Source organism: Mitsuokella sp. UBA4253 (assembly GCF_002395285.1).
GTDB lineage: Bacteria > Bacillota > Negativicutes > Selenomonadales > Selenomonadaceae > Mitsuokella > Mitsuokella jalaludinii.
The window spans coordinates 1-57,671 of record NZ_DGWR01000017.1; the positions used below are offsets into that span (position 1 = coordinate 1).

Sequence of the window (57,671 nt, forward strand, 5' to 3'; positions counted from 1 at the left end):
AATGTTTGCCAGCTTTTGCAATCGTTGTATCATCGATACTCAGAAAGATTGGTTCATTCCGGAGTGCCGGCGAAATCAACTGCAAAGCCTTATCCGCCAAGGCCTGGCGAATTGACCGGTCTGTGACATGCTCATTGGCAAGGGCGTGGTAATACGATGTCAACGCCTTGTCCGTCTGCCGCGACAGGAACTGCCGGTAAAGGCAGCGAACTGACGGTGCCGATTCCAGAGCCAGCTGGCCAATCAGGAACCACGTCAGCAGATAGCGCGTCGGCTTTGTTGCCGATGGAAAAAGCGTAGAGAAAATCGAAAGAAGTCTACCAATTACAGAAGTCTCGGTGTATAATGAAGTCATATCGCATAGACCCTTCTTTGGTGTTTTGGTTTAGCGACTTTATTATACATCGCAAAGGAGGCTATGCGATTTTATTATGCTTCAAAAGTTGTAAAGTGCTGTAAAGATAGTCCAAGCCCCATATCAGGACTGAGAAGTACCTGACTTTATCATCCGCACCGCAAAAGCCGCTGTGAGTGGCGAAAAATAAGGAATTCAGGCGACAGGGATTAAAACCAACTTCCCCGTAAGGGGACGGAAACTAATGCGCCTAGTCGAAGACGGTTTTTTTTATTCGAGATTAAAACCAACTTCCCCGTAAGGGGACGGAAACTAGATTGTCCTTTTCATCTCAATCATCCTTTCCAAAATGCCAGATCAAAACCAACTTCCCCGTAAGGGGACGGAAACACAATCGCGTCGGTGAAGGCTTTGATTTCCGTCGGGCTCAAAGATTAAAACCAACTTCCCCGTAAGGGGACGGAAACGACACTCCCATCTCTGCTCTTCCAGCTCTTCTTCCAGTATCGATTAAAACCAACTTCCCCGTAAGGGGACGGAAACTTGCCAAAAGCCTGTAAGCCGTCGATGTAAATCTGCTTGATGATCAAACCCAACTTCCCCGTAAGGGGACGGAAACACCAATACCAATGCTTTTGCTTGTTTCGTCATCTCCTCTTGATTAAAACCAACTTCCCCGTAAGGGGACGGAAACAATACCATACTTCTCGGCCTTTCGAGGATTTTCGAGCAGCCGATTAAAACCAACTTCCCCATAAGGGGACGGAAACTCTGGCATCTGTAACACTCATCCCAAAGTACATCGATCAAAACCAACTTCCCCGTAAGGGGACGGAAACACGTCAGCTGGACTATCCCAGTCACATCTATTTCCTTCATCAGATTAAACCAACTTCCCCGTAAGGGGACGGAAACTGTCTTCACGCATCACAGGGATAGAGCCGCGAATCTCTGCCGGATTAAAACCAACTTCCCCGTAAGGGGACGGAAACTTGCTGGCTTCCTTGCGGTGCCAATCTCAAGAATCTCTTCGAGGATCAAAACCAACTTCCCCGTAAGGGGACGGAACCTTATTCCCGTTTAATCGACGAGTGCTTCTGCGTCGACGTCAATCAAAACTAACTTCCCCGTAAGGGGACGGAATATGTGAAATGGGGAATCCAAATGAGTTTTGTCTATATCACGGAAGATGGGGCGTATATCAAGAAGCGTGGCGGGAGTTTTGTCGTGGGGCAGGGCGATAAAGAGGTGATGGAGATTCCCGAGGCGGTGCTGGATGGACTGGTCATCATCGATACGGTGCAGGTTTCTTCGCGGGCGCTGGTGGAGTTCCTGCGGCTTGGCGTCCCGGTGACATGGCTTTCTCGCAGAGGCGCGTTCTTTGGGCGCTTGGAGTCGACGCGCCATGTCAATGTATTCCGTCAGGAGCAGCAGGTCTTGTAGAAAGGCGGCCCGTTTTACCTGTCTCTGGCAAAGAAATGTATTGCCGGGAAAATTCACAATCAATTGACGATTTTGCGGCGGTATACATAGCAGAGGATGAGCGGCGCTACATCGTGCTCGTCATCTACGATATTGCCGATAATAAGCGGCGGGCCCGCATGGTGAAGTGCCTGGAACGATACGGTGTGCGCGTCCAAAAGTCAGCCTTTGAGGCGTTCCTGACGAAGAAGAAATACGAGTGCCTCATGGGAGAGGCCAAGAACCTGATTGATGCCACGACAGACTCCCTGCGGATCTACTTGTTGGCCAACCACACAATGGTGCGCGTCTGGGGAGCCGATGCAAAGCAGATCGATGATGTCATTATTTTTTAAATTGGTTAGAGGATTCTTTGAATATGTGTAGAATTCTACATACAAGAATTCACTTTGGTGATCTGTGTAAGGCAGGAAGGGATGATGGCATGGCGGATATCGGTGAGCTGGTGGAGCGGGCGGCGTTGCTCCATGATATTGGCAAGCTGGTCTTGCGGGCGAATCCGCGGCGGGAGACGCATTCGGCGGCGGGACGTCGCTTTTTGGAGGCGTTTGCTGCGCCGGAAGATGCACCTGTGCTGCGGGCTGTCAGCCATCATCACGGCGTGGACCTCAAGGCTCTTCGCGATGTGGATGACATCAGTTATCTCGTCTATGAGGCAGATAATCTGGCGGCGGGCAGTGACCGCCGCGAGGTGGAGAATGGCACGCCGGGTTTCTCGGCGAAGATGCCGCTCATGAGTGTCTTCAATGTATTCGGTGAAGGGCGGACGGAGCAGTCATTTTATCTGCGCCCGCTGCGCGATGACCAGGCTGTGCAATACCCGCAGCCGAGGGATTCCGTGCGCGCGGATGTCAGTGCGTATCAACGCCTTTTCCGCGATCTGCAGGAGAATTTCCAGCACAAGTCGCCGTTTCGCATGGCATCTAATGAATTGTTGCGCGTCCTAGAAGCGGTCTTGAGTTATGTGCCATCCAGCACCTCCCTTGCGGAAGCAGGGGATATTTCTCTTTATGACCATCTGCGGCTGACGGCGGCATATGCGGCGGCCATGTACCAGTATCTGGAGGAGCAGGGCGTGCGCGATTACCGTGCGGCGACGACGGGGACTGGTGCAGAGCGGTATCGCAGTGAGGCGATGTACCTGCTGGCCTCCGGTGACATATCGGGCATCCAGTCCTTCATCTACACGATCCCGTCAAAAGGCGCGCTCAAGAGCCTGCGCGGCCGCTCGTCGTATCTGGAACTCCTGCTGGAACACACGGTGGACGAGATCTTGGCGAAGCTTGCGCTCTCGCGAAGCTCGCTGCTCTACACGGGTGGCGGCCATTTCTACCTGTTGCTGCCGAATACGGCGAAGGCGCGCAGGGTCCTGGCCGAGATGGGCGAGAAGATCAATAGCTGGATGATGAAGCAGTTTGCCGACCGCCTCTACCTGGCTCTGGCCTGGACGCCGTGCACGGCGAAGGACTTCCTGGGCGAGGGAACGCGGGCGGCCTTCCAGCGCGTCAATGAGGCGCTGGTCAAGAAGAAGCTGCAGCGCTATTCGCCGGAGCAGCTCCAACAGCTGTTTGACCCGATGAGCTCGTGTAATCGCGTGCAGGATGCGGCGCGGGAATGTGCGGTGTGCCATACCTCGACCGTCGAGCTCGCGCCGTATCCGGCCAGCCCTGAACTCGCTACCTGCCCGACCTGCGCGGGTCTCTACACGTTCGGCGAGCGCGTCTTGAACCATCCTGTATTATGTGTCGGGGCGCAGAAGGGGGAGGCGTCTGTACCTCTGCCCGGCGAGCAGGGCGATGTATTCCTGTCGGCGGAGGCACTGGCTGATGTGCAGAGCGGGGAGCGTCCGTTCTCTCGCCTCTACGTCAAGAATGAAGCCTTGACAGGCGAGGGGCTGGCGACGCATCTTTGGATGGGCGATTATGTGGCCCGCGATGCGCGCGGGCACGTGCTGGACTTCGAGGACCTGGCGCTTGCTTCGCGGGGGCTGGCCGATGGGCGGGGCATCCCGCGCCTCGGCGTCCTGCGCGCGGATGTCGATCACCTCGGCGCGGCTTTCCTGGCAGGCTTTCCTGCATCGTACACGACGCTGACACGCGTCGCCGCGCTGTCCCGTCAGCTCGCGCTCTTCTTCAAGCACGGCATCAACGCGCTGTGCCGCGGCGAAGTCAACGGCATTGGCGAGCGGGAATACAAGAAGTTCTCGCTGTTCGGCACGCCGAAGCAGGAGGCGCGCCAGGTCCACATCATCTATTCGGGCGGGGATGATCTCTTTCTCGTCGGTGCTTGGGATGATATTCTCGAGCTGGCAGTCGACCTGCACGATGCCTTTGCCCGTTTCACGGGCGGCAAGCTGCACTTCTCGGCGGGTGTCGGGCTCTTCAAGAGCCGCCATCCTGTCGCCGACATGGCGCGCCAGACGGGCAGGCTCGAGGATGCGGCCAAGGCTTTGCCCGGCAAGGACGGCATTGCGCTCTTTGGCATAGCGGAGGCTGCGGCTCGTGTCGAGGCCTACAAGTGGCAGGATTTCATCGACTGCGTCTGCGGTGAGAAGCTCGCGTTTTTGCAGTCGCACTTTGGCTTTGAGGCAGGGATGGATGACGGCAGCTGCCTGATGCTGGGCAAGAGCGGGCTCTACCGCATGATGGATTTGATGCAGGAAGAGGGGGCCATCTATCTCGCGCGCTTTGCCTATGTGCTCGCGCGCATGGACCCCGGCAGCAAGGCGAGCGAGCCGCGTCAGAAAACGTATCAGGACGTGCGCCAGACGCTGTACCGCTGGTACAAGTCGCCCAAAGACCGCCGGGAACTCCTGACAGCCATCGAGCTCATTGTCTACGGGTTGCGTGAGAGGGGAGAAAGCAAAGATGAATGAAGTAGGGACGCGAAAGATTCCAGATATTGCAGCGGAAGCAGAATCCGTCATCCAATCGCTGATCCATGAGGATAAGCGCGGCCATGACTCCCTGGACTTGAAGACAAACCAGATCCGCAAATTCCTCGCGGCTGTCACGTCTGTGACGAACCAGATCGAGGTCTGGCATATGCAGCACATCGATACGGATGTCCTGCCGGATAATCTGGCGGCTGAGGTCAAGTACCTCAAGGTCAAGCTGGCCTATCAGGCGGGCCGTGTGAAAAGTGTCAAGGAGTTCGCCGAGAAGGCGGAGCTTGCTCGGCGCATCGATGTAATCGGACGTGACCGCAGAAAGTATCAGGAATTCGCGCATTTTGTGGAGGCACTCGTTGCCTACCATCGTTTTTATGGAGGTCGGGAGTCATGAGCAGGGAACAAGAGCATCAGAGTGCACTGAGAGGAAAAATCGATTTGCGTGCTGTCCTGCGGCTGGAGAGCGGCCTGCACATCGGCGGCGCATCGGAATTCGCGCCAATCGGTGCGGTGGACAGTCCCTTTATCCGCGATCCTCTGACCAAGAAGCCCATCATTCCGGGCAGTTCGCTCAAGGGGAAAATCCGCACGTTGCTGGCCCGCAGCCTGTCGGAGAGCTATGTGCTGAATCCCATCGAGGAGGATGCAGACATCATTGCCCGCCTTTTCGGCTCCGCAGCCAAGGGCGGTCAGGGTGGCAAGCCCTCTCGCCTGCAGTTCTTTGACTTGAAGATGACGGACGATTCGACGCGGTACATGGCGCAACTCGAGCTTGACACGTACATGGGCGAGATCAAGTTCGAGAACGCCATCAACCGCCTGACTGCGGCGGCCAATCCACGCCAGATCGAGCGCGTCCCGGCCGGGACGGAGTTCGATTTCCGCTTGGTCTACAATATCGAGCGCGAGGATGAATGGCAGGCCGACATGAAGACGCTCTGCGACGGCCTTACATTGCTGCAGATGGATTATCTCGGCGGCCATGGCTCGCGCGGCTACGGGCGCGTCTCGCTGCGCGATTTCCGGGTGAATCACTTCACGCTGCGCCGTGCAAAAGATGACGCGATGGTGCAGCAGATCGAGACGATGATGAACGAGCTCTGCGAGGGGAGCTTCTGATGGATGCAGGAAGGGATGGTGCGCCTATGCAGTATTACCTCTATACGCTGTGCTTTGATGCGCCAGTCCACTTCGGCGCAGCAGAGCGGGGCGGCGGCCTTGAGCACACGCAGATGACGTTGACGGCAGATGCGCTGTTCTCTGCGATGGCAGCAGAGCTCTCTGCGGCGGGGGAGCAGGATGCCTTGCAAGATTTGCTCGCCGCTGTCCGGGATGGTCGGCTGCGTTTTTCGGACCTCTTGCCCTGGCGGGAAAATGCGTCGGGGGACTGGGATTTCTATGTGCCGCGTCCCGTCCTTTGGGAGCAGGTGCGCAGCTCACTGCCGGATTCGTATGCGAGTGCCTGCGCGCTGACACGTGCGCGCAAGCAGCAGAAGAAGACGGCCTATATCCGGGCGAGCAGGCTGCAGGATTGCGGTGCCGCTGTCCGAGAAGGCCGGGCTTTCGAAGAACTGAATGATTTCGGTGAGGAAATCCTGCGCCAGCGTGTCAACTGCCGCGGGGCGGAGACTCTGCCGTACTTTGTCGGCTCCTTTGCGTTCCATGAACAGGCTGGCCTCTACTTGGTGCTGGCTATAGATGATGCGGATACGGATGAATCGGAGCATGTCGAGGCGATGGCCTGCCTGCTTGATTTCATCGGCCAGACGGGGATCGGCGGCAAGCGTAGCTCTGGCTATGGCAAGTTCCATCTGGCCGATGATCCCATCATCCTGAGCAATGATGCGGTCTACGGTGAGGATGATGGTGCGCTTTACCGGATGCTCAGCGATACGACTGCTGACTGGCAGATGGCCGTCGCACCGGTCCTGCCGGGTGCGCAGGACATCGAGGCGGCTGCCCGAGGCCTCTACCGCCTGCGCCATGTCGGCGGCTTTGTGACGACGGCTGCTCTGGCGGAGAAGAAGAATGGCATCTGCCTGCTCGACAGCGGCTCCTGCCTGCGCGAGCGCATCGCGGGCAGCATGGCCGTCCTCGGACAGAACGAGGGCCATCCGGTCCTCCGCTACGGCTACGGCCTTTACCTTGGGATACGGGAAGGATGAGGTGGTGAGATGAAGCTTAAGCATATGGACTATGAGATTACCTGCATCGCCCCAATCCACATCGGCAATGGGACGGTCTACAAGGCGTATGAGTACCTCTATGATGACACCCGCCATCAAGTCGTGTTCCTCAATGAGGCGAAGTGGATCGCCTTCCTGGCGGAACACGGCCTTATGGACGCGTTTGCCGCATATGTGGGGGAGACGGCAAAGGCTCTGGGCGCCCGTGGCAATTTCACGGGACAGTATATATGGGAATGGCTGCGCGGGAAAGGCGTGTCATCCGATGCGATACGCAGGCTTGCTCTGCGCATGGCCAAGGCTTCGCCGCGCGCCGTTATGGGCAAGAAAAACCATCTCAACGATGTGGCCGTGCAGGCGGCTCTGGCGGATGGCCGCCCGTACATCCCGGGCAGTTCCATCAAGGGGGCGCTGCGCACGGCCATCCTCTGGCGGTATCTCCGCAATCATCCGGAGCAGGCACGCCGCTACTGGAACGGGATGCGTGGCCTCACGCGGGCAGATCGCAACAGCCGCCATGCCCAGCAGACGCAGGTTGGCAGGATGGAGCAGGATATCCTGCATGTCCTGCAAGCCAACGCGAAGAAAAGTTCTGATGCAGTCAACAGCGTTATGCGCGGCCTGCGCGTCAGCGATGCGGTGACGGAGGCGCGCGGCACCATCATCCTGCAGAAGATCGATGAATCGATGCAGCGGGACCGATTCAATCACTCGGAGAAGGAACTGCCGCTCTTTCGCGAGTGCATCCCGGCCGGCACGAAGCTGCGCTTCTCGATGACGGCCGATTTCTCGATGCTCGCGAAGATCGGTGTGACTTCATTTGCTGACATCATAGACGCCCTGCGCGCCTATACGCAGGACGCCCTGCGCTGGCAGGAAGCTGCTTTCGGGAAGAAGGATGCGTATCTCTTCCGCGAGGCAGATGCGGCAGATGCCCTGCTGGGCGGCGGTACGGGCTTCTTGAGCAAGACGCTCGTGCGCGCGCTGGCTCAGGACGAACGCCAGGCGAGGGAGTTCATCACGCATTTCTTGGATGCGAATTTTCAAGCAAGAGACAGGAGGACGCATATATACGGCCCGGCGCATGATCACGTCCGCCTCGACCACGTGATTGCACCGCGCACGCTCAAGCTGGCCAAGGAAGGGCAGGAGACGTGGATCCTCGGCCTCTGCCAGATTCAGGAATTGCAGAACGCTGCGGATGGGGTGAAGTGATGCTGAAATTATTCGAGATACCCTTGCAGATGCCGGAAGGGCAGCGGATTCATCCTTCGATGGGTTCGCTCTTTCACGGTGCTCTGATGGAGCGCTTCCCATCGGAGCTTGCGGAAGTACTTCATCGGCAGAATGTGCGGCCTTACAGCCAGAGTGTCTTCTTTGACCGCGCGAGAGGCCCCCTCTGGCGCATCGGCACGCTGGATGACGTGATGGAGAGCGCCCTGCTGTTTGGCATGGCGGAGGGCGGCGAGATGCTGCATTTACAGCAGAAGGGATACGAGATCCAGATGAAGGAAATCGACTGTGTGGAGGAGACTTCCTTTGAGGAATTGGCGGATACTGCCTTTACCGCAGAACAGGCTCCGCACGGCGCGGAACTGACATGTCTCACGCCGACGAGCTTCAAGCGGGATGGCCGGTACGCGCTCTTTCCGGAATCGCGCCTCATCGTGCAGAGCCTCTTGCAGCGCTGGAATGCATTCTGTCCGGAGATCCCGCTGGAAGAAGAGGATCTGGCGTCGAAGCTAGCCGATCATGCGCCCATCGTGCGCTACGACCTGCACACGGCGTCTTTTTCCCTGGAGCGCCAGCGCATCACCGGCTTCCGGGGGCGCTTTGCCCTGCACTTCGGCGGGACTGACAGTATGAGGCGCATCCTGGCCTTGCTCGCGTCCTTTGCGCCATTTGCCGGCATCGGCATCAAGACAGCGCTCGGCATGGGAGCCGTGACTTCCGCATTGCAGTACAGGACATCTTCGATAGGAGAATGATGCTTGACGCGTCGATGACCAGCCGCCTTCGGGCGGCTTTTTTGTTGCGCAGATGGCATTGGGATTTAACAAAAGCGTAACATGAAGACAACAAAACCTCCCGTATTCTCTGCTACGATATAGGAGAACGATGAAGGGAGCCGAAGGGCTCCAGGGTTCCAATCAGCAAGTGATTTGGGGAGGAAATAATATGTTCAACAAGATGAAGAAACTTCTTTCCGTCGGTGCTGTTGTCGCGAGTGCGGCAGTGCTGCTGACGGGCTGCGGCGGTGGCAGCCAGCAGGCTTCCAGCTCTTCTGGCAGCGCAGCACAGGAAATCTCTGGCAAGATCTCAGCGTCGGGTTCGACGGCACTGCTGCCGCTCCTCAAGCCGGCGCAGGAAGCCTTCCAGGACAAGTACGATAAGGTGACGGTCAACATCGCAGGCGGCGGTTCGTTCACGGGTATGAACCAGGTCGCAGAGGGATCGGTCCAGATCGGCAACTCGGATGTCAACCTGCCGGATGAGTACAAGGACAAGGGCCTCGTCGACCACAAGGTCGTCGTTGAGCCGTTCGTCTTCATCGTCGACAAGAACAACAATGTCGACAACATCACGAAGCAGCAGGCCATCGACATCCTGACGGGCAAGATCACGAACTGGAAGGAAGTCGGCGGCGACGACCAGCCGATCACGCTGATCCACCGTGCAAAGTCCTCGGGTTCCCGTGCGACGATCAGCGATGTCGTCCTCAAGGGCGCAGCCTTCACGGATAACGCAGTCATCCAGGATTCCAATGGTGCAGTCCGCGCCGCTATCGCCAGCACGCCGGGCTCCATCGGCTATGTCGATGCGCCGTATGCCGATGATTCTGTCAAGGTCCTGAAGTTCGATGGCGTTGAGTATTCTCCGGAGAACATCATCGCCGACAAGTATCCGATCTACGGCTATGGCCACATGTACACGAAGGGTGAGCCGACGGGCGCTGTCAAGGCATTCATCGACTACATCCTCAGCGATGAGTTCCAGAACACGCAGGTTGAGAAGCTCGGCTTCATCCCTGTCAACAAGATGAAGAAGTAATTCGCGAAAGTAAACAGGAAGGATAATGCAGGACGGAGGTCCTGCATCACGTTTATGCAGGAGGTTTTTTATGGAACGGGCAGCAACAATCGGCCGCCTTGACGGCAAGCAGTCAGGCGGAGGTCATGAGCGCAGGCTATTCTATGACAAGTGCGGGCAGTATCTCTTCATTGCGGCTGCCTTTCTCATGACCATCATCATCTTTTCCATCATCTTCTTCGTCGGCCGCCAGGGCCTCATGACGTTCGCAGAGGTCAGCCCGCTGGAGTTCTTCTTCAGCGCGAGCTGGGATCCGACGCTCGGCAAGTTCGGCGCGCTCTCGTTCATCGTCGGTTCGCTGGTGACGACACTCCTTTCGGTTGCCATCGGCGCGCCGCTCGGCCTGCTCGGCGCCATCTTCCTCGCGAAGGTCGCTCCGGCCTGGCTCAAGAACATCATGCGCCCGGCGACGGATCTTTACGTCGCCATCCCTTCGGTCGTCTACGGCTACATCGGCCTGATGCTGCTCGTGCCATACATGCGCGATGCGTTCGGCACGACGACGGGCTTCGGCGTGCTCGCGGCGTCGCTCGTGCTCGCCATCATGATCATGCCGACAATCCTCTCCATCAGCACGGATGCGCTCAATGCTGTGCCGAAGCCGCTGGAGGAGGCGAGCCTCGCGCTCGGCGCGACGTGGTGGCAGACGATGGTCCACGTCATCGTGCCGGCCGCGGCGCCTGGCATCCTGACGGCTGTCGTGCTCGCGATGGCGCGCGCCGTCGGTGAGACGATGGCCGTGCAGATGCTCATCGGCAACACGCCGCAGATCGTCACGTCGCTGCTCTCACCGACTGCGACGCTGACGAGCAATATCGTCGTCGAGATGGGCAACACGCCGTTCGGTTCGGTCTGGGGCAATGCGCTCTTCCTCATGGCGTTTGTGCTGCTCCTGATCTCGCTCGCCATGATTCTCGTTATCCGCCGCTTCGGCACGAGGAGGGTATAATATGAACACGAAAGTACAGAACCAGATTGCGCGGATGGGTCTCTGGTTCGTGGGATTCTTCATCCTCGGGCTGCTCGCGGCTTTCCTCGGCTATCTTCTCTACAAGGGACTGCCGGTGCTCTCGCCGCACTTCATTCTCGGCAAATCGAGCGATATGATGGCTGGTGGCGGCGTCGGTTCACAGCTTTTCAACTCGTTCTACATGCTCTTCCTCTCGATGGCCATTTCCATTCCAATCGCGCTCGGCGCGGGCATCTACCTCGCGGAGTACGCGCGCGAGAACAAGTTGACGAAGTGCATCCGCCTCTCGGTCGAGAGCCTCGCGACGGTGCCGTCGATCGTGCTCGGCCTGTTCGGCATGATCGTCTTCGTCAATATGATGAACATGGGCTTCTCCATCCTCGGCGGCTCGTTGACGCTCGTCCTCTTGAACCTGCCGATGCTCGTGCGCGTCACGGAGGAATCCATCCGCACGGTGCCGAAGTCGTATGAAGAGGCGAGCCTCGCACTCGGCGCGACGAAGCTCCAGACGATCTTCAAGGTCGTGCTGCCGAGCGCGATGCCGGGCATCATCACGGGCATCACGCTGACGGCGGGCCGTGCGCTCGGCGAGACGGCCATCCTGATCTTCACGGCCGGCACGACGGTATCGCGCCACATGTTCGACACGGATGTCATGGCAGGCGGCGAGACGCTGGCGGTTCACCTCTGGTACCTCATGAGCACGGGCCTTGTGCCGGACCGCGAGGCCATCGCGAACGGCATCGGCGCGCTGCTGATCTTGACGATCCTCGTCTTCAACTTCGTCCTGCTGCTGCCGGTCAAGCTGCTGGGGCGCAAGACAAAAGCATGATTTCAAGAGCATCACGATCTTTCGTGATGCTTTTGTGATGCAGTTCCTTTTCTTTCTCAGATTTTTATGGTAGAGTAAAAATAAGAGTTTTGCGCGTTGGCGCAGGCCTTTGTTGCGATCGATCATTTGGGAAAGAAAAGGAAGTGATGGAATTATGAAAGAGACAATCAAATCCATGCAGGCAATCGCGGAGCCGTTCTTGGCATTCCTGCGCTGGGAGGCGAGCAGCGGCGTCATCCTGCTCGCCTGCGCCATCCTCGCACTCATCGTGGCGAATTCGCCACTGGCCGAGTCGTATGAGCATCTGCTGCATTACCCGATTGCCATCGGGGCAGGGGAGTACGTGCTCGAGATGGGGCTGCTGCACTGGATCAATGACGGCCTCATGGCGGTGTTCTTCTTCGTCATCGGCCTCGAGATTAAGCGTGAGTTCCTCTACGGCGAGCTGCGCACGTATTCGGCGATGCTGCTGCCCGTCGGCGCGGCGCTCGGCGGCATGCTCGTGCCGGCCGCCCTCTATGCGGCGATCAATGCAGGCTTGCCGACATTCGGCGGCTGGGGCATCCCGATGGCGACGGACATCGCCTTTGCGCTCGGCATCATGACCATCGCTGCGCGCCAGGCACCGCTCGGCCTCGTCGTCTTCCTGACGGCACTTGCCATCGTCGATGATCTCGGCGCCATCGTCGTCATCGCGCTGTTCTACAACACGGACCTCACCGTATCGGCCCTGCTGCTGGGGCTCGTGGCCGTGGCTGCCGCTTTCCTGCTCGGCCGTTTCCGCGTGCGCTTCCTGCCGGCTTACATGGCGCTCGGCTTCGTCGCCTGGCTGGCCTTCCTGAAGGCGGGCATCCATCCGACGATCGCAGGCGTGCTGCTCGGCCTTTCGATCCCTGCAGCAGCTGCTCCCGAGGCGTCGCTCTTGCACAAGCTCGAGCATGCACTCGAGCCGTGGTCGGCCTATGCCATCATGCCGATCTTCGCCTTGGCCAACGCTGGCGTCGCGATTTCTCTGGCGACGTTTGACATGGCCTCGCCGATCTTCCTCGGCATCCTCGCCGGCCTCTGCCTCGGCAAGCCCATCGGCATCTTCGGCGCGGTATTCGTGCTCTGCAAGGTCTTTGGCCTGCAGCTGCCGGGCAATGCGACGAAGAGCCAGCTCGCGGCGACGGGCATGCTCGGCGGCATCGGCTTCACGATGTCTATCTTCATCGCCTCGCTGGCCTTCACGGACAGCGCGATGCTCGACCTTGCGAAGATCAGCATCCTCTCGGCGTCAATCCTCTCGGGCATCCTCGGTACGGCTTTCTTCAAGTTGCAGTCGCTCTTCGGCGGGGGAGAAACGGCGCAACAGTAAAAAAAATAAAAAAAACAGCAAAAAGGTGTTGACAGAACGGGAGCGCCCGTCTATAATAATATTTGTTGGTTGCGACAGCGACTGACAGACAAAAGAAAGATGATGACTCACTAGCTCAACTGGCAGAGCAACTGACTCTTAATCAGTAGGTTCACGGTTCGATTCCGTGGTGGGTCACCATGACTCACTAGCTCAACTGGCAGAGCAACTGACTCTTAATCAGTAGGTTCACGGTTCGATTCCGTGGTGGGTCACCATTTTGAGATAACGGCTCCTTGCAGAAGGAGCCTTTTTTGTATCTGCCAATAGAGATTGCAACAGAGCAACAGAACAGAAAGGAATGACATCATGCGAATCCTGATCTCCAATGATGACGGCATCCAGGCCAAGGGGCTCGAGTCCCTCGTCAAGGCATTCTGTGCGCGCGAGCACACGGTCGTCGTCTCGGCGCCGGCGCGCCAGCAGAGCGGCATGGCCCATGCACTGAACGTCGGTCGTCCGCTCGAGCTCATCCGCGGCGAGGCACTCGCCGAAAAGTACGGCATCGAGGCGTGGGCTGTCGACGGCACGCCGACGGACAGCGTCAAGCTCTACCTCGAGGCTCTGGCGGAGGAGAAGCCGGATGTCGTCGTCTCGGGCATCAATCACGGCGCGAACCTCGCGACGGATATCCTCTATTCGGGCACGGTCGGCGCGGCGATGGAGGGCATGCTGCACGACATCTCTTCGTTTGCGGTATCGCTCGATGTGGACAGCACCATCTCATACGATGAGGCGGCAGAGGAATTTGCGCTGCTGCTGGAGCGCGTCATGGCGGCCCGGCCGTCTGCCGATAAGCCGCGCCCAATCTTTTGGAACGTCAATTTCCCGCGCGCCTATGCGCTCGGCGAGGACGGCCGCCCGCAGGTCGTCTTTGGCCGCCAGGGCAAGCGCGACTATAAGAACGCCTTCCTCAGGCAGGAGCGCGAGGACGGGCGCATCTTCTACACGGTCGCCGGCGAGATCTTCGACACGGACAAGAGCGAGCCGACGGACATCTACGCAGTCGAGCAGGGCTACATCGCTGTGACGCCGCTGATGGTCGACCTCACGGATTACATCGCCATCGAGAAGCTCCTGGACCGCTGAGCTCTGTCTTTTTTTCATCATCTACTTGTGATAGAATATAGAATAGATTTGTTACGGGAGGCAATATTCATGGAATCAATGATTCGCGATATCAAGCTGGCTCCGTCGGGCCACGACAAGATCAACTGGGTCAAGAACTTCATGCCGGTCATGGCGGCTGTCGATAAGGAATTCTCCGTCTCGAAGCCGTTCGCGGGCAAGAAGATGGTCATCACGCTGCACCTCGAGGCCAAGACGGCCTACATGGCGGAGATCTTCCACCATGCCGGTGCGGAGGTCGCCATCACGGGCAGCAACCCGCTGTCGACACAGGACGATGTGGCCGCAGCGCTCGTCGAGGACGGTCTGCACGTCTTCGCTTGGCATGACTGCACGCCGGAGGAGTACGACACCTTCATCAACAAGGCGCTCGACATCAAGCCGGACTTCGTCATCGACGACGGAGGCGACCTCGTGCACATGCTGCACACGAAGCGCCGCGAACTGCTCTCGGGTATCATCGGCGGCTCGGAGGAGACGACGACGGGCGTCCATCGCCTGCGCGCGCTCGCCAATGAGGGCAAGCTTGAGTTCCCGATGATCGCTGCCAACGACGCGTACTGCAAGTACCTCTTCGACAACCGCTACGGCACGGGCCAGTCGACGTGGGATGGCATCATGCGCACGACGAATGTCGTCATTGCCGGCAAGAATGTCGTCATCGCCGGCTACGGCTGGTGCGGCAAGGGCGGCGCCATGCGTGCGCGCGGCCTCGGCGCCAATGTCATCGTCACGGAAGTCGACCCGATAAAGGCCATCGAGGCTGTCTTCGACGGCTTCCGCGTCATGCCGATGGATGAGGCCGCCAAGATCGGCGACATCTTCCTGACGCTGACGGGCGACAAGGACGTCATCCGCAAGCATCACTTCGAGGTCATGAAAAACGGTGCCATCCTCGCGAACTCCGGCCACTTTGACGTCGAGATCAACATTCCGGAGCTCGAGTCGCTCTCCGTCTCGCGTCGCCCGGTCCGCAAGAACATCGAGGAGTTCAAGCTGAAAGACGGCCGCAAGATCTACCTGCTCGCAGAGGGCCGCCTCGTCAACCTCGCCGCTGGCGATGGCCATCCGGCAGAGATCATGGACCTCTCATTCGGCGTACAGTTCTTCTCGGCGCTGCATCTCCTGCACCACGGCAAGGAGATGGCAAAGGGCGTCCATCTCATGCCGGAAGAGATCAATACGAAGATTGCCGAGATCAAGCTCAAGGCATCGGGCATCGCCATCGATGCGCTGACACCGGAGCAGAAGGCATACCTGAACATGGCCTGAGGAGGGTATTGAATGAAGACACTCATCAAGAATGTACGCGCGCTTCTGCCGGACGGCACGACGCCTTTGACGAATATCATGATCGACCGCGACAAGATTGCTGCCATCGGCGAGGTGCCGGAGGATTTCCGTCCGGCCAAGGTCATCGACGGCAAGGACAAGTTTGCCGTGCCGGGCTTCATCAACGCCCACACGCACGCTTCGATGACGCTCTTCCGCAGCTATGCAGACGATATGGACCTCATGGACTGGCTCAACAACATGATCTGGTCGGCCGAGGCGAAGATGCAGGAAGAGGACATCTACTGGGGCGCGATGCTCGCCGCTGTCGAGATGATCGAGGGAGGCACGACGACGTTTGCCGACATGTACGGGCCGTACATGGAAAAGGTGGCCGAGGCCGCGACGGACGCTGGCCTGCGCGCCGTGCTCTCGCGCGGCATCATTGGCGTCGCCCCGGGCGGCGATGCCAAAATCGAGGAGAATGTCTCGCTCTACAAGGACTTCCACGGCGCTGCTGACGGCCGCATCACGGTCATGTTCGGCCCGCACGCTCCTTACACCTGCCCGCCGGACTTTCTCAGGAAAGTCGCAAGCGCGGCGCAGTCGCTCGGCGCTGAGATCCACATCCACATGGCGGAGACGAAGGCTGAGGTCGAGCAGATCGTGAAGGAATACGGCAAGCGCCCGTTCCGCTACGTCGAGGAGACGGGCCTCTTCGACGGCAAGGGCACGCTCGCTGCGCACTGCGTCCATCTCGATGACGAGGACATCGCCATCATCAAGAAGCACGCCATCCGCGTCGCCCACAATCCGGGCAGCAACATGAAGCTCGCGAGCGGCATCGCGCCGGTGCCGCGCCTCCTCAAGGAAGGCGTCTGCGTCGCACTCGGCACGGATGGTGCTTCGTCGAACAACAACCTCGACATGCTCGAGGAGATCAACCTCGCGGCGATGCTCCACAAGGTCAGCACGCTCGACCCGCTGGCTGTCCCGGCGCGCATGGCGCTCAAGATGGGCACGGAGTACGGCGCCAAGGCCGTCGGCCTCACGGGTGTCGGCAAGCTCGAAGCCGGCTGCAAGGCCGACATCACGCTCTTTGACATGGCGGGCGCTGCCTGGTATCCGCGCAACGACCTCGCGTCGCAGCTCGTCTACTCGGCCCATGCCGACTCCGCCTCGACGGTGCTCGTCGACGGCAGGGTCCTCATGGAAGACGGCGAGCTCCTGACGCTCGACAAGGAGCGCATCTTCTACGAGGCGCAGAAGTGCGCAGAGCGCCTGACGAAGTAAGAGACTCAGAGCCGCAACTTACAGTGAATCTACAGCAGGGCTGCCGCTTCGCGCGACAGCCTTGCTTTCGTAATCTTGTCATCGATAATCGATACAGGGGGGAGACTTTTGAAAAAGACTACGAGCCGCACGCGGGCGCGCCGCAAGCCGGTGCGCAAGGCGACAAAGACGGGCCACCGCGTGATGCGCGCGCACACCGGCAGACGCTCTGAGCTCTTCGGGTTGGCGCTCTTGGCAGCTGGCCTCATCTCGATCTGCGGTATCTGCGGCCTCAACGTGGGCTTCGTCGGCGTCTACTTCGCGAAGTTCCTGCGCTACTTCTTCGGTGTGGGCTCCATCCTCATCGCCGTCCTGGTACTCTTGATCGCCTGGACTTACATGACGAAACACCACGCGCCGCGCTATTCACCGCGTTTCTTCGGCCTGCTCGCGCTCTTCATCTCCGCGCTCGCCATCTGGCACCACTTCAAGGTACCGGTCGGCGAAGAGATCCTGCCGCAGAGCCTGCCGACGGGCGGCGGCCTCTTGGGTGGTGGCCTGCTGCTCGCGCTGCGCAAGTGCTTCGGCGTCGACGGCTCCATCATCATTCTCGGTGTCGGCACAGTCGGCTCCGTCTTGCTCTCGACGACCTGGTCGCTCGCGACGGGCCTCCTCAAGACGCAGGAAAAGGCAAAGCAGGGCGCAGCTGCCGCAGGCTCGGCCATCCAGTCGACCTGCGGCAAGGTCGCCGAAGTCAGCGGCCGTGTCGAAGAGCACGTCGTCGAGGCCGTGCGCGAGAAGGTCAGCAGAGTCAGCAAGGCCAGCTTCTACAATCAGGCGGCGGATAAGCGCTTTGCCGATGCACCCGAAGAGACGGTGGCCGCGGCAGAGCCTCGCATGGCGGCCGAGACTGCGGAGGCGAAAGGCGATACAGGCAATGTGGAAAGTGCCATGCCGGACTTCACGATCGAGTACGGCACAGCACATGAACAGGCAGCAGAGTCCGCAGAGGAGCGCCCGATGGGCTTGCCGGACTCCATCGAGCCAATCGGCATGGCCGCACCGCCGGCGAGCCTGCGCGCGGGAAGCCCCTTCGTCGAGGGGCCGATAGGCAGGGGAACGAGCCCTGCGGCACCTCCAGAAGATCCTTCAGAGCCACTTGGCGAGCCAGAGCAGTTTGCCCCGGCGCCAGCAGCTCCTTTCATCGTGCCCAAAACAGAGCCCGTCGTGCCGCCTTCGCCGAGCCCGATGAAGAAGAAGCCGACGGCCATGCCCTCGTACGACGAGATCGCGCCGATCATGCCGGCCGCGGCATTACTCGACGGATCGGCCAGGAGCATGGAGAGCAGGCAGGGCAGTGGTTCGCAGGTTGCTGCTGCCAGCTTGTCTGAGGCGGCAACAGAACCTGCTGCGCCGCCGCGCCCCTACGTGCTGCCGCAGGTCACGGAGATCCTCTCGAAGCACGCGAAGAAGCACAATGCCGCGCTCGAGATGGAGATTGCCGACAAGGCTCACATCCTGCAGAAGACGCTCGAGGACTTCCATGTCAAGGCGAAGATCATCAATGCCTGTCACGGGCCGGCCGTCACGCGCTACGAGCTCGAGCCGGCGCCGGGCGTCAAGGTCAGCAAGATCACGAACCTCGCCGACGACCTCGCGCTGAGCCTCGCCGCGACATCGGTGCGCATCGAGCCGATCCCCGGCAAGGCAGCAATCGGCATCGAGGTGCCGAACAAGGAGCTCGAGGGGGTGCAGCTGCGCGAAGTCCTCGAGAACGAGAAGTTCCTCAAGGCGAAGTCGAAGCTGACGGTCGGCCTCGGCATGGACATCGGCGGCCAAGCCATCTTCGCGGACCTCGCGAAGATGCCGCATCTGCTCGTCGCTGGTGCCACGGGCTCCGGTAAGTCTGTCTGCATCAACACGCTCATTACGAGCATCCTCTTCAAGGCGAAGCCAGAGGAGGTCAAGTTCATCCTCGTCGACCCGAAGATGGTCGAGCTCTCCAACTACAACGGCATCCCGCACCTCATGGTCCCCGTCGTCACGGAGGCCAAGAAGGCGGCTTCCGTGCTCAACTGGTCGGTGCAGGAGATGGAGAAGCGCTACGCGAAGTTTGCCGAGCACAACGTCCGCAACATGGAGACCTACAACACGAAGTTCCCTGAGGACAAGATGCCGGCCATCGTCATCATCATCGACGAGCTGGCCGACCTCATGATGGTCGCGCCGCACGACGTCGAGGACGCCATCTGCCGCCTCGCGCAGAAGGCCCGCGCTGCCGGCATCCACATGGTGCTCGCGACGCAGCGCCCGTCTGTCGACGTCATCACAGGCATCATCAAGGCCAACATCCCGTCGCGTATCTCGTTTGCCGTCTCAAGCCAGATCGACTCGCGCACCATCCTCGACCGCAGCGGCGCCGAGAAGCTCCTCGGGCGCGGTGACATGCTCTTCTATCCGGTCGGCGCGGCGAAGCCCATGCGCGTGCAGGGCGCCTTCATCAGCGACGAGGAGGTCGAGCATCTCTTGGACTTCATTCGCAGCCAGGGGCAGGAGATGGAGGCCAACGAGGAGATCATCACCTTCACCGAGAATGCCATGAAAGAGGACGAGGAGAAGGATGAGGGCAAGGGGCGCCGCGCCTCGAAGTACGACGAACTCTTGCCGGATGCCGTCAATCTCGTCATGTCGACGGGCCAGGCATCGGCCTCGTCTCTTCAGCGCCGCTTCCGCGTCGGCTATACGCGCGCTGCGCGTCTCATCGACGAGATGGAGGATCTCAGCATCGTCGGGCCGAACATCGGCAGCAAGCCGCGCGAGATCCTCATGAACTCTGAGCAGGCCGCTGCCGTGCTGGCCGAGTGCAGTGACAGCTGACGAAAACTTTCACGAAATCGGCTGAAAAATGGTCAACAGACTGGAAAAGCACAGGATGCTTGTGGTATACTTGAGGATGGTTATGTAATTTCCAGTAAATTCCATGTGTAATACCAGAGATAATCATCAGGATTTCTCTTATGGGGGTAGATTTTTTTGAAGTACATGAGTGGTAACGAACTGCGTGAAGCTTATCTGCAGTTCTTTTCGGAAAAGAAAGGTCATCTGCGTCTGCCGAGCTTCTCGCTGATCCCGCAGGACGATCCGACCTTGTTGCTGATCGGCGCCGGCATGGCTCCGCTGAAGCCTTTCTTCACGGGCAAGATGAAGCCGCCCCGCACGCGCGTGACGACGAGCCAGCGCTGCGTCCGCACGGGCGACATCGAGAATGTCGGCCGCACGGCGCGCCATCAGACGTTCTTCGAGATGCTCGGCAACTTCTCGTTCGGCGATTATTTCAAGGGCGAGGCCATTCCCTGGGCTTGGGAATTCCTGACGGAAGTCATCGAGCTGCCGAAAGACAAGCTCTGGGTCACGGTCTATCCGGACGACAAGGAAGCCATTGAGATCTGGAAGTCCCAGCCGGGCTTCCCGCAGGACCACATCGTCAAGATGGACGACAACTTCTGGGAAATCGGCCCTGGCCCGTGCGGCCCGGACTCCGAGATCTACATCGACCTCGGTGAGGAGCGCGGCTGCGGTTCGCCGACCTGCGCCGTCGGCTGCGACTGCGACCGCTATCTCGAGATCTGGAACCTCGTCTTCACGCAGTACGATCGTCAGGAAGACGGCTCCTACAAGAATCTCGCCCATAAGAACATCGATACGGGCTGCGGCCTCGAGCGACTCGCATCCGTCGTGCAGAACAAAAAGACGAACTTCGAGACGGATCTTCTCTACCCGATCATCGAGTACGCGGCCAAGGTCGCAGGCGTCGAGTACGGCAAAGACGAGAAGACGGACATCTCGCTGAAGGTCATCGCCGACCACGCGCGCTCCATGGCTGTCATGATCATGGACGGCATCCTGCCGTCGAATGAGGGCCGCGGCTATGTGCTGCGCCGCATCCTGCGCCGCGCCATCCGCCACGGCCGCATGCTCGGCATCAAGGGCAAGTTCCTCGAGGGCGCTGTTGACGCCGTCGTTGAAATCTATCGCGATGCCAGCGACTTTGGCGAGCTCGTCGCCAAGCACGACTACATCAAGAAAGTCATCAGCATCGAGGAAGACCGCTTTGCCGCGACGCTCAACCAGGGCATGGACCTGCTCGACGAGGAGATCAAGGCACTGAAAGCTGACGGCAAGGAGGAGCTGCCGGGTGAAGTCGGCTTCCGCCTCTACGACACGTTCGGCTTCCCGTGGGAGCTCACCGAGGAGATCCTACACGAGAACGGCCTCGACCTCGACAAAGAGGGCTTCGACAAGGCCATGAACGAGCAGCGCGAGCGCGCGAGAAATGCCCGCGCCGAGAACCAGCGCGTCGCTGTGCCGGACCTCTCGGGCATCGACGTATCGAAGCTCACGGTTGACCCGGAGGCCAAAGAAGGCAAGGTCGTCGCCATCTGGAAGGACGGCAAGCTCGTCGACGAGATCACGGACGGCGAAGAGGCCGGCATCATCCTCGACAAGACCCCGTTCTACGCAGAGGGCGGCGGACAGGTCGGCGACGAAGGCATGCTGCTCGGCGAGTTCGGCCGCATCAAGGCCACGAACGCCAAGAAGCTGCCGGACGGCACGGTCTACCACGTCTCGTACGTAGAGGAAGGCCAGCTCAAGGTCGGCGAGACGGTCAAGATCGAGGTCGACCAGGAGAAGAAGCTTGCTTCGGCGCGCAACCACACGGCAACGCATCTCTTGCAGGCAGCCCTCAAGCAGGTCGTCGGCGACCAGGTCAACCAGGCCGGTTCTTCCGTCACGCCGGACCGCCTGCGCTTCGACTTCACGAACTTCGAGCCGGTCACGCCGCAGCAGCTCGCGGATGTCGAGGAGCTCGTCAACAAGGTCATCCTCAAGGGCCAGGATGTCGAGATCTCGCACATGAGCCTCGAGGAGGCCAAGAAGGCCGGCGCGATGGCGCTCTTCTCGGAGAAATACGGCGATGTCGTGCGCGTTGTCCGCGTGCCGGGCTTCTCGATGGAGCTCTGCGCTGGCTCGCACGTCAAGAATGTCGGCCAGATCGGCATGTTCAAGATCGTCGGCGAGACGGGCATCGCCTCGGGCGTGCGCCGCATCGAAGCTATCACGGGCAAGGCTGCGCTCGACTACGCGAACGAGAAGTTCGCTGTCCTGCAGAAGGCAGCATCCCTGCTCAAGGCGAACGAGGACGATGTCCCCGCAGCTGTCGAGAAGCTGCAGGCCGAGAACAAGGAGATGGCCGGCAAGCTCGCTGATGTCGCGGCGATGCAGGAGAAGGCCGATGCTCAGCAGCTCATCGCTGGCGTCAAGGAAGTCAACGGTATCTCCGTCGTCACGGGCAAGGCCAACGTCGAGAACATGGACTCCCTGCGCGAAGTCGCCGACCTCACGCTCAGTAAGATCGAGAGCGGCGTCGTCGTGCTCGGCTGCGCCAACGATGGCAAGGTCAACCTCGTCGTCAAGGCATCGAAGGATGCCGTGAAGCGCGGCATCCATGCCGGCAAGATCATCAAGGAAGCCGCAGCAGTCGTCGGTGGCGGCGGCGGCGGACGTCCGGACATGGCACAGGCTGGTGGCAAGAAGGCAGAAGCCCTGCCGCAGGCATTCGAGAAGGCAGTGGCCGTCATCGAAGCACAGCTTGCTTAAGAGATTACAGCAGGAACCTCCCTCCTTATGAGGGAGGTTCCTTGATATCTTGGCACCTTATAAACAGATGATAGATGATGGAGGGTCCTGAATCTTGGAAGTCGATATCACAAAAAAAGTACAGTATTTGATGAAATACGGCCTCGTCGGCCTGATTCTCATTGCCGTGCTCTGTGCTGGCGGCATCTACTACTACCAGCATCAGCATAAGTACTTCAACGTCTACGACGCGCAGGTCACGAGCTCGCTCGTCGCGGCGAAAGTACACGGCAATGCGGTGATCACGGAGAAGGTCGTCGAAGACGGTGAGCACGTTGAGGCCGGCGATGTCATCGCCCATGTAAAGAGCACGGTGACGGACGAGCAGATTGCGAACCTCGAGCAGACCGTCGCGCTCTCGCAGCGCAACCTCGATGAGGTCAAGAAGGGGCAGACCGTGACGGTCGCCGTGCCGAGCCCTGCGCCGGCACCGGCTGCGAGCGCACCGCGCAGCAGCGGTTCCTTGCAGAGCGTCGCGAATGCTGAGTCCCGCATGAATCGCATGAACGAGCTCTTCGAGATGGGTGCCATCAGCGCCGTACAGCGCGATGCTGCCGTCTCGGCCTATCATGCGGCCGTAGCAGCTGCTTCGTCTTCGGCTCCTGCTGCTTCTGCGCCGTCTTCTTCGCCGGCCGTCCGCTACCAGACGACGACACAGCCGCCTGACCCGAAGGCCGTGCAGAATGCAGAGCTCCAGCTCAAGCAGGCGCAGACCGCGCTCGACAATGCCAAGCAGGATGCCGCTGAGACGGACATCGTCGCGCCGGTAGCCGGCACGGTCTACTACGCGCAGGGCATTGACGAGGGTTCGACGGTCAAGGCAGGCGAGACGGTCGCGAGCGTCGGCAATGCCGACGACATCTGGATCGAGGCCAAGGTCAGCCCCGACAAGGCCGCGAAGATCCGCCTCGGCCAGTTTGTCTCCTACGAGATCGAAGGCCACCAGCTCCAGGGCTCCGTCCAGGATATCCAGCAGCCGGTCAAGAAAGATGACCAGGCTTCGGCCGATAGCGCAGATGCAGCTGCCAGCGCCGACAACGACAATGCGGCGAATGCAGCTGGCGCAAATGGTGCTGGTGCTGGCCAGAACAGCCAGGATGCGCAGAATGCGCAGGCTGGGACAGCCGGTGCCGCTGACGGCGACGCTGCCAATGGCCAACCTGCTGCAAGCAATCAGCCCAAGACAACTGCCGAGGCCACAGATGCAGATGATGCGGATGAAGACGTCATGATCATCCGCATCTCCATCCCGTCCGGCCTCAACTTCACCCTCAAGCCAGGCATGAAAGCCGTCGTCAAGTTCGCGATGAACGCCTGACACACTGTTCTGTACTACAAAAAAGACTGCCCTAGCGGCAGTCTTTTTTGATGCAGCGTATCGCATGGAGGGGCAGGCATTCTCAGCAAGCGATACTCTGTGACAAATTTTCGGCGAATCCCTTTTCTTTTTGCAATAGCTGTGTTATAATGACAATAAATTTTCACTAACTAAAGGATTAAAGACGAAAAGTTTTGCTTTTCGGATTCGATATGAGGAGGGAATGGGTATGGTGAACCCAAAACTCAAGGATGAGCTCAACGACCAGCTCTGTGAGGCGATGCTGTCGCTGGAGACGGTGGATGAGTGCTACCAGTTCTTTGAAGACCTCTGCACGATCAGCGAGCTCAAGGCGATGAGCCAGCGGCTCGAGGTTGCGCGGATGCTGCGCGCGGGTCATACGTACGATGACATCGTCGCGCGCACGGGTGCGAGCACGGCGACAATCAGCCGCGTCAAGCGCTGCCTCAATTACGGCGCAGACGGCTACAACATTGTTCTCGATCGCCTGGACCCGGATGAGGGGGAGGACTCTTCAGGCGACTGAATGAGTTTTTATAATAGGAAGAGAATGCAATCAAGATAAAAGGAGACAGACCCATGGATAAAGAAAGACTGACACTGGAGATCCCGTACGGCATGCGCGACTTCCTGCCGGTGGAGGCTGCGGAGAAGCGCGCCATCGAGACGGAGCTCGCTTCCTTGTTTGCGGAGTGGGGCTACGACGAGGTCGTCACGCCGACCATCGAGTACCTCGACAACTTGACGCTCGGCACGAGCCGCGCACTGGAGCCGCATCTCTTCAAGCTCTTCGACAAGGATAACCGCACGCTCGCGCTGCGCCATGAGATGACGACACCGATTGCGCGCCTCGCAGCCAGCCGCCTGCGCGACTATCCGCAGCCGCTGAAGCTCTCCTACGTCAGCAGTGCCTTCCGCTATGAGCAGACGCAGGCTGGCCGCCAGTGTGAGTTCCATCAGGCCGGCGTCGAGCTCATGGGCAGCGCGACGGCCTTTGCTGATGCCGAGGTCATCGCGCTCGCCATCCAGGGCTTGCTGCGCGCCGGCCTCACGGACTTCACGATCTGCCTCGGCCAGGTCGAGTTCGTCTCGGGCATCATGAACCAGTACCAGCTCGCCGACGAGACGAAGCAGAAGCTCCAGACGGCGCTCGAGAAGCACGACCTCGTCTCCTTCCACCGCGCGATCAAGGCGCTCGGACTTCCGGAGAAGGCCAAGAAGACGCTCGGCTATCTGCCGCTTCTGAACGGCGGCGAGGAGATGCTCAAGAAGAGCTACACGCTGGCACTCAACGAGCAGAGCCGCCGCGCACTCGACAACCTCGCGGAGATCTACCGCCTGCTGAAGTCGTACGGCGTCGAGCAGTATGTGCGCTTTGACCTCGGCATCATCCGCGATTTCAGCTACTACACGGGCATGGTCTTCGAGGCCTACACGCCGGAGCTCGGCTTCCCGCTCGCTGGCGGCGGTCGTTACGACCACCTGCTTTCGGATTTTGGCAATGCCTGCCCGGCCACGGGTTTTGCCATCGGCATCGAGCGCATCCTGCTCGCGCTGACGCGCCAGGGGCTCGAGAAGCCGGACCAGTCGAAAGACGTCTATCTCGGCTACGCGCCGGGCCGCGAGCACGACGCCATCCAGAAGGCACAGGAGCTGCGCGCAGACGGCAAGGTCGTCGAGCTCGCGCTCATGTGCCAGGATGAGGCGGATGCCCGCGAGATGCAGCAGACGAAGGGCTACGAGAGCCTCGTCTATCTCGCCTGACCATGCTACAGCAGATGTACGGGCGCGTGCGCCAGTTCGTGCGCGCTGTCACGCAGCATATGGGGGAGGCTGACCACGCCTTTGTGCGCGCGAACTTGCCCGCGAAGGCACTGCCGCTCTTCTACGCGATGCATCCGGCCGACCAGGTCCACGCGTGTAATGTCGCCTATACGTCGCGTGCGCTTGCAGGCGAGCGCGGGCTGCCAGAAGAGCAGCGTGCCTTCCTCATCCGCTGCGCGCTGCTGCACGATGTCGGCCGCCGCAGGGGGGACCTCGACATCCTCGGCAAGGTCTTCGCCGTCCTGATGATGCACTACTTGCCGCGCACTTCCGGGCGCCTCATGATGCGCGAGGGCCGTTTGGGCCATGCGCTCTACGTCTACCGCCATCATCCCGCCATCGGCGCGGCTCTGCTGCGCGGGATCGGCATGGAGGCGGAGGCCGGCGTCATCGAGTGCCATCATCAGGCAGCATCGGCCGGCGACAGCTTTGTGCTCACGCTGCTGCGCGAGGCCGATGCACAGAATTAAGCACATTCGTTTTCTCTAAGAACACAATAAAACATTTTACAAAGATTTCTTGACGAATCGTGATTTTGGTGTTAACATAGGGTTCATCGAATCCTTTAGTAAGATAAAGAACGAAAATCGTAGAATCATCTCAGGAGAGGGAATATGAAAAATACCATGGATTACCTGACCATCGCCCTGCCGAAGGGCAAGCTCTTCTCGCTCTCGGCTGACCTCTTAGCCAAGGCGGGCTACACGGCGGAAGGTCTTTCGGATAAGTCGCGCAAACTCGTCATCTCGAATGAAGAGAAGAAGATCCGCTTCATCGTCTCCAAGACGGCAGATGTGCCGACGTACGTCGAGTACGGCGCGGCCGACATCGGCGTCATCGGCAAGGATGTGCTGCTGGAGTCGGGCAAGGATGTCTACGAGCTTCTAGACCTCGGCTTTGGCCGCTGCCACCTCATGATGGCGGTGCCGAAGGCCGAGAAGCGCGAGAAGCTCGTCGACTACGACCACACGCGCGTCGCGACGAAGTTCCCGCACATCGCCGAGCAGTTCTTCAACAAGCACGGCATGCAGATGGAGTACATCAAGCTAAACGGCTCGATCGAGCTCGGCCCGATCGTCGGGCTCTCTGAGAGCATCGTCGATATCGTCGAGACGGGCACGACGCTCCGGGAAAACGACCTCGAGGAGATTGCCTACATCCTCGACGCGACGGCGCGGCTCATCGTCAACCGCGTGAGTTTCAAGCTCAAGTTCGACCGCATCAGCCAGCTCACGGAAGAGCTGCGCAAGATTCTCGAGCTCGAGCAGCAGGCAAAGGCTGAGGCGTAAGCACAGCAGCAGGGATAGACAGTGGAAAGCGAGGAAGTATAGATGAAGATCGTAAAAGCCAGTGAAGTCGGAGAATATGCCATTGAGAAGATGCTGACGAAGGCATCCTTTGATGAAGTAGAGCTCAGCCCGAAAATCCGCGAGGCCAACAAGAAGACGTTTGGCCGCGATATGACGGCAGCCGAGCTCGTGCGCCAGATCGTCGGCGATGTGCGCCGCGAGGGCGACGCCGCGGTCATCCGCTACACGAGCCTCATCGACCGGGTCGACTACAAGCCTGAGGACTTCCTCGTGACGGAGGCCGAGTATGAGGCGGCTGAGAAGGCGGCAGATCCCGCCGTCGTCGAGTCGCTGCGCAAGGCGGCTGAGAACGTGCGCCGCTACCATCAGGAGCAGAAGCCGAACTCGTGGATGACGTATCGCGAGAAGGGCTCCATCCTCGGCCAGTCCATCATCCCGCTCGACCGCGTCGGCATCTACGTGCCGGGCGGCACGGCTGCCTACCCGTCATCCGTCATCATGAACGCTGTGCCGGCCTCGGTCGCCGGTGTCGGTGAGATCATCATGATGGTACCGCCGAAGAACGGCAAGATCAATCCCTATGTCCTCATCGCCGCGCGTGCGGCCGGCGTCAAGAAAATCTACAAGATCGGCGGCGCTCAGGCCATCGCTGCGATGGCCTTCGGCACGGAGACCATCCCGCGTGTCGACAAGATCACGGGCCCGGGCAACATCTTCGTCACGCTGGCCAAGAAAGAGGTCTACGGCCATGTCGACATCGACATGCTCGCAGGGCCGAGCGAGATCCTCATCGTCGCCGACAAGACGGCGGACCCCGTTTACACGGCGGCCGACATGCTGAGCCAGGCCGAGCACGACCCGCTGGCCTCGAGCATCGTCATCACGGACGATGAGGAGCTTGCCGGCAAGGTCGCAAAGGAAGCGGAGAAACAGCTCGCCAAGCTGCCGCGCCGCGAGATTGCGCAGGCGTCGATTGACCGCAACGGCCTGATCGTCGTCGCCGAGGACATGATGCAGGCCATGCGCTTTGCCAATGTCTCGGCGCCGGAGCACATGGAGCTCCTGACGGCCCAGCCGTTCCAGCTGCTGCCGTACGTGCGCCATGCCGGTGCCGTCTTCCTCGGTGCTTACTCGCCGGAGCCGCTCGGCGACTACTTCGCCGGCCCGAACCACGTGCTGCCGACGGGCGGTACGGCGCGCTACTACTCCGTGCTCAACGTCGAGACGTTCATGAAGCGCACGAGCATCATCTCGTACACGCAGCCGGCGCTCTCCGATGTCAGCGAGGACATCATCCGCCTCGCGGAGACCGAGGGCTTGCAGGCACATGCCAATGCCATCCGCATCCGCCGCGAGCAGAAGTGAAACGATAGGTAAATAATCGATATCTGATATAGAAGGGATAGGGGACTATGCTGAATTACCGCAACGGCCTTGCCGATATGCCATCCTACGACGTCGTCGAGCGTCCCTGGGAGATCAAGATCAACGCCAATGAGTGCAATATGAGCCTGCCGCCGCTCGTCGAGGAGCGCGTCATGAACCGCCTCGGGACGGTCGCGTTCAATCGCTATCCGAATGAGCAGTACGATGACCTGCGCGACCAGATCGCGCGCAACTTCTCCATGCAGCGCGAGAACGTGCTGATCGGCAGCGGCTCGTCTGAGATCATCGAGAAGCTCTTCTACTGCTTTGGCGGCAGCCCGGAGGCTAAGATCGTCTATCCGCAGCCGTCGTTCTCGATGTACAAGATCTACGCCAAGGCGGCTGAGGCCATGGGCGTGCCCGTCGACCTCAATCCGGAGGACTACTCGCTCGACATCGACAAGTTCATCCAGACGGTCAACGAAGAGAAGGCGACGCTCGCCGTCATCTGCAATCCGAACAACCCGACGGGCAATGCCTTCACGGTCGAAGAGATCGAGAAGATTGCCTCGAATATCGACTGCGCCTTCCTCGTCGACGAGGCGTACATGGAATTCTACGGTCAGACGGCAGTGCGCCTGCTGGCAAAGTACCCGAACATGATCATTGCGCGCACCTTCTCGAAGGCGTACGGCCTCGCCTCGTGCCGCGTGGGCTACATGCTCGCGGATGCGAAGATCGTCGAGATGATCGACAAGTCCTACATGCCGTACCACATGAATGTGCTCTCACTCGTCACGGCCGACATCTGCTACCAGATGCGCCAGGAGTTCGTGCCGCATATCCAGATCATGATCTCGGAGCGCAAGCGCATGCAGGAAGAGCTCAAGAAGCTGCCGGGTGTCAAAGTCTTCCCGTCGGAGACGAACTTCATCCTCGTCCACTACGATAAGGCGCAGGAGCTCAACGCGCTCTTCGAGTCGAAGGGAATCGGTGTGCGCCACTTCGGCGATGCGCCGGGCCTCAAGGACTGCCTGCGCATCTCGATGGGCCGCCGCGAGGAGAACGACATCTGGTACAGCTACTTCAAGGCATTCACGGAGGGGAGAGCATGAGTATCCGCACAGCGACCGTCGAGCGCAAGACGGCAGAGACGAGCGTCAAGCTCATCCTCAATCTCGATGGCAACGGCCACGGTGTCATCGACTCGGGAATCGGCTTCTTTGACCATATGCTCAACCTCATGACGGCCCACGGCCTCATGGACCTCACACTCGCCTGCGACGGCGACATCGACGTCGACGGGCATCATTCCGTCGAGGACATCGGCATCACGCTGGGGCAGGCGTTCAAGCAGGCCATCGGCGATAAGAAGGGCATCCGCCGCTACGGTACGTTCTATCTGCCGATGGACGAAGCGCTGGCCTTCGTCTCTTTAGACATCAGCGGCCGTCCGTTCCTCGTCTACGACGGCGGCGAGATGGCCCCGATGATCGGCGGCTACGATACGGAGCTCACCGAGGAATTCCTGCGGGCCTTCGCCATCAATGCTGGCATCACCCTGCACGTCCGCGTACTCTACGGCAAGAACTCGCACCACAAGGTAGAGGCCATCTTCAAGGCCCTCGGCCACGCTCTGCGCATCGCCGTCGAGAAGGACCCGCGCGTTGACGGCATCCCGTCGACGAAGGGCTCGCTCTGAGCCCGTGCCCGATACGATAGGAGGAATATGCATGATTGCAATCATTGATTACGGTGTCGGCAATCTCTTCAGCGCCGAGAAGGCTTTTGCCGCGCTCGGCGCGGATGTCCGCGTGACGAGTGACGAGAGCACCATCCGCCAGGCCGACAAGATCGTGCTGCCGGGCGTCGGTGCCTTCGGCGACTGCATGAAGAATCTCGAAGAGAGCGGCCTCATCCCCGTGCTCAAGGAGTCTGTCGCTGCAGAAAAGCCGCTGCTTGGCATCTGTGTCGGCCTGCAGGTCCTCTTCGATGGCAGCGAGGAGAGCCCGGGGGCGAAAGGCCTCGGCCTCATTCACGGCATGGTGAAGAAGATCCAGGCGCCGGGCCTCAAAGTCCCGCACATGGGCTGGAACTCCATCAAGGTCCGCGAGCCGCGCGAGAAGCTTGACCTCTTCAAAGGCCTCTCGGACAAGCCCTACGTCTACTTCGTGCACAGCTACCACGCCGTGCCGGAGGACAAGAGCGTCATCACGGCCACGACGGAGTACGGCGAGCAGCTGACGGCCGCCGTCGCCTGCGGCAACATCCAGGCCACGCAGTTCCACCCGGAGAAATCCGGCGACGTCGGGCTCGCCATCCTGAAGAATTTTGTTGAAGGTTAAGAAGGTTAAGAGGAGAATCCCATGATCATATTCCCAGCAATCGATATCCGCGGCGGCAAGTGCGTGCGACTCTTGAAAGGCGACTTTGAGAAGGAGACGGTCTTCTCGGACAAACCAGAGGAGATGGCAAAAAAGTGGCAGGCGCAGGGCGCCGAGTTCCTGCACCTCGTCGACCTCGACGGGGCGCTTGCCGGCAAGTCGCAGAATCTCGCGACGGTCGAGAAGATCCTCGCGGCCGTCGACATCCCTGTCGAGCTCGGCGGCGGCATCCGCACGATGGAGAACATCGATGACGTCCTCGCGCTCGGCGTGCGCCGCGTCATCCTCGGCTCCGTTGCCGTGCGCGATCCGGAGCTCGTCCGCGAGGCCTGCGCGAAGTACGGCGACCGCATCGTCGTCGGCATCGACGCCAAGGACGGCATCGTCGCTGTCGACGGCTGGGGCGTCTCGGGCAATGTCGAAGCCACGGCACTCGCCAAGGAGATGAAGAAGGCCGGCGTCAAGACGATCATCTACACGGATATCTCGCGCGACGGCACGCTTTCGGGCGTCAATGTCGAAGCGACGGCCAAGCTCGCCCGAGAGAGCGGCGTCGCCATCGTCGCTTCGGGCGGCGTCAAGTCCATCGCCGACATCGAGGCGCTGAAGCCCTATGAGAAGGACGGCATCGAGGGCGTCATCGTCGGCAAGTCCATCTACATGGGGACGCTGGACCTCGCGAAGGCTATTGAAATCGCGGCGAAGGAGGACTAAAATAGATGTATACGAAACGCATTATCCCTTGTCTTGACGTCAAGGACGGGCGTGTCGTCAAGGGCACGAACTTTGTCGGACTGCGCGACGCGGGCGACCCCGTCGAGCTCGCTGCCCGTTACGACGAGGAGCGGGCGGATGAGCTCGTCTTCCTCGATATCACGGCCTCGAGCGACAACCGCGGCACGATGGTCAATGTCGCGCGCGACTGCGCCTCGAAGGTGTTCATCCCGTTCACGGTCGGCGGCGGCATCCGCACGGTCGAGGACATGCGCCGCATGCTCAAGGCCGGTGCCGACAAGACGTCGCTCAACACGGCAGCCGTAAAGAATCCGGGCCTCCTCAAGGAGGGCGCGGAGAAGTTTGGCCGCCAGTGCATGGTGCTCGCCGTCGACGCGCGTCGCGCGGGCGACCAAAAGTGGGAGGTCTACGTCAACGGCGGCCGCACGCCGACTGGCCTCGACTGCCTTGAGTGGGTCAAGAAGGCCGTCGAGCTCGGCGCCGGCGAGATCCTTCTGACGAGCATGGATGCCGACGGCACGAAGGATGGCTACGACATCGAGCTGACGCGCGCCGTCTCCGACGCCGTCAACGTGCCGGTCATTGCCTCGGGCGGCGCCGGCAAGCTCGAGCACTTCTACGACGTCCTGACCCTCGGCCATGCCGACGCCGTGCTCGCGGCATCCGTCTTCCATTACGGCCAGTTCACCGTGCGTCAGGTCAAGGAATACTTGAAATCCCGCGGAGTGGAGGTTCGATTCTAATGGCAAATGCAGAAAATACGATTGACATCTCGATGGTCAAGTTCGACGAGAAGGGCCTTGTGCCTGCCGTCGTGCAGGAGGAGAACGGCCAGGTGCTCATGCTGGCCTACATGAACGAGGAATCCCTCAAGAAGACGCTGGAGACGGGCTACACCTGGTTCTTCAGCCGCAGCCGCCAGAAGCTCTGGCAGAAGGGCGAGACGTCTGGCAACGTCCAGAAGGTCAAGGAAATCTCCTACGACTGCGACGGCGACACATTGCTCGTGCGCGTGCATCAGACGGGCGTCGCCTGCCATACGGGCACGTACACCTGCTTCAGCGGCCGCAAGCTCGCAGGCGGGGAGGAGAAGGGCATCGCTGTCGTGCCGCCGGAGAAGAAGGCCGACCTCGCTGCTGTCCTCTACGATCTCTACAACGTCATCCAGGACCGCCGCCTCAACCCGGTCGAGGGTTCCTACACGAACTACCTGTTCGACAAGGGCCAGGACAAGATCCTGAAGAAGGTAGGCGAGGAGGCCGTCGAGACAATCATCGCCTCGAAGAACAACGTCCGCAAGGAGATCCTCTATGAGATGGGCGACCTCTGGTATCACTGCCTCGTCCTGCTCGCCTATCACAACATCTCCCCGGAGGAGCTCTTCGCCGAGCTCATGGGCCGCAGACAGGGCGCAGCCTACCATAAATTCACCGGCAAGACCGGCGTGCGCCCAGACCTCTGATTGCGTCAGATAGCCTGCCTGTGGTATACTGGACAGAGTTTGCAAAGACCCTCGGTTTTTCCGGGGGCTTTTTTGTGGATCGGATGAGTAGATGAACCGGGAATCGAAAGGAAACGAGAAATGACGAATGAGATGACACCAGAGCAGCGCCAGACGGGGCGCGCCCTCGCGCAGCTCCAGAAACGCATCCAGAAGATGCACGCGCTGCGCGACAAGATGAACGCGGGCCTCGCGCGCGTGACGGAGGCGAACCTCGACCTCGCGCTGACGCAGAAGAAGAACCTGCGCGCCCTCTCGGCCGAGTACGATGCGCTCGCCCAGGAAGTGCACTGCCTGCCGCCCCTTGATGCCGCTGCCGTACTCGAGGATGAGTACAACTACATCCTGACCATCGGCAACATCATCGAGACGACGCGCGAGCTCAAGAAGCGGTCCAAGATCGATGACGATGTGCGTGAGAGCATCACGAGCGGCCTCGTGCAGTTCTACGAGGGCCTGCGCGGCGAACTCGCGCGTGCCGCCTATCAGAAAGAGCAGCAGCACAAGCAGCAGTAGAAAATTTTCTTTTTGTGACGTTTCTCTCTTGACGCCGCGTTGCAGGGCTCATATAATGAAGGTATAAAAACAAAAAAGAAGCCTTGCAGGGCTGACGGATGAGTGGAATTGACCACATGTCCTGCAACGTTATGATCAGCCGACCGTCTGGGCAGGGCATCTGTTCCGGACGGTCTTTTTTGATTCTCCGCGGATGGATGCCCAAGGCATTTCTGGAGGTAGATCAAATGAGAAATCGCTGGCTTATCGCGCTGAGCGCCGTCGGGATCCACATCTCGATCGGCAGTGTCTATGCATGGAGCGTCCTGACGCGCCCCATCATGAAGGAGATGGGCTTCTCGCTCGCCGAGACGACCTGGACCTTCTCGCTGGCCATCCTGTTCCTCGGATTCTCCGCGGGCTTCCTCGGCAGCTTCGTCGAGAAGATCGGCCCGAAGAAGAGCGGCCTGATTGCCATGACGTTCTTCGGCGCGGGCATGCTCGGCACGGCTTACGCCATCTCGGCACAGAGCCTCACGCTCCTGTATCTCTTCTACGGTGTCATCGGCGGCATCGGCCTCGGTGTTGGCTACATCACGCCAGTCTCGACACTCGTCAAATACTTCCCGGATCACCGCGGCTTTGCGACGGGCCTCGCCATCATGGGCTTCGGCTTTGCGGCACTGATCGCGGGGCCTGTCATGCAGTACCTGACGGCGACCGTCGGACTCGTCAACAACTTCCTGATTCTCGGCTGTGCCTACATGCTCATCATGGGTGCATCTTCGCTCTATCTGAAGCCGCCGGTCCTTAAGGACAGCACGGGCAAGGTCACGCACATCCAGCAGGGGGTGACGGCCAATGAGGCGCTCAAGACGTGGCAGTTCGCCTCGCTCTGGTGGATCTTCTTCGTCAACATCACGTGCGGCATCGGCCTCCTGGCTGTTGCCTCGCCGATGGCCCAGGAAGTCATCGGCATGGATGCCGCAGCTGCTGCCTCGATGGTCGGCATCATTGGCGTCTTCAATGGCGGCGGCCGCATCGTCTGGTCGACAATCTCCGACTTCATCGGCCGCGGCCGCGTCTACATGCTCTTCTTCCTGCTCGAGGTCCTCGCGTTCTGGCAGCTCGGCCAGACGAAGGAAGCCCTCGTCTTTGAGCTCCTCGTGCTCTTGATCATCAGCTGCTATGGCGGCGGCTTCTCGTGCATGCCGGCTTATCTCTCCGATATCTTCGGCACGCGCCAGCTCAGCGCCATCCACGGCCGCATCTTGACGGCCTGGGGCCTCGCCGGCGTCGCCGGACCGTCCATCGTCTCGTACTTCCATGCGCAGACGGGCGGCTACACGGCTTCGCTCTACTTCTTTGCCGCCTGCTTCGTGCTCAACTTCATCATCGCCGCCGTGCTCAAGCAGTACGGCCAGCGCAAGAAGGAGACTCGCACGGCACTCTGATACCTTGATACAGACAACCCCTTTGACTCCGGTCTCTATGGTTGGCGCGTGGCGCTAGGCATAGCGTCACGCTTGGTTGGCGTCGCCGGGGTCAGCAAATCCTGCTTCATCTCCGGATGAAGCAGGATTTTTGGTATTCTGTGGCGAATGAATAGAGAGCAAGAGTAAAGAAAGGATGATTTATTAATGAAAACGATTGCCCTGATTGCCCACGACAAGAAGAAGAGCGAGATGCTCGAGTTCGTCGGCCACCACAAGGAACTCCTCTCGAAGTTCCACCTGATCGCGACGCGCACGACAGGTACCCTGATCAACGACACCTTCGGCCTCGGCGTCGAGACGATGCTCTCCGGCCCGATGGGCGGCGACCAGCAGATTGGCGCGCGCGTCGCCGTCGGCGATGTCGACTATGTCATCTTCCTGCGCGACCCGCTGACGTCCCAGCCGCACGAGCCGGACATCAACGCCCTGCTGCGCCTCTGTGACGTCCACGACGTGCCGCTCGCAACGAACCGCAAGAGCGGCCACATCCTGCTCGCCTATGCCGCTGCACATATGGAGGACAAGGAAGAGCCCGCAGCAGAATGATTTCCTGCGTGTACATCTGTGTATACATAAAGGAAATCAATTGACAACGCTCTCAAAAACTCCTATAATAATCCACAAAGCAATGTTGCTTGAGACATCCATCACAGCAACATTGCTTTTCCTTTTCTGGCATCATCAAACGTAACGGAAACCTGAAGGGGTGGGTATTATGGATTTATCGAAGCTGTTGGCGGATGTCAACAATTTTGTCTGGGGCCCCGTCATGCTGGTACTGCTCGTCGGTACGGGCATTTTCCTGACGGTGCGCCTGAAGTTCCTGCCATGGCGCAATCTCGGCTATGCGATCCACATGGTCTTCTCGAAGCGCGACAAGCACGCCGGTGATATCTCGCCGTTCCAGTCGCTGATGACGGCGCTCTCCGCAACGATTGGCACGGGCAACATCGTCGGTGTCGCAACGGCCATGGTCCTTGGCGGCCCGGGTGCGCTCGTCTGGATGTGGATCAGCGCGGCCTTTGGCCTCTCGACGAAGTACGGTGAGTCGGTCCTGGCCGTCAAGTACCGCGAGACGAACAGCGTCGGCGAGATGGCCGGCGGCCCGATGTACGCGATGAAGAACGGCATCAAGAACAAGTACGTCGGCCGCACGCTTGCGTTCCTGTTCTCGCTCTTTGTCGTGCTTGCCTCCTTCGGCATCGGCAACATGACGCAGGCCAACTCGATCGCGGCAGCGCTCTCGAGCAGCTACGGCATCCCGACGTGGCTCATCGGCGGTGTCATCGCAGTCATGGCGCTCAGCGTCCTCGTGCGCGGCATCCGCAGCATCGGTTTCGTCTCGAGCATCATCGTGCCGGTCATGGCCGCCTTCTACTTCCTGGTCTCGATTGTCGTCATCTGCGCCAACTTTGAGGCCGTGCCATCCGGCATCGCGGAGATGTTCCGCATGGCCTTCTCGTTTGATTCTGTCGCGGGCGGCATCGGCGGTTCCATCGTCGCTTCGATGCTGACCTCCATGCGTTGGGGCGTCGCGCGCGGCGTATTCTCCAATGAGGCCGGTCTCGGCTCCGCGCCGATTGCAGCGGCCGCGGCCCGCACGGACCACGCTTCGCGCCAGGGCTACGTTAACATGACGGGCACTTTCTTCGACACGATGATCATCTGCATGCTCACGGGCCTCGTCATCGCCTCATCCGGTGTGCTCGGTACGGTCGACCCGGCGACGGGCAAGCTCGTCTCTGGCGTCCAGCTGACGATCCTCGCGTTCTCGACGGTCTTTGGCCCGTACGCGAAGCTCATCGTCTCCGTCTCGATTGCGCTCTTCGCGTTCTCGACCATCCTCGGCTGGGAGTACTATGGCGAGAAGGCGCTCGAATACCTGATCGAGAAGCGTCCGGTCATCATGGCCTACCGCGTCATCTTCTCGCTCGTGACCTTTGTTGGCGCGACGACGACGCTCGAGGTCGTCTGGAACTTCTCCGATACGATGAACGGCCTCATGATCATCCCGAACCTCATCTGCCTGCTCTGGCTCAACAAGGACATCGCGCAGGAGTGCTTCGATTACGAGGAGCACGTCGTGGCCTTTGAGAAGAAGGGCCAGCAGATCGACTACCAGGGCGCAGGCGAGGCAGCCGAGGACGAGCTCGCCAGCCAGAAGTCCTGAAGCCGTGTTTTGCGACAGGTCATCAGCGCTTGACACAACGACAACTGAATTGCGAATTGAAACAAATGGCTCTTCTATGATAGAATAGAAGGGCCGTTTTTCGGCTTTTTATATTGCGATTTCAGTAACGCGAGCTTGTAATGCGACTGTATCAGATGGGAGAGTGAAAATTGGAGAAAGAATTGCTGAGACTCGAGCATATCGACAAATTCTATGGCAGCCGTCAGATCCTCGAGGACCTGAACCTCGTCATTCACGAAAACGAATTCCTGACGCTCTTAGGGCCGTCGGGCTGTGGCAAGACGACGACATTGCGCCTGATTGGCGGCTTTGAGCGTCCGGACAAGGGGCGCATCCTGTTCGACGGGCAGGACATTACGAAGCTGCCGCCGGAGAGGCGGCAGGTCAACACCGTCTTCCAGAAGTATTCCCTGTTCTCGAACATGGATGTGGCTGAGAACATCGCCTTCGGCCTCAAGATCAAGGGCAAGTCCGCCGCCTACATCCGCGACAAGATCAAGTATGCGCTGAAGCTCGTCAACCTCGATGGCTACGAGCATGCCGACGTCACGGCGCTCTCGGGCGGCCAGCAGCAGCGTATCGCCATCGCGCGCGCCGTCGTCAACGAGCCGAAGGTCCTGCTGCTCGACGAGCCGCTTTCAGCGCTCGACCTCAAACTGCGCCAGAGCATGCAGCGCGAGCTCGTCAAGATCAAGCGCGAGCTCGGCATCACCTTCGTCTTCGTCACGCACGACCAGGAGGAGGCCCTCTCGATGTCGGACACGGTCGTCGTCATGAACCAGGGCTGGGTCCAGCAGATCGGCACGCCGGAGAGCGTCTACAATGAGCCGGAGAACGCCTTTGTCGCAGACTTCATCGGTGACAGCAACATCATCGACGGCATCATGGTGCGCGACAAGCTCGTCCACCTCCTGGGCAAGGACATCCCGTGCATCAACACGGGCTTTGGCGAGAATGTCCCCGTCGACGTTCAGATCCGCCCGGAGGACATCCAGATCTGTGCGCCGGAGGACGGCCAGTACCGCGGCACCATCCGCTCTGTCGTCTTCAAGGGCACGGTCTACGACATCACGATCGAGGCGGGCGGCTTCTCGTGGCTTGTCCAGACAATCACGGGCCACGAGCAGGGCCGGGAAGTCGGCATCCGCCTGGCGCCGGCGAACATCCAGATCATGGCCAAGCCTGCCTCGGAAGATGAGGAGGCGGCGCATGATGCATGACAGCAAAAGCGTTGCGCGGCTGTTTGCAGCGCCGTTCACGGTCTGGGCCGTCCTTTTCATCGTGCTGCCGCTCTTCTTCGTCCTCTATCACGGCCTGACGGATGGGGAAGGGGCCTTCACGCTCGCGAACCTCTGGGAGGCCGTGCAGATGGAGTATCTCAGGGCGCTCGGCCTCTCGGTGGAGCTCGCACTCGTCAGCACCGTCATCTGCCTCGTGCTCGCCTATCCGCTCTGCATGATCCTGCAGGAGATCAAGCGCGGCCGCATGGTCCTGATCTTCCTCTTGTTCCTGCTGCCGCTCTGGATGAACTCGCTCCTGACGACGATGGCCTGGCAGACCATCCTCGAGAAGAACGGCATCATCAACATGGTGCTGCACGCACTCGCGCTGCCGGAGGTCACGCTCATCAACACGCCGCTGGCCATCGTCATCGGCATGGTCTACAACTTCCTGCCGTACATGGTGCTGCCGCTCTACGTCTCGCTCTCGCACATCGACAAGAGCATCATCGAAGCGGCGCACGACCTCGGCGCGGGCCGCTGGCAGACCTTTCGCCGCATCGTCTTCCCGCTCTCGCTGCCCGGCGTCATCAGCGGTTGCACGATGGTCTTCATCCCCGCGCTGACGACTTTCGTCATCAGTGCGCTCCTCGGCGGCAACAAGATCCTCCTGATCGGCAACATCATCGAGCAGGAGTTCACGGCCGCCTATGACTGGCAGCTCGGCAGCGCCCTCTCGATGATCCTCATGGTCTTCATCATCCTCAATATCGTGGTAGAAGCCTTTTCGGAGCGCAATGCGAAGGAGCAGGAGGTGGATTCGTGATGGCAAAGCTCAAGAAAATCTATCTCGGCATCATCATCGTCTTCCTCTACGCGCCAATCCTTGTCCTCATCGCGCAGTCGTTCAATGCGAGCCGCTACCGCGGCCAGTGGACGGGCTTCACCCTGCAGTGGTACGAGAAGCTCTTCACGAGCGAGGACATCATTGAGGCATTCCTCAACACATTGACGATTGGCCTGACGGCTGCGTTCTTCGCGACGCTCCTCGGGCTCATCACGGCGCTTGCCATCCGCAATCTCTCGAAGAAGAGCCAGCTCGTCTTCCGCGGCCTCGCGAATGTGCCGCTCCTCAACGCCGACATCGTCACGGGCATCTCGCTGATGCTGCTGTTTCTCGGCCTCGGCCTGCGCCTCGGCTACGACACGATCCTCATGGCGCACGTCGTCATCAACCTGCCCTACGCGATGCTCTGCATCCTGCCGCAGGTCATGGGACTCGACCACGTCTGCTACGAGGCCGCGCTCGATCTCGGCGCGACGCCTTTCCAGGCCTTCCGCAAGGTCATCCTGCCGGAACTGCGCCCCGGCATCGCCGCGGCCTTCCTGCTGTCATTTGCCATGTCGGCCGACGACTTCATCGTGACGTACTTCACGAAGGGCGCGGGCATCGACACCTTGACGACAGCCATCTACGCGCAGCTCAAGCTCGGCATCCATCCCGAGATGTACGCGCTCTCCACACTGTTCTTCCTCGGCGTCATCGCCTTTGTGGCACTGCTCATGGTCAACTGGCGCCTGCTGAAACGCCGCCAGGGAAAGGAGTGGGTATGATGAAGAAACTATCGGCTCTATTATTGCTCCTGTGTTTCATGACGGCCTTCCTAACGGCTGGCTGTGACAGCCTGGCCGAGGAGGAAGAGGCGGGGGATGACACGCTCTACATCTACAGCTGGGGCGACTACCTCGACTCGGACGTCATCGCGCAGTTCGAGGAGGAGACGGGCATCCACGTCGTGCTCGACGAGTTCGACACGAATGAGAGCATGTACCCGCGCGTCAAGGAGGGAGCGACGAATTACGACCTCATCTGCCCGTCGGACTACATGATCCAGAAGATGGCCGAGAACGACCTCTTGCAGCCGCTCGACTACGACCAGCTGCCGAATGCCAAGAAGTACATCGGCGAGGATTTCCTCAAGCAGGCTGAGTCGTACGACCCGGGCAACCGCTATTCCATCCCGTACTGCTGGGGCACGGTCGGCCTTATGTACAACAAGAAGCTCATTCACAGTGAAGATGGTGAGATTGACAGCTGGTCGCCTCTCTTCGACCCGGCCTACAAGGACGAGATCCTCATGCAGGATTCCGCGCGCGATGCCTTCATGATCCCGCTGCGCCTCATGGGAGATTCCATGAACACGAAGGACTCGAAGGAACTTGAGGCGGCGCGCGACATGCTGATCGCGCAGAAGCCGCTCGTCCAGGCCTACGGTGTCGACGACATCCGCGACAAGCTCGCCTCGGGAGAGGCCGCGCTCGGCGTCATCTATTCGGGCGAGGCCATCAACCTCCTCAAGGCCAATCCAGATCTCGCGTTCTGTCCCGCACCGAAGGAGGGCACGAACCTCTGGATGGACGGCTGGGTCATCCCGAAGAAGGCCAAGCATGTCGAGAATGCCCATAAGTTCATCGACTTCCTCTGCCGCCCGGACATCGCCGCGAAGAACTTCGAGGCACTCGGCTACTCCACGCCGAACACTGCCGTCCAGGCGCTCGTCGAGGACGACATGGACGAGGACGAAATAGAGATTGCCTTCCCTGACCCCGCGGTCTACCGCGGTCAGGAGACATACCAGTATCTCGGCGAAGCCATCGACAAGCTCTACACCAAGCTCTGGCTCCAGGTCAAGGTTGAATAAAGTCGAATGGCGAGAACTGCCTATTGCAGTCTCCCGCCGTATCCCATATAATATAGGGTAGCAGAATCAAATGCCGGCACTTTGTGCCGGTTTTCTATATCTATACATGCGAAAGGATGGCAGCAGATGCAGAAATTCCGGATTGTTCCGAGTCGGAAGAATATGTTCTGGCAGCTCGTGCAGGGCATGCGGCTGGAAGAGGGGGATAAGGCACTCCTGCGCGAGGCCACGATCCGCCACGTCGAGGTCTGCACGCGCACAAACAGCTGGGAGATCGCGCTGAGCACGCAGACATTGCTGCCGGAAGCACTGCTCGAATCGGCAGCCGACCAGATCGCCAAGAAGTGCCAGCTCGACGCTGTCGTCTTCTACCAGGATGTCGTCAACATCGAGGACGCTCTCGCGAAAATCTGGCCAAGGCTCGTCTACGAGACGGCGGAGGGCAATCCGACGGTCTACGAGCTCCTGAAGCGCTCGAAATACACGGTCGACGGCAGCCACATCCTCATCGATGTGCCGGGCGAGCTCGGCGGCGAGATCATGCGCGCGCATTCCGTCACGCAGGTCATGAGCCAGATCATCGAGAAGGCGGTCGGCTACCGCTGCCACGTCGAGTGCGAGGCCAGCGAGGAAGTGCTGCAGAATCTCGAGGTCGACGACAGTTTCCAGAATCCCGATTACCTTGAGGCACTGCAGCACGAGAAGGCCCGCCGCGCCAAGGAAGCCCGCGTTGCTGAAGAAGCGGCAGAGCGCTCCGCAGGCGAAGTGGAGGAGGGCGGCATTCCTGCGCCGACCTTTGCCCGCACAGCGAGCACGGCAGACGAGCGCGCACCGCTTTCGCGCTATGAAGCGGCCGCTCCCGCCCATGAAGCTGCTGCGTCTAAGGCGGCTGCGCCGAAGCCTGCGAAGAAGACGGTGAAGCCTTCGGATCATACGGCCCACGAGAATGAGCCGGTCGTCGTGCAGGACAGGGGCAATCTCATCTTTGGCCGCGGCGTCTCGGGTGCGCTGCATAAGATCACCGAACTCGTCGGCGAGATCAAGAGTGTCGTCGTCGAGGGCACGATCGGCGAGGGCCCTGGGTCGGGCATCCGCCTGCTCGAGTTCAAGTCGGGCACGAAGCTTCTGACCTTCTGCATCTCAGACGAGACGGACGGCATCGCCTGCAAGAAGTTCTTCACGAAGGGACGCCGCCGCAAGAGCGGCGAACCGGAGCCCGACTGCGACGAGGTCATGGCCGCACTCAAGGAAGGCATGGCCGTGCGCGTGCAGGGCTCCGTGCGCTTCGACACTTTCATGAACGAGTACGTGCTTTTCGTCAACAGCCTCGCCAAGAAGGAGAAGAAGAGCCGCGAGGACCACGCCGAGGTCAAGCGCGTCGAGCTCCACGCGCACACGACGATGAGCAGCATGGACGCCGTTGTCTCCGTCAAAGACCTCATCAAGACGGCCGACCGCTGGGGCTGGCCCGCCGTAGCCGTCACGGACCACGGCGTCGTGCAGGCTTTCCCGGACGCCGCCAAGGCCCTGAGCAGCTGCAAGAGCGACCTCAAGGTCATCTACGGCATGGAGGGCTATCTCGTGCAGCAGGACCATTTGCAGAAGCGTGCGAACCACATCATCATGCTCGCGAAGAATCCCAACGGCCTGCGCAATCTCTACCAGCTCGTCTCGCTCGCGCATCTGCGCTACTTCCACCGCCAGCCGCGCCTGCCGAAGCACATCATCGAGGAGTACAGGAGCGGCCTGCTCATCGGCTCCGCCTGCGAGGCCGGCGAGCTCATCCGCGCCATCGAGGAGCAGCGCACGGACGAGGAGCTCATGGAGATTGCCTCGTTCTACGATTACCTCGAGATCCAGCCCATCCACAACAACGACTTCCTCAAGCGCAGCGACAAGTACCCCGCGATCCAGACGGATGACGACCTCATCCAGATCAACCTCAAGGTCGCCGAGATTGCGGGGAAGCTCGGCAAGCCGCTCGTCGCGACGTGCGATGTCCACTTTCTCAACCCCGAGGACAGCATCTACCGCGCCATCCTCATGAAGGGCAAGGGCTTTGACGATGCCGAGCTGCAGCCGCCACTCTACCTGCGCACGACGGATGAGATGCTCCAGGAGTTCTCATACCTCGGCGAGGAAGCGGCCTATGAAGCTGTCGTGACGAATCCGCGCAAGATCGCCGATCAGATCGAGCGCTTCAAGCCGATCCCGGATGATCTCTACTCGCCGCAGATCCCGGGCGCTGACGAGGAAATCCGCGAGATGTCCTACAAGAAGGCGCGCGAGCTCTACGGCGAGAATCTGCCGAAAATCGTCGAGGACCGCCTCAAGCAGGAGCTCAAGCCCATCATCGGCCACGGCTTCTCGGTGCTCTACCTCATCGCGCAGCGCCTCGTCAAGAAATCGAACGACGATGGCTACCTCGTTGGCTCGCGTGGCTCCGTCGGCTCGTCCTTCATCGCCACGATGACGGGCATCACCGAGGTCAACCCGCTGCCGCCGCACTGGCGCTGCCCGCACTGCCAGTACAGCAAATTCATCACCGACGGCTCCTACGGCTGCGGCTACGACCTGCCGGACAAGGTCTGCCCGGTCTGCGGCACGCCGCTCATCAAGGACGGCCACGACATCCCGTTCGCCGTATTCCTCGGCTTCGACGGCGACAAGGTCCCGGACATCGACCTGAACTTCTCCGGTGCCTATCAGCCCGTTGCCCACAAGTACACGGAGATCCTCTTCGGTAAGGACAACGTCTACCGCGCTGGCTCCATCCAGACCGTCGCCGACAAGACGGCCTTCGGCTACGTCAAGAAATTCTACGAGGAGAAGGGCGTCAAGAAGCACATCTCCTACATCGACAAGATGGCCCATGGCTGCATGGGCGTCAAGTCGACGACGGGCCAGCATCCGGCCGGCATCATGGTCGTGCCGCGCAACATGGACGTCCACTTCTTCACGCCAATCCAGCATCCGGCCAACGACATGAACTGCGGCACGATCACGACGCATTTCGATTACCACTCGATCAGCAGCCGTCTCGTCAAGCTCGACATCCTCGGCCACGATGATCCGACCGTCATCAAGATGCTCGAAGACCTCACGCACCGCGACCCGAAGACCATCCCGTTCGACGATGAGGCCACAATGTCTATCTTCAACTCGACGACGGCCCTCGGCGTCACGCCGGAGGAACTCGGCGCGACGAGCGGCACCTTCGGCATCCCTGAGTTCCGCACGCCGTTCACGCGCCAGATGATCGACGACACGCAGCCCGACGTCTTCTCGGACCTCGTGCGCATCTCCGGCTTCTCGCACGGCACGGATGTCTGGCTCGGCAACGCCCAGGACCTCATCCGGAGCGGCCAGTGCACGATCAAGAACGCCATTTCCGCGCGCGACGACATCATGATGTACCTCATCCACAACGGCATCGACCCGCTGCTCTCCTTCAAGACGATGGAGAAAGTCCGCAAGGGCAAGGGCATCGCGGAGGATGTCGTCGAGATCCTCAGGAAGGGCGGCATCCCCGAGTGGTTCATTGAGTCGTGCCAGAAGATCAAGTACCTCTTCCCGCGCGCCCATGCGACGGCTTACGTCATGATGGCCTACCGCATTGCCTACTGCAAAGTCCATTACCCGCTCGCCTACTATGCGGCATACTTTTCCATCCGCGCGGCCGAATTCGACGCCAATGTCGTCGCGCGCGGCAAGGACTACGTCGGCCAGCAGATCAAGGAGCTCGAGGCCATGGGCAAGGAGAAGAAGCTCGATGCCAAGCAGAACGCCACGCTCATCGTCCTCCAACTTGCCTGGGAGATGTACTTGCGCGGTTACTCCTGCGAGCGCGTCGACCTCTACCGCTCCGGCGCCGACAAGTTCATCATTGACGGCAACGCACTCTTGCCGCCGATTGCGGCCCTCGCCGGCATGGGCCAGAAGGCCGCCCAGGGCATCGTCGAGGCGCGCAAGGATGGTTCCTTCACCTCTATCGAAGACCTGCGCCGCCGCTCGGGCATCTCCAAGACAAATATCGAGATCCTGCGCAGCCACGGCTGTCTCGACGGCATGAGTGAGAGCGACCAGATCGCGCTGTTCAGCTGATGCAGGCACAGCAAAAAGCGGACCACATACTCAATCGAGCATGTGGTCCGCTTTTTGTCGTCGCTTGTCTATCGATGCCTGTCGGTCAGTTCTTGTCGAGCAAGTCGAAATCCGCCGCCTTTACATCGCGCAGGTCAGCAGGATCTACGTTGGAGTAGACACCAGGACGAATTTCGAACCGCTTCAGATTGTCCGCATTCTCCGCCAGGATATCCTGCGTATAGCTCTTCACGTGATTGAACCAGAGATCCATCATAAGTATCGCTCCCTTTTTATTATCATTGTTTATGAATATCAACAAACTCTATTTACGTACATTATGACATGGATTTCGGAATCTGTGAAATACTTCCTTTTTATGGTAAATAGTATTTTACTATGAAGCTAAACTATAGAAATCATTTTCTGAGGCGCTTCCAGCCGAGGTAGAGGTGGCTGGCGAAGAAAAAGGCCATGCCGATGAGGAAGAGGGCGGCGGCGATGGGCGTGGTGACGCGCTGCCAGGCGGCTTCGCCGTATGTCATGGTGCCGGCAGCGTTCATGAGCACCAGGAAGAAGAAGGCCTTGAGGCGGTAGAGGCGCTTGAGTCGTCCGAGGCGCTGCAGGGCGAGGGTGAAGATGGAGAAGCCGAACGTCTGGATGAGCGCGTAGGCGAAGGTGTGGGCGATGGTCAATATCATGGGAACTCCTTTGAAAATGAGAAATAGTTTCGGTTAATGTACTCTCTATTATACTCGATTCTGCGGGAGTTTGCCCAGGTTTTTCTGGACTTTTTGGACGAAGTCGGTGAACGCTTCTTCTTCGATGAGATTGGGGATGGTCTTTTCGTAGAGGCGGCCCGAGAAGGCGATATGTGGCAGAGAGAGGAAAGCTGCGCCTGCGGGGCAGATGGGCTGGTAGAGCGGGTCGGCGATGATCAGCGCGGCCTCGCGCAGGACGGGGGAGAGCTCGTCTTCGTCGGTCAGGCAGAGAGTGCCGGGCAGCAGGAGCTCTTCGTCTGTCTCCATCGGCACGATGGCGGTGAAGGGCTGTCCGGTGGCCTCTTCTAGGGCGCGCGCTAATGACTCGGCGAAGATGGTTTCGCCGATGATACAGGCTGTCTTCTCGTCTCGGCAGGCAACGTCATCGCTGGGGGCCGTGCGATTGGGGAAGGGGATGCCGATGCGGTAGGGAATGCCGACGCGTTCGCGCAGGACGCGCGCGGCGCCGAGGCCGCCATAGCTGACGACGAGGTCGAGGTCGGCGTCGCGGGAGGCGAGGATGGTGTCGAGGTCGGAGCCCATGGCCCAGCAGCTTGCGAGATGACAGCCGCGCGCTTCGAGCCAGTGGCGCATGGAATCGATGCTGCCATTCATGGCAAAGTCGAGCGGTGTGGCGCCGAGCACGTTGACGCGCAGGGCCTTGCCTTTCTTCTGGCGGAGCTTGTGGAGCTCTTCTTCGCTGAGCCATTTGGCTTCTGGAAGGCGCTTGGGGGTAGCCGCTTCCGGCAGTGCTTGGCAGGCCAGTTCGGCTAGCTTCTGTAGCGCAAAGAAGATGCCGCGCTCGTAGTAGTGCATGCTGTTCGTCGGCAGCGTGAAGGCGGGGATGCCCGTCTTCTTCTCGAGGATGCGGCAGATGGCGCGGCAGTCCGTGGCAATCATGTGGGCGATCTGCGAGGGAATCAGGCAGATAAAGCGTGGCTGCAGCTCTTGGGCAGCGGCCGTGATGTCGGCGATAAGCCTGCTGTCATTGCCGAGGATGGCGTCCTGCTCGGTCAGGGCGGAGATGAAGATTTGGCTCGGCTCTGCAAACCAGCGCGGCTCGTCGTGCGTCGTGTACGTCGAGTTGCAGCCCGACGGGTCGTGGATGACGATCATGCCACCGAGCTCGTAGAGGGCGGAGCAGACGCCGAAGGTGTCGGCAGAGTATGTCGAGAGGATGCGGGCAACGTGTTTCATAGCAGGGAAGGGCCTCCTAATCCCTTGCGCCGGACATTTGCCTCGATGTCCTTGGGCGTCCGGTAGGCGGCAATCATATCATGGGCCAGTGCCTCGATGGCAGAGAAGCCCCAGCGGCCGCCGCCCTCGACCATGTTGACGAAATGTGGCGTGTTCTGGAAGAAGGCGGCTTTCTGCCCGAGGGCCAGGCAGGCCGGTGCTCCCTCTGCATGCACGGGGCGCGACAGCTCGCGCAGCAGCGGTGCCTTTGTCGGCCAGAGCTCGATATCACCGTGATGTTCCTGCAGATCGCGGAAGTCAGCTTCTTCTTCGGGGCTGATGGCGTCGGCGTAGATCTTGGTGACATGGAAGCCGTGGCGCAGCAGCAGGCAGGCGAGCGAGAGCGGGCGGAAGGTGAACGTCAGGTCGATGGCAATTGGCGTCTGGCTGATGAGGTCTTGTGCCTCGCCTAGCGCCTGCTCGGCCCTCTGGCGTGCTTCTGTGCAGTCGGGGGCCTTGGCGCCGAGGCGCTCGGCAAGCTGCAGCAAGAGCCGTTCAATCGCATTTTCGTTCCAGACCTGCGGCAGGTAGAAGTAGTCCTGCTGCAAGCGCTCCTCGAGGTCGCGCACGGCGGGCAGGCTGAATGGATTCGTGAAGAGCTGGAGCGAGGAGGCGCCGAGCTCCCGGAACTCGTCGTAACTCGCGCAGTCCGCCATATCGCGCACGGCCCAGCCGTTCTTTCGCAACAGGCGGGCGGCATCGTGTTCGGCGGGTGCCCTGAGGTTGTTTCCGAAGAAGGAGGCCTGCTTCTTTTTCGGAAGCTCTGGCAGCAGGCGGCCGATCGCGCGGCGCAGGCGCTCCTCCGGGGTCAGGTGGCGTGTCTGGCGTATGGGGTCCATGAAGCATTCGGCGAAGTCGATGCCCGGATGGCGCCGGCGGAGTTCGCGGTAGACGTAGCGCAGGTTGCAGCCGAGGAAGTGGTGGACGCAGGCGGGGAAGAGCAGGACGGCGCGCGGCTTTTCGGGCAGGTGTGCGAGGATGTCTGCGACGCCTGCGAGGATGAGCTGCTCGTTGTCGCGGCCCGTGAGGTCGGATTCGCGCAATTCAATCGACGAGAATCGCCCCATAAGACCCATCTCGGCGGCCGTCAGGACGACGCCGCGCAGGCAGCCGGAGGCGCAGATAAAGATCTGGTGGGCTTCGGGGATGAGCATGCCGGTGTGGACGATGTTCCAGGTGCCGCGGCAGGGCGGCGAGTACTCGAGCCCGTGCGGGAAAGGCGCGGGGAAGCCGGCCCTGCCGATCGGCACGCAGACCGCGCTTTCGGGCAAAGGGCCGGGCAGGGGGAAAATCCGTTTGAGCATGGCGGTCACCTCAATCTGTCAGCAAGTATCAGGGAATCCATCAGCAGATGCGCGGCAGCAGTTCTCCCGATGGCTCGGGCAGCAGGGTCTTCGTGCCGATCTCGGTGTTCAGGACGACCCGGCCCGAGAAATCCGGCGTGACTCTGCCGATGACGGCGGCCTGGCGCGAGTCGGGCAGGGTGCGGAGGACTTCGACGAGCGTTGGCGCGATGGCCTGTGGCGCGAAGATGACGAGGCGCCCCTCGCAGGCGAGGTAGAGCGGCTCGAGGCCGAGCAGGCCGCAGACGCCGCGCACTTCGGGCGCGACTGGGATGGCAGCGGCCGAAAGTTCGATGCCGACATGGCTCTCGGCAGCAATCTCGTGCAGGACGGTGCCGACGCCGCCGCGCGTCGCATCGCGTATCGCGTGGATGGCGGCTTTGTCGGGGACGGCGTCGAACATGGCCTTGACGGCAGCGGCGAGCGGCGCGCAGTCGCTCGTGATGGCGGCGTCGATGGCGAAGTCGCGGCGCGCGACGAGAATGGCGGCCCCATGGCGGCCGATGTCGCCCGTGACGATGATGGCATCGCCCGCTTCGGCGCGCGAACCGGAGGGATGAGCGTCCTCCATGCACTCGCCGATGCCCGTCGTCGTGATGAAGACCTTGTCGACCTGTCCGCGCCCGGCGACTTTCGTGTCGCCCGCGACGATGCGGACGCCGGCCGTCTTGGCCGTCTTGGCCATCGCGGCGGCGATGGCTTCGAGGTCCCGCATGGGAAAGCCCTCCTCAATCTGGAAGGCGCAGGAGAGATAGCGCGGCACAGCGCCCATGCAGGCGAGATCGTTGACCGTGCCGCAGATGCTGAGCTTGCCGATGTTGCCGCCGGGGAACTGCCAGGGCGAGACGATGAAGCCGTCCGTCGTGAAGGCGGCCTTGCCCGCGGCAAAGGAGCCGACGGGCAGGATGGCCGCATCGTCGGCGGTGAAGTCGGGGTTCTTGAAGTGGCGCGCAAAGACGCGCGCGATGAGCGCTGCCGTCTGGCGGCCGCCGGCGCCGTGAGCCAGCGTGATGCAGGCATCCCTGTCGCTGTGCATATCGTCTGTTGTCATGCAAAATTCCTCCCAAGTCCTCCGTAGAGATAGTAGGCCGAGCAGGCACCTTCGCGCGAGACCATGCAGGCGCCGATGGGGTGGTCTGGCGTGCAGGCCGTGCTGTAGAGCGGGCAGTCTGTCGGTTTCTCGAGGCCCTGCAGGATGGCGCCGCAGTGGCAGGCGGGGCGCTCGCGGCCCGCAATCTCGGGAATGGAGAAGCGTACTCTGGCATCGCGGGCAGCAAAGGCGGCGCGGAGCTGCAGGCCGCTCGCCTCGAGCACGCCGAGGCCGCGCCACTCGGCGTCGCATGGCTCCATGAACTGCGCGACGAGCGCCCGGGCAGCTGGATTGCCCTCGGGGCGCACGACGCGCGGGTAGCAGTTGGCAAAGAATGTCTTGCCCGTGCGCGAGCGCTCGAGGATGACGGCTAGGGCCGCCAAGAGTTCGCTGGCCGTGAAGCCGGCGACGACGCCCGAGATGCCTTGTTGCGTCAGGGCTTCTGGCAGGCTTGTGCCCGTGATGGCACAGACGTGGCCGGGATAGAGGTAGGCGTCCGTGTGGCTGGCCATCGCCTCGTAGGCGGCTGGCATCGTCTTGTTGGCCGTCAGCAGCGAGAAGTTCGCGAGGCCCTGCGCTTCGGCGCGCTTGAGTGCCAGGCAGGCGGCCGGTGTCGTCGTCTCGAAGCCGACGGAGAGGAAGACGACTTCCTCTCCGGGATGCTCCTTTGCGTAGGCGACGGCGTCGAGCGGCGTGTAGACGACCTGGACGCGGGCGCCGCGGCTGCGCGCCTCGGCGAGACTGCCAGCCGTGCCCGGCACGCGCACGAGGTCGCCGAAGGTGCAGATGGTGGCATGGCGCTCTTCGGCAAGGAAAATTGCCTCATCGATGTAGGAGACGGGCGTCACGCAGACGGGACAGCCCGGCCCCGAGATGAGCTCGACATTCTCGGGCAGCAGGCTGCGGATGCCGAGGCGGAAGATCTCGTGCGTGTGAGTGCCGCAGACTTCCATAATGCGGATCTTCGGTCCGCGGTATCCCGTGATGATGGCGCGGGCCTTTTCGATAGCGGTATTCATTCGGCGTCCTCCACATCGCGCAGGACCTCGTCCGTCTCTTCTGCGTCCTCTGCGGTGATTTTGGCGATGGCAAGACCAGCGTGGACCATGACGTAGTCGCCGGGGTCGATGTCAGAGAGCAGCTCTGCCGAGACTTCGCGGCGGGCGCCGGAGGCGTCGACGAGGGCCATGCCATCCTGGATGCGCACGACTTTAGCGGGTAAACCGACACACATGATAAGACTCCTTTCGTATCAATCCGATAAAATAGAATCAGCTTTCTTGCAGGGCGTACATGGCAAAGGCGGCCTGGCCGACGCAGATGCCGCCGTCATTGGGCGGCAGCAGGCTGTGCAGCAGCACGCGGAAGCCCGCGCGCTCGAGGCGCTCCTTTGTCAGGCGCGTCAGCAGGGTGTTCTGGAAGACGCCGCCGCTAAGGGAGACGGTGGTGACGCCTGTCTGCTGGCGCGCTGTCTCGCAGCCTGCGCCAATCATTGCGGCGAGCGCATCGTGGAAGTGGTAGGCGAGCGCTTCGTCCGGGCTGCCCTCCTGGTGCAGGGCAGTTAACTCGGCGAAGAGCGCTGTCGTCGGCAGCAGGAAGCGGCCGTCTGCTGCCTCGTGCAGCGTGTAGTGGAGGTCCTCCGCTGAGCCCTCCCCGCGTTCGGCCGCAAACTGCAGGGCCATCGAGGCCTCGCCCTCGAAGGTGGCACTGTGGCGCAGGCCCAGGAGGGCGCTGACGCCGTCGAAGAGGCGCCCGGCGCTCGTCGACTCGATGCAGTTGACGCGGTGCTGCAGCATGAAGGACTGCGCGGCGAATTCCTTCTCGTCGCAGAGGCCGAGCGAGAGGCACTGCTCCTTCCAGGCTGCATCGATATCTGCTGGGCTACTGCCCTGCCTCTCTCTGATCAGGCTGTCCCTCAGAAGGCTGACGGCGATGCGCCAGCCTTCGCGCGAGGCGCGGTCGCCGCCGGCCTGCTGGAAGGGCTCAATCGAGCCGAGGCGCTCGAAACCCCTGTAGTCCGAGAGCAGGAACTCGCCGCCCCAGATCGTGCCGTCTGTGCCGTAGCCCGTACCGTCGAACGAGACGCCGATGACGGGCCCCTGCCAGTCGTTCTCGACCATGCAGGAGAGGATGTGCGCGTAGTGATGCTGGACCTTCAGGAGCGGCACCCCGGCTTCCTTGGCGAGCGCTTCCGCGACGGTAGTGGTGTTGTAGCGCGGGTGCAGGTCGCAGGCGATGGCCGCAGGCTTGTTCTCGAGCAGGGATTCCATGAGCTGGACGGAGTCCTTGAGCGCGAGCACCGTGCGCAGGTCGCTCATGTCGCCGATGTAAGGCGAGGGGTAGAAGAGATGGTTGCTAGCGAGGCAGAAGGTGTTCTTGAGCTCGCCGCCGATGCCGAGCACCTGCCCTTTGAGCGGTGCGCTGAGCATGAAGGGCAGCGGTGCAAAGCCGCGGCTGCGGCGGATCATGTAGGGCTTTCCCTCAAACCAGTCCATGACAGAGTCATCGGCGCGCAGGCGGATGCGGCGGTCGTGCGAGAGGATGACGTCGCAGAGCGGAGCGAGCGTCTCTAGCGCCTCTTCGTCGTTGTGGCAGATGGGCGCGCCCGAGGGGTTGCCGCTCGTCATGACAAGCATGGCGGGCACCTCTGACGTGTCCCCAGGGTAGTCGAAGATCAGCATCTGCACCGGCGCGTACGGCAGCATGACGCCGACCTTGGGATTGCCGGGTGCGACGCTCGGCGCGAGCGGGCTGTCCTTGTGGCGGCGCAGCAGCAGGATGGGCTTCTGGTGGCCCGTCATCATCGCTGCTTCGCCGGGTTCGAGATGGCAGGCACTCCGCACGGCCTCCTCGTCGCGCATCATGACGGCGAACGGCTTCTGCGGGCGGTGCTTGAGCGCGCGTAGCCGCTTCACGGTTTCTTCACTCGTCGCATCGCAGGCGAGGTGGAAGCCGCCGATGCCCTTGATGGCCGCGATGCCGCCCGCAGCGAGGACGCGGCGCACTTCCTTGATGGCAGCGGCCCCTCGCACCGCCTCATGGCCGAGCAGGTAGACCTCGGGGCCGCAGTCGTTGCAGCAGACGGGCTGCGCATCGTAGCGGCGGCTCTCGGGTGAGATGTACTCCTCGTGGCAGGCCTTGCACATCGGGAATTCCTTCATGCTCGTGCGCTCGCGGTCGTACGGCATGGCCTCGAGGATGGTCAGCCGCGGGCCGCAGGCCGTGCAGTTGATGAAGGGGTGCAGGTAGCGGCGGTCGTGCGGGTCGAAGAGCTCCGCGCGGCACTTGTCGCACGTCGCGATGTCGGGCGAGACGAAGATGTCGCCGCGCTCCTTGGCACTCTCGATGATGGAAAAATCCTCGTAAGGCGCGGCATTGTCATCGGTCACATCGTGCACGTCGACCTTGAGGATGGCCGCGCGCTCCGGTGCTTGTTCCGGGATGCCCGCGACGAATTGCTGCAATGATGCGTCCCTGCCCTCGGCGAAGACTTCGACATAGGGGCCTTTGTTGCAGACCGTACCGCGTATCCGGCAGGCGTCGGCCAGTCGGCTCATGAAGGGGCGGAAGCCGACGCCCTGCACGATGCCGTAGATCTTGATGTTCAAACGTTTCATAGCTCTCTATCCTTGCTTGCTGTATTCACTGTGGTATTGCGCCCTGAAAGGGCGAAGTGCGGCAGGTCGATGACGGCGCCGCCGAAATCCTCCGGCACGGCGCGCGCGAGCAGCCTGTCGCCGATGACGACGGCTTCTGGATGCGCCTGCAGATAGCGGTGAAACTCCTGCTCCGCGCGGAAGTAGCAGTCTCCTGGCTGCGCTAAGGCGCGGTCAAGCGCAAAGAAGGTGCCGACAGTCAAAGCCCTTCCGGGTAGCTCGGGGAAGCGCTGGCAGATGGCGCGGCGCAGTGCATTGGCGAGGACCTGCTGGTGCACGATAAGGATTTCCCTGTGTGCGTCACTATCCATCACGCTGTCGAGACGGGCCAGCAGCGTCGCAAATGCCTTGCGGATAAAGGCGGGCGGCAGCTCGGCTCTGACGGGGATGCCGGCTTGGCGCCCGAGGCGGCGCGCCGCCTTGAGACCGCTTGGCGAGACGGTGAGAATGCTTTGGAGCTTCGCGGCCTGCTGGAAGTCTTCGAGCTTGTCGAAAAAGAGGACAGGCCCGTCCGCATCCCGGCACAGCGTCTCCCGAAGGGCTTGACGCTCGCCTTTCGAGAAGTCGAGCGGCGTCAGGCCGAGCACGCCGAGGCCGGAGCGAGGCGCGTCGGCGGGCAGCGCACCCGCAAATTCCCGCACGAGTGCATCGTAGGCGGCCCCGGCTCCTCTGTCGTAGAGGTGGGTGCCATCCGTGCGCACGGCAATGGCGGGCAGAGATGTATTCTTCTCGATCATGCGGCAGAGCGCGCGGAAGTCGGTCGCGATGATGGCGGGCACGGGCGTGCCGACGAGCCCGATGAAGGAGACGGGCAGGCAGGTTGCTGCCGCGCGCACCTTCTCGACGAGGTGCTCGTCGCGCCCCATGATGGCGTCCATGTCGCGCAGGCCCGCGCTGAACACGGCCGAGGGCGCGCCGCCCTCCTGCCAGCGCGGCTCGTCGAAGCCGCAGATGTTGCCCGCGCAGCCGCCTGCATCGACGATGACTGTCATGCCGCCGAGCGGGTAGAGCACCGAGGCAGCGCCAGCTGTGTCCGGCGCGAACGGCGGCAGGGCGAGCGAGAGCTTTGGCATGGGGGAGACGGGGCGATGCGGGTCATCAGTCTCCGCCTCAACTTTTTTCTCTGCCGTGCCTGAGCTCTCCTGACGCATAGCATTCTTCATATTTTCAAAGAGAGCTTGGGCGGCCTGGTAGCCGAAGGGCTGCACAGCGTCGTTCCACGGCAATTTCTTGGCATGGGGGTGGAGCGCGCAGGCATCTGCGCCGATGGCAAGTGATACGGCGGCGTCCTCCCGGTAGTGCAGCATGGCCGGCTCCAGCGTGGAGTAGATGCGCGTTGCGGGTGCGAGTTTTGCGAGCTGGCGGATGTAGAATGCGTCGGCAGCGGTCGGCACGGCGAAGAGCTCGCGGACGGCGAGGCCGCGGCGCACGAGTGCCAAGGCGAGCTCGAAGGGATTGGCATTGAGCCGGCTGCCGATGGCGATGACCGCCTTCTTGCCGTACTGCGCGCAGAAGTCGGCAGCGGCCTGCTCGGCGCGCTCGCGCTCGTTCTCCAAGGCGATAGCCTCTGCTCCCAAGCCGAGGATGTGCGCGAGTGCCCTGTACTGGTTTGCGATCTTGTCGGTCGCGTAGAGGCGGCGAAGGCGTATGGCGGGGATGCCGATACGCTTCTCGAGGGCGAGGGCGGCGCTCATCGCCTCGTCGGCGAGCACGAGATTGAAGTTGGCCGCGGCCAGCGCTTCAAAGTCGCCGTATGTCTGGCAGCGGGCGAGCTCGGCGACCTTGCGGATGCCCGCACGCTCGAGGAGTGAGAAGAGTTCGGAGTCTGCCGCGACGGGCGTGAAGAAGCCGAGAAGATTGGCCTGGCGCGGATCTTTTCGGCGCGGCTGCAATAGGCCGTAGATCGTCTCGCGCACGGCCTGCATCGGCGGATGCTGGCTCTCGCGCGTCAGCGCGTACATGTAACAGGGGCGAACGGGCAGGCCGACAGCTGCTTCAGCCTTGCGGCAGACGCGCTCCATGTCCGTGCCGAGCAGCGCGTCGACGCAGGTCAGGCAGATCATGACGACAGAGGGGCGCTCCGCCCGGCTGGCGACAAAGGCGCGGACGGCCTCGGGAATCTTCGTCAGGTGGCTGCCTGTGACGATGTCCGTCTCGTCGAGGGCGAGGTAGGCGAAGCGCTCGCCGTAATGGCCACTGCCCGAGAGCGCCGCCGTGTTGCGGCCGCAGCAACCGGGCGAGACGAGCAGCATGATGCTGCCCGGCACGCTGAGCCCCGCGCGCTTGACGCCAAAGCCCTGCGCGCCCGGCGAATTGAAGTCGATGGCGGCAGGCGTGTTGCAGATGAGATGCGCGTCGGTGCGCATCTCATCTGGCATGGCCTGCTTGCCGCCGAGGCGGGCGGCAAGCTCCTCGGCCGTGATGATGTATGCCTCATATCTCTGCTTTGCGTCCTGTTCGTTCATGATTCACCGTCCCTCGTTTTCTCGGTACACCATTTTTCTCGTTCATTCTTTCAGGATATCGTTTGCAAGTGCGAAGAAAACCTGGCTGACGGGGGCATCCGGCGCGTATTCGACGACGGTCATGCCGCGTTCTTCGGCCTCGCTGATCGCATCGCTGCGCGGGATATCCGCGAGGATGGGCAGATGATGCGCCCGCGCGAACTCCTGGACTTTCTCTTCCTCGCGCGGCACGTTGCGTCGGTTCAGCAGGACGCCGCGGACCTTGGCATAGCCGCGGTCGGCGAAGTTCTCGACGGCCGTCGCGATGTTGTTGGCCGCGTAGAGTGCCATCTTCTCGCCGGATGTCACAATCAGCACGTCCTCCGCATATCCCTCGCGGATCGGTGCCGCAAAGCCGCCGCAGACGACGTCGCCGAGCACGTCGTAGAGCACGACGTCCGGCTGCTCCCGCTCGAAGAGCTCGAGTTCCTCGAGCAGGTTGAACGTCGCGATGATGCCGCGCCCCGCGCAGCCGAGCCCAGGCGTCGGGCCGCCCGTCTCGATGCAGAGCACGCCGCCAAAACCGCGCGCCGAGACTGTCTCGAGCGAAGCGGGCTCTTCATCGAACTCCCGCATGTAGCCCATGACGGACTGCAGCGGCCTGCCACCGAGCAGATTGATCGTCGAGTCCGCCTTCGGGTCACAGCCAATCTGGATGACCTTCTTCCCCTGCATCGCCAGTGCCGCCGCCAGATTGCTCGTCAGCGTCGACTTCCCGATGCCGCCCTTTCCATACACCGCGATTTTCCGCATAAAATCCCTCCTTCGAGATAACTATCTCCTATTATAAAGGCACAGGGCCTTTCTTTCAAATCGCACACAGAGGCGTTCAAATTGCATCCACATGGATTTTTTTCACAAAAAAACCGCCATACGGCGGTTTTGCTGGCGAGGATCTCACTCGACGATCGTGTGGACGGCCTGGCGCAGGGCTTCGAGGGTGTCCTTGTCCGGCGTGTTGAGCAGGCGCTGCTTGTCGAGGACGATGTCGCAGCCGGCGGCTTTGAGTTCGTTCTCGACGAGGGCGATGCTCTGGCCGCCCCAGCCGTAGGAGCCGAAGGCGAAGGCCTTGTGGCCTTTGGCGGTGAGGCCCTTGAGGTAGCAGAGGAAGGAGGCGACGGTCGGCAGCATCTGGTTGTTGATGGTCGGGGAGCCGACGGCGAGGTATTCGCTCGTGAGGATGTCCGTCATGATGTCGGAGAGGGCGTTTTCCTTGACGTCGTAGAAGGTGGCGGGCACGCCCTTTTCCTGGAAGGCCTCGGTGATCGTGCGGGCCATCTGCTCGGTGGAGTGCCACATGGTGTCGAAGACGACGACGGCGCGCTTCTCGAGGACGCCATGGGACCACTTCTCGTAGAGGTCGTGGATCTCCTGGACGTGGGAGCGCCAGATGATGCCGTGGCCCGTCGCGATCATCGCGATGGGGAGGTCCTTGAGCGCCTTGAGGGCGGCCTGTGCCTGGCGGCCGTAGAGCATGAGGATGTTGGCGTAGTACTTCTTGGCCTCGTAGTAGAGCACGCCGAGGTCATTCTCGTCGTCGAAGCGGCTGCCGGAGGCGAGGTGCTGACCGAAGGCGTCGTTGGAGAAGAGGATCTTCTCCTCGGGGCAGTAGGTGACCATGCTGTCAGGCCAGTGGAGCATCGGCGTCGGCACGAACTGCAGCGTGCGCTTGCCGATGGAGAGCGTGTCGCCAGCCTTGACACCCTCGTAGGGCAGGTCGCCGTAGCGCGCCTTGAGGCCCTTGAGGCCCTGCGGGATGCTCGTGATGACTTTTGCGTTCGGGCAGTGGGCCATCATGAAGGGCAGGGCGCCGGAGTGATCGGGCTCGACGTGGTTGGAGATGATGTAGTCGATCTTGGCCGGGTC

50 protein-coding genes, 2 tRNA genes, 1 CRISPR repeat array and 1 riboswitch (1 of these 54 running past the window's edge) are annotated in these 57,671 nt (G+C 61.0%); of the genes, 40 read left to right on the forward strand and 12 right to left on the reverse strand.

Going from position 1 to position 57,671, the window contains the following annotated elements; genetic code table 11:
• On the reverse strand, positions 1 to 355 hold a 355-nt coding region (locus B2X55_RS09970), incomplete at its 3' end, for a transposase (RefSeq protein ID WP_286821991.1).
• A gap of 211 nt (positions 356 to 566) precedes the next feature.
• Positions 567 to 1,500: a CRISPR direct-repeat array (repeat unit 31 nt; unit sequence AAAACCAACTTCCCCGTAAGGGGACGGAAAC).
• Positions 1,501 to 1,519: 19 nt separating this feature from the next.
• Here B2X55_RS09970 and B2X55_RS09975 point away from each other — a divergent pair.
• From B2X55_RS09975 to B2X55_RS10170, 40 genes are all read left to right on the forward strand, one after another.
• Positions 1,520 to 1,798, forward strand: a complete 279-nt coding sequence (locus B2X55_RS09975) for a CRISPR-associated endonuclease Cas1 (RefSeq protein ID WP_286821992.1) — start codon at positions 1,520 to 1,522, stop codon at positions 1,796 to 1,798.
• 35 nt (positions 1,799 to 1,833) lie between these two features.
• Positions 1,834 to 2,172 (forward strand): CRISPR-associated endonuclease Cas2, encoded by a 339-nt coding sequence (gene cas2 / locus B2X55_RS09980; RefSeq protein ID WP_286821993.1) that lies wholly within the window; start codon positions 1,834 to 1,836, stop codon positions 2,170 to 2,172.
• Between the two features lie 89 nt (positions 2,173 to 2,261).
• Entirely contained in the window at positions 2,262 to 4,712 is a 2,451-nt protein-coding gene (gene cas10, locus B2X55_RS09985; RefSeq protein ID WP_286821994.1) for a type III-A CRISPR-associated protein Cas10/Csm1, read from the forward strand.
• Positions 4,705 to 5,121, forward strand: coding sequence for a type III-A CRISPR-associated protein Csm2 (gene csm2, locus B2X55_RS09990; RefSeq protein WP_286821995.1), 417 nt, complete (start codon positions 4,705 to 4,707; stop codon positions 5,119 to 5,121). Before cas10 ends, csm2 begins: the two co-directional genes overlap by 8 nt.
• Positions 5,118 to 5,846 (forward strand): type III-A CRISPR-associated RAMP protein Csm3, encoded by a 729-nt coding sequence (gene csm3 / locus B2X55_RS09995; RefSeq protein WP_286821996.1) that lies wholly within the window; start codon positions 5,118 to 5,120, stop codon positions 5,844 to 5,846. Before csm2 ends, csm3 begins: the two co-directional genes overlap by 4 nt.
• Positions 5,846 to 6,892, forward strand: coding sequence for a type III-A CRISPR-associated RAMP protein Csm4 (gene csm4 / locus B2X55_RS10000; RefSeq protein WP_286821997.1), 1,047 nt, complete (start codon positions 5,846 to 5,848; stop codon positions 6,890 to 6,892). The genes csm3 and csm4 overlap by 1 nt, the downstream gene beginning before the upstream one ends.
• 9 nt (positions 6,893 to 6,901) lie before the next feature.
• On the forward strand, positions 6,902 to 8,128 hold the full coding sequence (gene csm5, locus B2X55_RS10005; protein ID WP_286821998.1) for a type III-A CRISPR-associated RAMP protein Csm5: 1,227 nt from the start codon (positions 6,902 to 6,904) through the stop codon (positions 8,126 to 8,128).
• On the forward strand, positions 8,128 to 8,901 hold the full coding sequence (cas6, locus tag B2X55_RS10010) for a CRISPR system precrRNA processing endoribonuclease RAMP protein Cas6 (RefSeq protein WP_286821999.1): 774 nt from the start codon (positions 8,128 to 8,130) through the stop codon (positions 8,899 to 8,901). The genes csm5 and cas6 overlap by 1 nt, the downstream gene beginning before the upstream one ends.
• A 190-nt stretch (positions 8,902 to 9,091) precedes the next feature.
• A complete protein-coding gene (locus B2X55_RS10015) occupies positions 9,092 to 9,964 on the forward strand; it encodes a phosphate ABC transporter substrate-binding protein (protein ID WP_286822000.1) in 873 nt (290 codons plus the stop codon).
• Between the two features lie 70 nt (positions 9,965 to 10,034).
• Positions 10,035 to 10,952: a phosphate ABC transporter permease subunit PstC gene (gene pstC / locus B2X55_RS10020; RefSeq protein WP_286822002.1), complete on the forward strand. Its 918-nt coding sequence runs from the start codon at positions 10,035 to 10,037 to the stop codon at positions 10,950 to 10,952.
• Between the two features lies 1 nt (position 10,953).
• On the forward strand, positions 10,954 to 11,805 hold the full coding sequence (gene pstA / locus B2X55_RS10025) for a phosphate ABC transporter permease PstA (RefSeq protein WP_286822003.1): 852 nt from the start codon (positions 10,954 to 10,956) through the stop codon (positions 11,803 to 11,805).
• 154 nt (positions 11,806 to 11,959) lie between these two features.
• Entirely contained in the window at positions 11,960 to 13,162 is a 1,203-nt protein-coding gene (gene nhaA, locus B2X55_RS10030; RefSeq protein ID WP_286822004.1) for a Na+/H+ antiporter NhaA, read from the forward strand.
• Between the two features lie 104 nt (positions 13,163 to 13,266).
• A tRNA-Lys gene (locus B2X55_RS10035) sits at positions 13,267 to 13,342 on the forward strand.
• A gap of 1 nt (position 13,343) precedes the next feature.
• A tRNA-Lys gene (locus tag B2X55_RS10040) sits at positions 13,344 to 13,419 on the forward strand.
• A gap of 91 nt (positions 13,420 to 13,510) precedes the next feature.
• Positions 13,511 to 14,290: a 5'/3'-nucleotidase SurE gene (gene surE / locus B2X55_RS10045; RefSeq protein ID WP_286822005.1), complete on the forward strand. Its 780-nt coding sequence runs from the start codon at positions 13,511 to 13,513 to the stop codon at positions 14,288 to 14,290.
• A 69-nt stretch (positions 14,291 to 14,359) separates the two neighbouring features.
• Positions 14,360 to 15,601 carry an adenosylhomocysteinase gene (locus B2X55_RS10050; protein ID WP_286822006.1) on the forward strand — a complete coding sequence of 414 codons (1,242 nt, stop codon included), beginning with the start codon at positions 14,360 to 14,362 and terminating at the stop codon, positions 15,599 to 15,601.
• Between the two features lie 12 nt (positions 15,602 to 15,613).
• The gene (locus B2X55_RS10055) at positions 15,614 to 16,894 is read left to right on the forward strand and encodes an amidohydrolase (protein ID WP_286822007.1); all 1,281 of its coding nucleotides are present in this window, start codon (positions 15,614 to 15,616) and stop codon (positions 16,892 to 16,894) included.
• Between the two features lie 108 nt (positions 16,895 to 17,002).
• A complete protein-coding gene (locus B2X55_RS10060; protein ID WP_414683498.1) occupies positions 17,003 to 19,750 on the forward strand; it encodes a DNA translocase FtsK in 2,748 nt (915 codons plus the stop codon).
• Positions 19,751 to 19,915: 165 nt separating this feature from the next.
• Complete coding sequence (gene alaS / locus B2X55_RS10065) at positions 19,916 to 22,531, forward strand: alanine--tRNA ligase (protein ID WP_286822077.1); 2,616 nt, start codon at positions 19,916 to 19,918, stop codon at positions 22,529 to 22,531.
• A 94-nt stretch (positions 22,532 to 22,625) separates the two neighbouring features.
• Positions 22,626 to 23,888: an HlyD family secretion protein gene (locus B2X55_RS10070; protein ID WP_286822009.1), complete on the forward strand. Its 1,263-nt coding sequence runs from the start codon at positions 22,626 to 22,628 to the stop codon at positions 23,886 to 23,888.
• Positions 23,889 to 24,117: 229 nt separating this feature from the next.
• Positions 24,118 to 24,435, forward strand: coding sequence for a YerC/YecD family TrpR-related protein (locus tag B2X55_RS10075; RefSeq protein WP_270529009.1), 318 nt, complete (start codon positions 24,118 to 24,120; stop codon positions 24,433 to 24,435).
• Positions 24,436 to 24,488: 53 nt separating this feature from the next.
• Positions 24,489 to 25,673, forward strand: coding sequence for an ATP phosphoribosyltransferase regulatory subunit (gene hisZ / locus B2X55_RS10080; RefSeq protein WP_286822012.1), 1,185 nt, complete (start codon positions 24,489 to 24,491; stop codon positions 25,671 to 25,673).
• A gap of 2 nt (positions 25,674 to 25,675) precedes the next feature.
• On the forward strand, positions 25,676 to 26,203 hold the full coding sequence (locus B2X55_RS10085) for a phosphohydrolase (protein ID WP_286822013.1): 528 nt from the start codon (positions 25,676 to 25,678) through the stop codon (positions 26,201 to 26,203).
• Positions 26,204 to 26,347: 144 nt separating this feature from the next.
• Entirely contained in the window at positions 26,348 to 27,022 is a 675-nt protein-coding gene (hisG, locus tag B2X55_RS10090; RefSeq protein WP_270529011.1) for an ATP phosphoribosyltransferase, read from the forward strand.
• A gap of 42 nt (positions 27,023 to 27,064) precedes the next feature.
• On the forward strand, positions 27,065 to 28,408 hold the full coding sequence (gene hisD, locus B2X55_RS10095) for a histidinol dehydrogenase (protein ID WP_286822014.1): 1,344 nt from the start codon (positions 27,065 to 27,067) through the stop codon (positions 28,406 to 28,408).
• A 47-nt stretch (positions 28,409 to 28,455) separates the two neighbouring features.
• Positions 28,456 to 29,523 carry a histidinol-phosphate transaminase gene (hisC, locus tag B2X55_RS10100; protein WP_286822015.1) on the forward strand — a complete coding sequence of 356 codons (1,068 nt, stop codon included), beginning with the start codon at positions 28,456 to 28,458 and terminating at the stop codon, positions 29,521 to 29,523.
• Positions 29,520 to 30,110 (forward strand): imidazoleglycerol-phosphate dehydratase HisB, encoded by a 591-nt coding sequence (gene hisB, locus B2X55_RS10105; protein ID WP_286822017.1) that lies wholly within the window; start codon positions 29,520 to 29,522, stop codon positions 30,108 to 30,110. The genes hisC and hisB overlap by 4 nt, the downstream gene beginning before the upstream one ends.
• Positions 30,111 to 30,141: 31 nt before the next feature.
• Entirely contained in the window at positions 30,142 to 30,753 is a 612-nt protein-coding gene (hisH, locus tag B2X55_RS10110; protein ID WP_286822018.1) for an imidazole glycerol phosphate synthase subunit HisH, read from the forward strand.
• 21 nt (positions 30,754 to 30,774) lie between these two features.
• A complete protein-coding gene (hisA, locus tag B2X55_RS10115; RefSeq protein ID WP_270529015.1) occupies positions 30,775 to 31,506 on the forward strand; it encodes a 1-(5-phosphoribosyl)-5-[(5-phosphoribosylamino)methylideneamino]imidazole-4-carboxamide isomerase in 732 nt (243 codons plus the stop codon).
• A 5-nt stretch (positions 31,507 to 31,511) separates the two neighbouring features.
• Positions 31,512 to 32,270, forward strand: a complete 759-nt coding sequence (gene hisF, locus B2X55_RS10120) for an imidazole glycerol phosphate synthase subunit HisF (protein ID WP_036374988.1) — start codon at positions 31,512 to 31,514, stop codon at positions 32,268 to 32,270.
• Positions 32,270 to 32,989, forward strand: a complete 720-nt coding sequence (gene hisIE / locus B2X55_RS10125; protein ID WP_286822019.1) for a bifunctional phosphoribosyl-AMP cyclohydrolase/phosphoribosyl-ATP diphosphatase HisIE — start codon at positions 32,270 to 32,272, stop codon at positions 32,987 to 32,989. Before hisF ends, hisIE begins: the two co-directional genes overlap by 1 nt.
• Positions 32,990 to 33,109: 120 nt before the next feature.
• Positions 33,110 to 33,544: a hypothetical protein gene (locus tag B2X55_RS10130; protein WP_036374982.1), complete on the forward strand. Its 435-nt coding sequence runs from the start codon at positions 33,110 to 33,112 to the stop codon at positions 33,542 to 33,544.
• Between the two features lie 77 nt (positions 33,545 to 33,621).
• A riboswitch (ZMP/ZTP riboswitch) is annotated at positions 33,622 to 33,704 on the forward strand.
• A 67-nt stretch (positions 33,705 to 33,771) separates the two neighbouring features.
• Positions 33,772 to 34,977: an L-lactate MFS transporter gene (locus B2X55_RS10135; RefSeq protein ID WP_055161460.1), complete on the forward strand. Its 1,206-nt coding sequence runs from the start codon at positions 33,772 to 33,774 to the stop codon at positions 34,975 to 34,977.
• A 186-nt stretch (positions 34,978 to 35,163) separates the two neighbouring features.
• A complete protein-coding gene (locus B2X55_RS10140; protein WP_036374976.1) occupies positions 35,164 to 35,565 on the forward strand; it encodes a methylglyoxal synthase in 402 nt (133 codons plus the stop codon).
• Between the two features lie 169 nt (positions 35,566 to 35,734).
• Positions 35,735 to 37,189, forward strand: a complete 1,455-nt coding sequence (locus B2X55_RS10145; RefSeq protein WP_286822021.1) for an alanine/glycine:cation symporter family protein — start codon at positions 35,735 to 35,737, stop codon at positions 37,187 to 37,189.
• A 170-nt stretch (positions 37,190 to 37,359) separates the two neighbouring features.
• Positions 37,360 to 38,430 (forward strand): ABC transporter ATP-binding protein, encoded by a 1,071-nt coding sequence (locus B2X55_RS10150; protein WP_036374970.1) that lies wholly within the window; start codon positions 37,360 to 37,362, stop codon positions 38,428 to 38,430.
• Positions 38,423 to 39,256 carry an ABC transporter permease gene (locus tag B2X55_RS10155; protein ID WP_036375119.1) on the forward strand — a complete coding sequence of 278 codons (834 nt, stop codon included), beginning with the start codon at positions 38,423 to 38,425 and terminating at the stop codon, positions 39,254 to 39,256. The genes B2X55_RS10150 and B2X55_RS10155 overlap by 8 nt, the downstream gene beginning before the upstream one ends.
• The gene (locus tag B2X55_RS10160) at positions 39,256 to 40,044 is read left to right on the forward strand and encodes an ABC transporter permease (RefSeq protein WP_055161454.1); all 789 of its coding nucleotides are present in this window, start codon (positions 39,256 to 39,258) and stop codon (positions 40,042 to 40,044) included. The genes B2X55_RS10155 and B2X55_RS10160 overlap by 1 nt, the downstream gene beginning before the upstream one ends.
• A complete protein-coding gene (locus tag B2X55_RS10165) occupies positions 40,044 to 41,132 on the forward strand; it encodes an ABC transporter substrate-binding protein (RefSeq protein ID WP_286822023.1) in 1,089 nt (362 codons plus the stop codon). Before B2X55_RS10160 ends, B2X55_RS10165 begins: the two co-directional genes overlap by 1 nt.
• A 126-nt stretch (positions 41,133 to 41,258) precedes the next feature.
• Complete coding sequence (locus B2X55_RS10170) at positions 41,259 to 45,236, forward strand: PolC-type DNA polymerase III (RefSeq protein WP_286822024.1); 3,978 nt, start codon at positions 41,259 to 41,261, stop codon at positions 45,234 to 45,236.
• A gap of 85 nt (positions 45,237 to 45,321) precedes the next feature.
• Here B2X55_RS10170 and B2X55_RS10175 read toward each other — a convergent pair whose 3' ends face one another.
• The 11 genes from B2X55_RS10175 to B2X55_RS10225 form a co-directional block, all read right to left on the reverse strand.
• Positions 45,322 to 45,492 (reverse strand): hypothetical protein, encoded by a 171-nt coding sequence (locus B2X55_RS10175; RefSeq protein WP_286822025.1) that lies wholly within the window; start codon positions 45,490 to 45,492, stop codon positions 45,322 to 45,324.
• Between the two features lie 142 nt (positions 45,493 to 45,634).
• Positions 45,635 to 45,916 carry a hypothetical protein gene (locus tag B2X55_RS10180; RefSeq protein WP_286822026.1) on the reverse strand — a complete coding sequence of 94 codons (282 nt, stop codon included), beginning with the start codon at positions 45,914 to 45,916 and terminating at the stop codon, positions 45,635 to 45,637.
• A 48-nt stretch (positions 45,917 to 45,964) separates the two neighbouring features.
• Complete coding sequence (locus tag B2X55_RS10185) at positions 45,965 to 47,173, reverse strand: nitrogenase component 1 (protein ID WP_286822027.1); 1,209 nt, start codon at positions 47,171 to 47,173, stop codon at positions 45,965 to 45,967.
• Complete coding sequence (locus tag B2X55_RS10190; RefSeq protein WP_286822029.1) at positions 47,170 to 48,516, reverse strand: nitrogenase component 1; 1,347 nt, start codon at positions 48,514 to 48,516, stop codon at positions 47,170 to 47,172. The genes B2X55_RS10185 and B2X55_RS10190 overlap by 4 nt, the downstream gene beginning before the upstream one ends.
• A gap of 40 nt (positions 48,517 to 48,556) precedes the next feature.
• A complete protein-coding gene (hypE, locus tag B2X55_RS10195; protein WP_286822030.1) occupies positions 48,557 to 49,606 on the reverse strand; it encodes a hydrogenase expression/formation protein HypE in 1,050 nt (349 codons plus the stop codon).
• Entirely contained in the window at positions 49,603 to 50,664 is a 1,062-nt protein-coding gene (gene hypD / locus B2X55_RS10200) for a hydrogenase formation protein HypD (RefSeq protein WP_286822031.1), read from the reverse strand. Before hypD ends, hypE begins: the two co-directional genes overlap by 4 nt.
• The gene (locus B2X55_RS10205; RefSeq protein WP_036374949.1) at positions 50,661 to 50,879 is read right to left on the reverse strand and encodes a HypC/HybG/HupF family hydrogenase formation chaperone; all 219 of its coding nucleotides are present in this window, start codon (positions 50,877 to 50,879) and stop codon (positions 50,661 to 50,663) included. Before B2X55_RS10205 ends, hypD begins: the two co-directional genes overlap by 4 nt.
• 37 nt (positions 50,880 to 50,916) lie before the next feature.
• Positions 50,917 to 53,262 (reverse strand): carbamoyltransferase HypF, encoded by a 2,346-nt coding sequence (gene hypF, locus B2X55_RS10210; RefSeq protein WP_286822032.1) that lies wholly within the window; start codon positions 53,260 to 53,262, stop codon positions 50,917 to 50,919.
• Complete coding sequence (locus tag B2X55_RS10215; RefSeq protein WP_286822034.1) at positions 53,259 to 55,766, reverse strand: nitrogenase component 1; 2,508 nt, start codon at positions 55,764 to 55,766, stop codon at positions 53,259 to 53,261. The genes hypF and B2X55_RS10215 overlap by 4 nt, the downstream gene beginning before the upstream one ends.
• A 42-nt stretch (positions 55,767 to 55,808) precedes the next feature.
• A complete protein-coding gene (locus tag B2X55_RS10220; RefSeq protein ID WP_286822035.1) occupies positions 55,809 to 56,558 on the reverse strand; it encodes a nitrogenase iron protein NifH in 750 nt (249 codons plus the stop codon).
• A gap of 144 nt (positions 56,559 to 56,702) precedes the next feature.
• Positions 56,703 to 57,671, reverse strand: partial view of an FprA family A-type flavoprotein gene (locus B2X55_RS10225; RefSeq protein WP_286822036.1) — the 3' portion only. It continues 198 nt past the right edge of the window; only the last 969 of its 1,167 coding nucleotides appear in the window; its start codon lies beyond the right edge, outside the window; its stop codon occupies positions 56,703 to 56,705.

Excerpts from the sequence above, each read along its gene's own strand:
- hisIE (WP_286822019.1), top strand. The coding sequence starts at position 32,270 with ATGGCAAATGCAGAAAATACGATTGACATCTCGATGGTCAAGTTCGAC.
- hypF (WP_286822032.1), bottom strand. The coding sequence starts at position 53,262 with ATGAAACGTTTGAACATCAAGATCTACGGCATCGTGCAGGGCGTCGGC.
- B2X55_RS10145 (WP_286822021.1), top strand. The coding sequence starts at position 35,735 with ATGGATTTATCGAAGCTGTTGGCGGATGTCAACAATTTTGTCTGGGGC.
- B2X55_RS10205 (WP_036374949.1), bottom strand. The coding sequence starts at position 50,879 with ATGTGTGTCGGTTTACCCGCTAAAGTCGTGCGCATCCAGGATGGCATG.
- B2X55_RS10050 (WP_286822006.1), top strand. The coding sequence starts at position 14,360 with ATGGAATCAATGATTCGCGATATCAAGCTGGCTCCGTCGGGCCACGAC.
- hisA (WP_270529015.1), top strand. The coding sequence starts at position 30,775 with ATGATCATATTCCCAGCAATCGATATCCGCGGCGGCAAGTGCGTGCGA.
- B2X55_RS10170 (WP_286822024.1), top strand. The coding sequence starts at position 41,259 with ATGCAGAAATTCCGGATTGTTCCGAGTCGGAAGAATATGTTCTGGCAG.
- hypE (WP_286822030.1), bottom strand. The coding sequence starts at position 49,606 with ATGACAACAGACGATATGCACAGCGACAGGGATGCCTGCATCACGCTG.
- pstA (WP_286822003.1), top strand. The coding sequence starts at position 10,954 with ATGAACACGAAAGTACAGAACCAGATTGCGCGGATGGGTCTCTGGTTC.
- B2X55_RS10075 (WP_270529009.1), top strand. The coding sequence starts at position 24,118 with ATGGTGAACCCAAAACTCAAGGATGAGCTCAACGACCAGCTCTGTGAG.
- hisG (WP_270529011.1), top strand. The coding sequence starts at position 26,348 with ATGAAAAATACCATGGATTACCTGACCATCGCCCTGCCGAAGGGCAAG.
- hisB (WP_286822017.1), top strand. The coding sequence starts at position 29,520 with ATGAGTATCCGCACAGCGACCGTCGAGCGCAAGACGGCAGAGACGAGC.
- B2X55_RS09975 (WP_286821992.1), top strand. The coding sequence starts at position 1,520 with ATGAGTTTTGTCTATATCACGGAAGATGGGGCGTATATCAAGAAGCGT.
- hisD (WP_286822014.1), top strand. The coding sequence starts at position 27,065 with ATGAAGATCGTAAAAGCCAGTGAAGTCGGAGAATATGCCATTGAGAAG.
- hypD (WP_286822031.1), bottom strand. The coding sequence starts at position 50,664 with ATGAATACCGCTATCGAAAAGGCCCGCGCCATCATCACGGGATACCGC.
- B2X55_RS10180 (WP_286822026.1), bottom strand. The coding sequence starts at position 45,916 with ATGATATTGACCATCGCCCACACCTTCGCCTACGCGCTCATCCAGACG.
- B2X55_RS10015 (WP_286822000.1), top strand. The coding sequence starts at position 9,092 with ATGTTCAACAAGATGAAGAAACTTCTTTCCGTCGGTGCTGTTGTCGCG.
- hisF (WP_036374988.1), top strand. The coding sequence starts at position 31,512 with ATGTATACGAAACGCATTATCCCTTGTCTTGACGTCAAGGACGGGCGT.
- pstC (WP_286822002.1), top strand. The coding sequence starts at position 10,035 with ATGGAACGGGCAGCAACAATCGGCCGCCTTGACGGCAAGCAGTCAGGC.
- B2X55_RS10130 (WP_036374982.1), top strand. The coding sequence starts at position 33,110 with ATGACGAATGAGATGACACCAGAGCAGCGCCAGACGGGGCGCGCCCTC.
- B2X55_RS10160 (WP_055161454.1), top strand. The coding sequence starts at position 39,256 with ATGGCAAAGCTCAAGAAAATCTATCTCGGCATCATCATCGTCTTCCTC.
- surE (WP_286822005.1), top strand. The coding sequence starts at position 13,511 with ATGCGAATCCTGATCTCCAATGATGACGGCATCCAGGCCAAGGGGCTC.
- B2X55_RS10175 (WP_286822025.1), bottom strand. The coding sequence starts at position 45,492 with ATGATGGATCTCTGGTTCAATCACGTGAAGAGCTATACGCAGGATATC.
- B2X55_RS10135 (WP_055161460.1), top strand. The coding sequence starts at position 33,772 with ATGAGAAATCGCTGGCTTATCGCGCTGAGCGCCGTCGGGATCCACATC.
- nhaA (WP_286822004.1), top strand. The coding sequence starts at position 11,960 with ATGAAAGAGACAATCAAATCCATGCAGGCAATCGCGGAGCCGTTCTTG.
- B2X55_RS10155 (WP_036375119.1), top strand. The coding sequence starts at position 38,423 with ATGCATGACAGCAAAAGCGTTGCGCGGCTGTTTGCAGCGCCGTTCACG.
- csm4 (WP_286821997.1), top strand. The coding sequence starts at position 5,846 with ATGGATGCAGGAAGGGATGGTGCGCCTATGCAGTATTACCTCTATACG.
- B2X55_RS10055 (WP_286822007.1), top strand. The coding sequence starts at position 15,614 with ATGAAGACACTCATCAAGAATGTACGCGCGCTTCTGCCGGACGGCACG.
- B2X55_RS10185 (WP_286822027.1), bottom strand. The coding sequence starts at position 47,173 with ATGAAACACGTTGCCCGCATCCTCTCGACATACTCTGCCGACACCTTC.
- hisH (WP_286822018.1), top strand. The coding sequence starts at position 30,142 with ATGATTGCAATCATTGATTACGGTGTCGGCAATCTCTTCAGCGCCGAG.
- B2X55_RS10165 (WP_286822023.1), top strand. The coding sequence starts at position 40,044 with ATGAAGAAACTATCGGCTCTATTATTGCTCCTGTGTTTCATGACGGCC.
- hisZ (WP_286822012.1), top strand. The coding sequence starts at position 24,489 with ATGGATAAAGAAAGACTGACACTGGAGATCCCGTACGGCATGCGCGAC.
- B2X55_RS10085 (WP_286822013.1), top strand. The coding sequence starts at position 25,676 with ATGCTACAGCAGATGTACGGGCGCGTGCGCCAGTTCGTGCGCGCTGTC.
- B2X55_RS10140 (WP_036374976.1), top strand. The coding sequence starts at position 35,164 with ATGAAAACGATTGCCCTGATTGCCCACGACAAGAAGAAGAGCGAGATG.
- csm2 (WP_286821995.1), top strand. The coding sequence starts at position 4,705 with ATGAATGAAGTAGGGACGCGAAAGATTCCAGATATTGCAGCGGAAGCA.
- cas6 (WP_286821999.1), top strand. The coding sequence starts at position 8,128 with ATGCTGAAATTATTCGAGATACCCTTGCAGATGCCGGAAGGGCAGCGG.
- B2X55_RS10215 (WP_286822034.1), bottom strand. The coding sequence starts at position 55,766 with ATGAACGAACAGGACGCAAAGCAGAGATATGAGGCATACATCATCACG.
- cas10 (WP_286821994.1), top strand. The coding sequence starts at position 2,262 with ATGGCGGATATCGGTGAGCTGGTGGAGCGGGCGGCGTTGCTCCATGAT.
- alaS (WP_286822077.1), top strand. The coding sequence starts at position 19,916 with ATGAGTGGTAACGAACTGCGTGAAGCTTATCTGCAGTTCTTTTCGGAA.
- cas2 (WP_286821993.1), top strand. The coding sequence starts at position 1,834 with ATGTATTGCCGGGAAAATTCACAATCAATTGACGATTTTGCGGCGGTA.
- B2X55_RS10190 (WP_286822029.1), bottom strand. The coding sequence starts at position 48,516 with ATGCTCAAACGGATTTTCCCCCTGCCCGGCCCTTTGCCCGAAAGCGCG.
- csm3 (WP_286821996.1), top strand. The coding sequence starts at position 5,118 with ATGAGCAGGGAACAAGAGCATCAGAGTGCACTGAGAGGAAAAATCGAT.
- B2X55_RS10220 (WP_286822035.1), bottom strand. The coding sequence starts at position 56,558 with ATGCGGAAAATCGCGGTGTATGGAAAGGGCGGCATCGGGAAGTCGACG.
- csm5 (WP_286821998.1), top strand. The coding sequence starts at position 6,902 with ATGAAGCTTAAGCATATGGACTATGAGATTACCTGCATCGCCCCAATC.
- hisC (WP_286822015.1), top strand. The coding sequence starts at position 28,456 with ATGCTGAATTACCGCAACGGCCTTGCCGATATGCCATCCTACGACGTC.